45 protein-coding genes (1 of these 45 running past the window's edge) are annotated in these 57,485 nt (G+C 69.4%); 30 read left to right on the plus strand and 15 right to left on the minus strand.

The genetic code is table 11. The features are described from left to right. Positions 1–236: 236 nt before the first annotated feature. The gene (locus ACIO3S_RS25995) at positions 237–1,001 is read left to right on the plus strand and encodes a hypothetical protein (RefSeq protein ID WP_400468866.1); all 765 of its coding nucleotides are present in this window, start codon (positions 237–239) and stop codon (positions 999–1,001) included. 21 nt (positions 1,002–1,022) lie between these two features. Here ACIO3S_RS25995 and ACIO3S_RS26000 read toward each other — a convergent pair whose 3' ends face one another. Together ACIO3S_RS26000 and ACIO3S_RS26005 are read right to left on the minus strand one after the other, a co-directional pair. Continuing rightward, entirely contained in the window at positions 1,023–2,471 is a 1,449-nt protein-coding gene (locus ACIO3S_RS26000; RefSeq protein WP_400468868.1) for a glyceraldehyde-3-phosphate dehydrogenase, read from the minus strand. 166 nt (positions 2,472–2,637) lie between these two features. Next, entirely contained in the window at positions 2,638–4,056 is a 1,419-nt protein-coding gene (locus tag ACIO3S_RS26005) for a protein kinase (RefSeq protein WP_400468870.1), read from the minus strand. A gap of 159 nt (positions 4,057–4,215) precedes the next feature. Between ACIO3S_RS26005 and ACIO3S_RS26010 the strand changes: the two genes are divergently transcribed. Beyond that, entirely contained in the window at positions 4,216–5,394 is a 1,179-nt protein-coding gene (locus ACIO3S_RS26010; RefSeq protein ID WP_400468871.1) for a CaiB/BaiF CoA transferase family protein, read from the plus strand. A 195-nt stretch (positions 5,395–5,589) separates the two neighbouring features. On the opposite strand, the gene ACIO3S_RS26015 is transcribed toward ACIO3S_RS26010, so the two are convergent. Beyond that, on the minus strand, positions 5,590–6,390 hold the full coding sequence (locus ACIO3S_RS26015) for a hypothetical protein (RefSeq protein WP_400468873.1): 801 nt from the start codon (positions 6,388–6,390) through the stop codon (positions 5,590–5,592). A 275-nt stretch (positions 6,391–6,665) separates the two neighbouring features. On the opposite strand from ACIO3S_RS26015, the gene ACIO3S_RS26020 reads away from it, so the two are divergent. Further along, a complete protein-coding gene (locus ACIO3S_RS26020; RefSeq protein ID WP_400468875.1) occupies positions 6,666–8,180 on the plus strand; it encodes a flavin-containing monooxygenase in 1,515 nt (504 codons plus the stop codon). Positions 8,181–8,252: 72 nt separating this feature from the next. Beyond that, positions 8,253–8,921 carry a TetR/AcrR family transcriptional regulator gene (locus ACIO3S_RS26025; RefSeq protein WP_350717966.1) on the plus strand — a complete coding sequence of 223 codons (669 nt, stop codon included), beginning with the start codon at positions 8,253–8,255 and terminating at the stop codon, positions 8,919–8,921. Between the two features lie 6 nt (positions 8,922–8,927). On the opposite strand, the gene ACIO3S_RS26030 is transcribed toward ACIO3S_RS26025, so the two are convergent. Further along, positions 8,928–9,845, minus strand: coding sequence for a LysR family transcriptional regulator (locus ACIO3S_RS26030; RefSeq protein WP_350839975.1), 918 nt, complete (start codon positions 9,843–9,845; stop codon positions 8,928–8,930). Positions 9,846–9,957: 112 nt separating this feature from the next. On the opposite strand from ACIO3S_RS26030, the gene ACIO3S_RS26035 reads away from it, so the two are divergent. Both ACIO3S_RS26035 and ACIO3S_RS26040 read left to right on the plus strand, forming a co-directional pair. Beyond that, entirely contained in the window at positions 9,958–13,401 is a 3,444-nt protein-coding gene (locus ACIO3S_RS26035; RefSeq protein ID WP_400468877.1) for a bifunctional proline dehydrogenase/L-glutamate gamma-semialdehyde dehydrogenase, read from the plus strand. Positions 13,402–13,512: 111 nt separating this feature from the next. Continuing rightward, a complete protein-coding gene (locus ACIO3S_RS26040) occupies positions 13,513–13,923 on the plus strand; it encodes a hypothetical protein (RefSeq protein WP_400468879.1) in 411 nt (136 codons plus the stop codon). 100 nt (positions 13,924–14,023) lie between these two features. On the opposite strand, the gene ACIO3S_RS26045 is transcribed toward ACIO3S_RS26040, so the two are convergent. Next, positions 14,024–15,643 (minus strand): Coagulation factor 5/8 type domain-containing protein, encoded by a 1,620-nt coding sequence (locus ACIO3S_RS26045; RefSeq protein WP_400468881.1) that lies wholly within the window; start codon positions 15,641–15,643, stop codon positions 14,024–14,026. 116 nt (positions 15,644–15,759) lie between these two features. Between ACIO3S_RS26045 and proC the strand changes: the two genes are divergently transcribed. After that, positions 15,760–16,548: a pyrroline-5-carboxylate reductase gene (proC, locus tag ACIO3S_RS26050; protein ID WP_400468883.1), complete on the plus strand. Its 789-nt coding sequence runs from the start codon at positions 15,760–15,762 to the stop codon at positions 16,546–16,548. A 128-nt stretch (positions 16,549–16,676) separates the two neighbouring features. On the opposite strand, the gene ACIO3S_RS26055 is transcribed toward proC, so the two are convergent. Then, positions 16,677–17,825 (minus strand): acyl-CoA dehydrogenase family protein, encoded by a 1,149-nt coding sequence (locus ACIO3S_RS26055; protein ID WP_378725591.1) that lies wholly within the window; start codon positions 17,823–17,825, stop codon positions 16,677–16,679. Between the two features lie 133 nt (positions 17,826–17,958). Between ACIO3S_RS26055 and ACIO3S_RS26060 the strand changes: the two genes are divergently transcribed. The 5 genes from ACIO3S_RS26060 (at position 17,959) to ACIO3S_RS26080 (ending at position 24,272) form a co-directional block, all read left to right on the plus strand. Next, positions 17,959–18,552, plus strand: coding sequence for a helix-turn-helix domain-containing protein (locus ACIO3S_RS26060; RefSeq protein ID WP_160025873.1), 594 nt, complete (start codon positions 17,959–17,961; stop codon positions 18,550–18,552). A 53-nt stretch (positions 18,553–18,605) separates the two neighbouring features. Next, a complete protein-coding gene (locus tag ACIO3S_RS26065; protein WP_091043431.1) occupies positions 18,606–19,817 on the plus strand; it encodes an acetyl-CoA C-acetyltransferase in 1,212 nt (403 codons plus the stop codon). 138 nt (positions 19,818–19,955) lie between these two features. Next, positions 19,956–22,133, plus strand: a complete 2,178-nt coding sequence (locus ACIO3S_RS26070) for a 3-hydroxyacyl-CoA dehydrogenase NAD-binding domain-containing protein (RefSeq protein ID WP_400468885.1) — start codon at positions 19,956–19,958, stop codon at positions 22,131–22,133. Positions 22,134–22,266: 133 nt separating this feature from the next. Continuing rightward, positions 22,267–23,667, plus strand: coding sequence for a DUF4232 domain-containing protein (locus ACIO3S_RS26075; RefSeq protein WP_400469079.1), 1,401 nt, complete (start codon positions 22,267–22,269; stop codon positions 23,665–23,667). An 83-nt stretch (positions 23,668–23,750) separates the two neighbouring features. Next, complete coding sequence (locus tag ACIO3S_RS26080; protein ID WP_400468887.1) at positions 23,751–24,272, plus strand: SPFH domain-containing protein; 522 nt, start codon at positions 23,751–23,753, stop codon at positions 24,270–24,272. 37 nt (positions 24,273–24,309) lie between these two features. Here the strand turns inward: ACIO3S_RS26080 and ACIO3S_RS26085 are convergent, their stop codons facing one another. Continuing rightward, positions 24,310–27,132, minus strand: coding sequence for a M4 family metallopeptidase (locus ACIO3S_RS26085; RefSeq protein WP_400468889.1), 2,823 nt, complete (start codon positions 27,130–27,132; stop codon positions 24,310–24,312). A 211-nt stretch (positions 27,133–27,343) separates the two neighbouring features. Beyond that, positions 27,344–30,445 carry a M4 family metallopeptidase gene (locus ACIO3S_RS26090; protein WP_400468891.1) on the minus strand — a complete coding sequence of 1,034 codons (3,102 nt, stop codon included), beginning with the start codon at positions 30,443–30,445 and terminating at the stop codon, positions 27,344–27,346. A gap of 201 nt (positions 30,446–30,646) precedes the next feature. On the opposite strand from ACIO3S_RS26090, the gene ACIO3S_RS26095 reads away from it, so the two are divergent. Genes ACIO3S_RS26095 through ACIO3S_RS26110 form a run of 4 tightly spaced genes read left to right on the plus strand, consistent with a single transcriptional unit; the run spans position 30,647 to position 34,740 of the window. After that, positions 30,647–31,207 carry a PadR family transcriptional regulator gene (locus ACIO3S_RS26095; RefSeq protein WP_400468893.1) on the plus strand — a complete coding sequence of 187 codons (561 nt, stop codon included), beginning with the start codon at positions 30,647–30,649 and terminating at the stop codon, positions 31,205–31,207. Beyond that, a complete protein-coding gene (locus ACIO3S_RS26100; RefSeq protein ID WP_400468895.1) occupies positions 31,204–31,353 on the plus strand; it encodes a hypothetical protein in 150 nt (49 codons plus the stop codon). Before ACIO3S_RS26095 ends, ACIO3S_RS26100 begins: the two co-directional genes overlap by 4 nt. Further along, a complete protein-coding gene (locus tag ACIO3S_RS26105) occupies positions 31,346–32,068 on the plus strand; it encodes an ABC transporter ATP-binding protein (RefSeq protein WP_400468897.1) in 723 nt (240 codons plus the stop codon). The genes ACIO3S_RS26100 and ACIO3S_RS26105 overlap by 8 nt, the downstream gene beginning before the upstream one ends. Then, positions 32,065–34,740: an FtsX-like permease family protein gene (locus tag ACIO3S_RS26110; protein WP_400468899.1), complete on the plus strand. Its 2,676-nt coding sequence runs from the start codon at positions 32,065–32,067 to the stop codon at positions 34,738–34,740. Before ACIO3S_RS26105 ends, ACIO3S_RS26110 begins: the two co-directional genes overlap by 4 nt. A gap of 93 nt (positions 34,741–34,833) precedes the next feature. Here ACIO3S_RS26110 and ACIO3S_RS26115 read toward each other — a convergent pair whose 3' ends face one another. Beyond that, positions 34,834–35,193 (minus strand): VOC family protein, encoded by a 360-nt coding sequence (locus ACIO3S_RS26115; RefSeq protein WP_160025863.1) that lies wholly within the window; start codon positions 35,191–35,193, stop codon positions 34,834–34,836. Between the two features lie 114 nt (positions 35,194–35,307). Here ACIO3S_RS26115 and ACIO3S_RS26120 point away from each other — a divergent pair, with 114 nt between their 5' ends. The 7 genes from ACIO3S_RS26120 (at position 35,308) to ACIO3S_RS26150 (ending at position 44,261) form a co-directional block, all read left to right on the plus strand. After that, positions 35,308–35,907 carry a TetR/AcrR family transcriptional regulator gene (locus tag ACIO3S_RS26120; protein ID WP_400468901.1) on the plus strand — a complete coding sequence of 200 codons (600 nt, stop codon included), beginning with the start codon at positions 35,308–35,310 and terminating at the stop codon, positions 35,905–35,907. Positions 35,908–35,986: 79 nt separating this feature from the next. Further along, positions 35,987–36,793, plus strand: coding sequence for a TIGR03084 family metal-binding protein (locus ACIO3S_RS26125; protein ID WP_400468903.1), 807 nt, complete (start codon positions 35,987–35,989; stop codon positions 36,791–36,793). Next, a complete protein-coding gene (locus tag ACIO3S_RS26130; protein WP_400468905.1) occupies positions 36,790–38,481 on the plus strand; it encodes an acyclic terpene utilization AtuA family protein in 1,692 nt (563 codons plus the stop codon). Before ACIO3S_RS26125 ends, ACIO3S_RS26130 begins: the two co-directional genes overlap by 4 nt. Beyond that, positions 38,478–39,611: an acyl-CoA dehydrogenase family protein gene (locus tag ACIO3S_RS26135; RefSeq protein WP_400468907.1), complete on the plus strand. Its 1,134-nt coding sequence runs from the start codon at positions 38,478–38,480 to the stop codon at positions 39,609–39,611. Before ACIO3S_RS26130 ends, ACIO3S_RS26135 begins: the two co-directional genes overlap by 4 nt. Further along, a complete protein-coding gene (locus ACIO3S_RS26140; protein ID WP_400468908.1) occupies positions 39,608–41,176 on the plus strand; it encodes an acyl-CoA carboxylase subunit beta in 1,569 nt (522 codons plus the stop codon). The genes ACIO3S_RS26135 and ACIO3S_RS26140 overlap by 4 nt, the downstream gene beginning before the upstream one ends. A gap of 5 nt (positions 41,177–41,181) precedes the next feature. Beyond that, complete coding sequence (locus tag ACIO3S_RS26145) at positions 41,182–43,077, plus strand: biotin carboxylase N-terminal domain-containing protein (RefSeq protein WP_400468910.1); 1,896 nt, start codon at positions 41,182–41,184, stop codon at positions 43,075–43,077. After that, a complete protein-coding gene (locus ACIO3S_RS26150; RefSeq protein WP_400468912.1) occupies positions 43,074–44,261 on the plus strand; it encodes an acyl-CoA dehydrogenase family protein in 1,188 nt (395 codons plus the stop codon). The genes ACIO3S_RS26145 and ACIO3S_RS26150 overlap by 4 nt, the downstream gene beginning before the upstream one ends. A 63-nt stretch (positions 44,262–44,324) precedes the next feature. Here the strand turns inward: ACIO3S_RS26150 and ACIO3S_RS26155 are convergent, their stop codons facing one another. Further along, the gene (locus ACIO3S_RS26155) at positions 44,325–45,017 is read right to left on the minus strand and encodes an RDD family protein (RefSeq protein WP_400468914.1); all 693 of its coding nucleotides are present in this window, start codon (positions 45,015–45,017) and stop codon (positions 44,325–44,327) included. 60 nt (positions 45,018–45,077) lie between these two features. Beyond that, positions 45,078–45,638 carry an RDD family protein gene (locus ACIO3S_RS26160; protein WP_400468916.1) on the minus strand — a complete coding sequence of 187 codons (561 nt, stop codon included), beginning with the start codon at positions 45,636–45,638 and terminating at the stop codon, positions 45,078–45,080. A 96-nt stretch (positions 45,639–45,734) separates the two neighbouring features. Between ACIO3S_RS26160 and ACIO3S_RS26165 the strand changes: the two genes are divergently transcribed. Then, positions 45,735–46,871 carry a YihY/virulence factor BrkB family protein gene (locus ACIO3S_RS26165; protein WP_400468918.1) on the plus strand — a complete coding sequence of 379 codons (1,137 nt, stop codon included), beginning with the start codon at positions 45,735–45,737 and terminating at the stop codon, positions 46,869–46,871. Here ACIO3S_RS26165 and ACIO3S_RS26170 read toward each other — a convergent pair. Beyond that, entirely contained in the window at positions 46,868–47,437 is a 570-nt protein-coding gene (locus ACIO3S_RS26170; protein WP_400468920.1) for a protein-L-isoaspartate O-methyltransferase, read from the minus strand. The two genes, ACIO3S_RS26165 and ACIO3S_RS26170, sit on opposite strands and share 4 nt — an antisense overlap. A 31-nt stretch (positions 47,438–47,468) precedes the next feature. Between ACIO3S_RS26170 and ACIO3S_RS26175 the strand changes: the two genes are divergently transcribed. After that, a complete protein-coding gene (locus tag ACIO3S_RS26175) occupies positions 47,469–48,236 on the plus strand; it encodes an enoyl-CoA hydratase family protein (protein WP_400468922.1) in 768 nt (255 codons plus the stop codon). 116 nt (positions 48,237–48,352) lie between these two features. Further along, on the plus strand, positions 48,353–50,542 hold the full coding sequence (locus ACIO3S_RS26180; RefSeq protein WP_400468923.1) for a HelD family protein: 2,190 nt from the start codon (positions 48,353–48,355) through the stop codon (positions 50,540–50,542). Between the two features lie 56 nt (positions 50,543–50,598). Here ACIO3S_RS26180 and ACIO3S_RS26185 read toward each other — a convergent pair whose 3' ends face one another. The 3 genes from ACIO3S_RS26185 to ACIO3S_RS26195 are packed head-to-tail and all read right to left on the minus strand — an operon-like array spanning position 50,599 to position 52,401. Continuing rightward, a complete protein-coding gene (locus ACIO3S_RS26185) occupies positions 50,599–51,243 on the minus strand; it encodes a nucleotidyltransferase domain-containing protein (RefSeq protein ID WP_400468925.1) in 645 nt (214 codons plus the stop codon). Positions 51,244–51,283: 40 nt separating this feature from the next. Continuing rightward, a complete protein-coding gene (locus ACIO3S_RS26190; protein ID WP_400468927.1) occupies positions 51,284–51,904 on the minus strand; it encodes a hypothetical protein in 621 nt (206 codons plus the stop codon). Further along, positions 51,901–52,401, minus strand: a complete 501-nt coding sequence (locus ACIO3S_RS26195) for a SigE family RNA polymerase sigma factor (protein WP_400468929.1) — start codon at positions 52,399–52,401, stop codon at positions 51,901–51,903. Before ACIO3S_RS26195 ends, ACIO3S_RS26190 begins: the two co-directional genes overlap by 4 nt. Before the next feature lie 93 nt (positions 52,402–52,494). On the opposite strand from ACIO3S_RS26195, the gene ACIO3S_RS26200 reads away from it, so the two are divergent. The 4 genes from ACIO3S_RS26200 to zwf all read left to right on the plus strand — a co-directional run. After that, on the plus strand, positions 52,495–54,435 hold the full coding sequence (locus ACIO3S_RS26200) for an anthranilate synthase family protein (RefSeq protein ID WP_400468931.1): 1,941 nt from the start codon (positions 52,495–52,497) through the stop codon (positions 54,433–54,435). Beyond that, positions 54,432–55,019 carry an aminodeoxychorismate/anthranilate synthase component II gene (locus ACIO3S_RS26205; RefSeq protein ID WP_350844452.1) on the plus strand — a complete coding sequence of 196 codons (588 nt, stop codon included), beginning with the start codon at positions 54,432–54,434 and terminating at the stop codon, positions 55,017–55,019. The genes ACIO3S_RS26200 and ACIO3S_RS26205 overlap by 4 nt, the downstream gene beginning before the upstream one ends. Next, positions 55,016–56,284 carry an anthranilate synthase component I family protein gene (locus ACIO3S_RS26210; protein WP_400468933.1) on the plus strand — a complete coding sequence of 423 codons (1,269 nt, stop codon included), beginning with the start codon at positions 55,016–55,018 and terminating at the stop codon, positions 56,282–56,284. The genes ACIO3S_RS26205 and ACIO3S_RS26210 overlap by 4 nt, the downstream gene beginning before the upstream one ends. Before the next feature lie 88 nt (positions 56,285–56,372). Next, positions 56,373–57,485: the 5' portion of a glucose-6-phosphate dehydrogenase gene (gene zwf / locus ACIO3S_RS26215; RefSeq protein ID WP_160025843.1), read on the plus strand. The gene runs 345 nt beyond the window's last position; 1,113 of the gene's 1,458 nt are visible here — the first part of the coding sequence; it begins with the start codon at positions 56,373–56,375; its stop codon lies beyond the right edge, outside the window.

Here is a 57,485-nt window from a genome sequence, read left to right on the forward strand (position 1 = left end):
CTACCCTTGACCTACAGACGCCAGCCCAACGGCTGGCCCAGCTGCTCAATCCAGCAGCTTGACCAACCGTTGCTTCGACCGGTTGAGATCGCCTCCTTCACAAGGTGTCATCGTCTAGTAAAAGGCACGCGAACCGACTTCGTGAGGGGTCCCACGACGGACTTTCCACACGGTTATCCACAGGCTGCGAGATTGTGGTCGAGGTGTCGCGAGCCCCTGCCTATCGTGCTTGACTCATGGGGATCACGACGCGCGAGGCGATACGTCGCATCTGCGAGCTGCACATGATCGGGAAGGTCGAGGCGAACCGGGTCCTGACCGCTGGCCTCGCCGGCCCGGGGCAGAAGGTTGGCAGCGCGATCGTCTACGACGAACACAGTCTGGCCGAGTTCCTGGCCCGGCCGCGCTGCACGGGCCAGACGTTGGAAGCCATCCGGCCGGTCGTCGTCAGGCTCGGCCGTGAGCGCAAGCTGAACGTCTCCCAGACCTGGGAGGAGCAGGCCGAGACCGTCAGACGAAACTGGTACGTGCCGCCTCTCCTCGGCTTGATGCTGGACCGCTGGGGCTGCCTGGACGGCCGCCGTTTCCCGCTGGTCGCGACAATCGCCAGCTGGGTGGTGTTCGGCGCGGAGGTCACCGGCCACACCTACGACAGAGGTGCGCCACCTGCCGCGAACCGCAGCACGCCGCCGCGTACCTTCCAGGTCGAACCGCCGGGCGACTGGTTCGAGCCGATCAAGGAGACCTGGCTACCGCTCGAGCACGGCCCAACGGTGACGGTCTGGGGAGCACCGACGAACGGCCCGTTGCGTGAGGTCGACTGGCTCCGGGTAGATGCCGAGAAGCAGAAGGAGCAGCTCGAGTACGAGATGTGGCTCCGATCCGCGCCGGTCCTGCGCGACGTGGCACAGGTCGGCCTGACCGACACCGACGCCATCCTGCGGGCTTGGGACCAAGATGCCCCGTCTCATCCGGAGACCGGACGAGACGGGGCAGCGTAGGGACGTTCCGCCTCAGGTGGCTCAGACAGCAGCCGGGGCCGGGAAGGTCGGGTACTCGACACCGGAGATCGACTGCACGGTGCGGACGACCTGGCAGGAGTAGCCGAACTCGTTGTCGTACCAGACGTAGAGGATGGCGGAGTCGCCGTCGACGATGGTCGCGTTGCCGTCGACGATCGAGGCGGCGCGCGAGCCGATGAAGTCGGAGGAGACCGCGTCACGGGCGGTGGTGAAGTCCACCTGGCGACGCAGCTCGCCGGTGAGCGAGGCCTCGCGGAGGTAGTCGACGACCTCTTCCTTCGAGGTCTCGCTCTTGAGCGAGAGCGACAGGATGGCGATCGAGACATCCGGGGTGGGGATGCGGATCGAGTTGCCGGTGATCTTCGCCTTCAGGTCCGGGAGCGCCTTCGCGACGGCGGAGGCGGCACCGGTCTCGGTGAGCACCAGGTTGAGCGGTGCGGAGCGGCCACGGCGGTCTGCCTTGTGGTAGTTGTCCAGCAGGTTCTGGTCGTTGGTGAACGAGTGCACCGTCTCGACGTGACCGCGGACGATGCCGAAGCGGTCCTCCATCAGCTTCAGCGGCGGCACGATCGCGTTGGTCGTGCAGGAGGCGCAGGAGATCACGGACTCGTCGCCGGTGAGGGTCTGGTGGTTGACGCCGTGGACGATGTTGGGGACGTCGCCCTTGCCCGGCGCGGTCAGCAGGACCTTCTTGATGCCCGGGCGCAGGTGCTGCGAGAGGCCCTCACGGTCACGCCACTTGCCGGTGTTGTCGATGAGGATGGCGTCCTTGATGCCGTACGCCGTGTAGTCGACCGTCGTCGGGTCGTTGGAGTAGATGAACTGGATCGGGTTGCCGTTGGCGATGATCACGCCGTTCTTCTCGTCCACCGTGATGGTGCCGGCGAACTGGCCGTGGATCGAGTCGCGGCGCAGCAGCGAGGCGCGCTTGATGAGGTCGTCCTCGCCGCCCTTGCGGACGACGACGGCCTTCAGCCGCAGACCGTGGCGCGAGCCGGCCTTCTCCACGAGGAGCCGGGCGACGAGCCGGCCGATCCGGCCGAAGCCGTAGAGCACGACGTCCTGGCCGCCGTTGCGCTCGAGCTTGTTCTCGCCCGTGGCGCCGGACAGCTTCTCGGCGACGAAGTCGTCGACGGAGAGGCCACGCTGGTCCTCGGCGTACTGGACCGCGAGCAGGCCCAGGTCGATCTTCGAGGGACCGAGGTCGAGCTTGGCGACCGCCTGGAGCAGCGGGAACGTCTCGGTGACCGAGAGCTCCTCGCCCTCGATCTGGCGCGCGAAGCGGTGCGCCTTGAGGATCGAGATGTCGGACTTGCTCACCAGCGACCGGCTGTGGACCAGGATGGTGACATCCTTCTCGCGGTAGAGCTTGCCGATGATCGGGATCATCGTCTCCGCGAGCTCCTCGCGGTGCTGCCAGTCGTTGAAGGTCTCGTCGGTGTCGCTCACAGCTCAACTTTCGGTTGCTCGGGAAGAAGGGACGGCACACCCCGCCAGGCTCGATTATCGGCGTGACGAGACCCCCGGCCACCTTGATCGATCCAACCTTGGACGCGGTGTGACCGGGGTCTCTTCGGCCCCTACGAACCGCCCTCAGAACGAGCTGGCCGAGCCTTCAGGGAGTCGCGGTCGCGGTCGGATCCTCGACGGGATCCTCGGTCGGCTCGACCGTTGCGGTCTCGGTCGGTTCGGCCGTCGGTGTCTCGGTGACCGGGTCCGTGACCGGGTCGCTGGGGGCCGGCGCGCTCGCGTCCGGGGTTTCGGAAGGCGTCGCGTCGCCGGTCTCCGTACCGCTGCTGGGGGCGATCTCGCCGTCACCCTCCGCGCCCTTGTCGTCGGGTTCCTCGCTCAGACCGGGATCCGTCCCGGTGTCGACCGAGCCGCCGACCGGCGTGGTCGGCGCGGTGCTGCTCTCGCCGGTGGTCGGCTCGACAGACGGGGTCACCTCGCCGACCTTCGGGGTGTCGTCCTGGCCGGGCAGGAGACCGGGGTTGGCGGCGACGGCCACGCCGGCCGAGACCAGGACCACGGCCGCCGCGGCCAGGACCGCGACCTTCCAGCGCCGGCCGGAAGGCTGGGCGGGATCGGCGAACGTGGGCGCCATCGTCGGCAGGTCGGCGGTGTTGGAGGACGCCGTGCCTGGGTGCGGGGGCCGAGCGATCCCGCCCGTGGTGGGTGCCGGCGGCAGCGCGCCGATGCTGGTCTCCTCCTCCGAGGTGACCGGTGCCGGCAGCAGGGTCCAGTCGCCGTTGGTGGCGAGGATGTCCGCGGCGGAGGGGCGTCCGGCCGGGTCCTCGGCCAGGCAGGCGGCGACCAGCGGGCGCAGGTAGACCGGGCAGAGACTCAGGTTGGGCGACTCGCCCTTGAGGAGATGCCCCATCGAGCCGATCTCGCCACTGAACGGCCAGCGGCCGGTGGCGGCGACGAAGGCGACCAGGCCCAGTGCCCAGATGTCGACGGCGCTGGAGAAGGTGCCTGTCTGGACCTGCTCGGGCGCCTGGTAGCCGTAGGTGCCGACCGCCTTGCCGGTCTGGGTCAGCGCGGTGCCGTCGACGGAGCGGGCGATGCCCATGTCGATCACGCACGGGTCGGTGGTGCCGTAGAGGATGTTGCCCGGCTTGATGTCGCGGTGCACCAGCCCGGCAGCGTGCACGGCGGCGAGGGCCTCGGCGACGCCGGCGACCAGTTGGCGTACGTCGATCTCGGTCAGCCGCTGGCCGGAGTTGATCAGCTTGTTGAGCGGCGGGTCGGCGACGTACTCGCTCGCCATCCAGGGCTGCTCGGCGTCGGGGTCGGCGTCGAGAACCCTCGCGGTGAACCGGCTCTCGACCCGCTTGGCTGCCTGGATCTCCCGCTCGAACCGCGCGCGGAACCCCGGGTCGGAGGTGAGCTCGGGAAGGATCGCCTTCACCGCCGCCTTCATCCCGTACGCGTCCTCGCCCAGATAGACGACGCCCATGCCGCCGTGGCCGAGGCGGCCGATGAGCACGTACGGACCCATCTCGCGGGGATCGTTCGCCGTCAGCGGGCTCACAGAGCTTGCCTGGGGGGCGGACTGGGGGGATGTGGGGATTTCCCGAGACAACTTCTCTGCTCCTGTGCACCGGCGAGTGTGTCTCGGAGCGTATCGGACTCGGCTCCGCGATCAGGTCACGCCGGGCGGAGCGTTCCGGACTCTGGGAGGATCGAGTTCATGACTGAGTCGACGGAGCAATCCACAGTGACATTGGGCCAGGGCACCGGTCCCCTCCGCGGGGTCAAGGTCGTCGAGCTGGCGGGGATCGGGCCGGGGCCGCACGCCTGCACGCTCCTCGCGGACATGGGTGCGGACGTGATCCGGGTCGACCGGCCGGGCGGCAACGTGCTCGGCGGCGGCGCCGGCGACCTGCTCACCCGTGGCCGGCCGAGCATCGCGCTGGACCTCAAGAGCCCGGACGCCGTCGAGACCGTCCTGCGCCTGGTGGAGACCGCCGACGTGCTCATCGAGGGACTGCGCCCGGGCGTCACCGACCGCCTCGGCCTGGGGCCTGACACCTGTCTGGAGCGCAACCCGCGCCTCGTCTACGGCCGGATGACCGGCTGGGGCCAGGACGGCCCGCTGGCCCAGTCCGCCGGCCACGACCTCACCTACATCGCCACCACCGGCGTGCTCAACGGGCTGGGCCAGGACCGGGCCCGTCCGCACTTCCCGCTCAACCTGCTCGGCGACTTCGGGGGCGGATCGACCTACCTGGTGATGGGCATCCTGGCCGCGCTCGTCGAGGCCAAGACCACCGGCCAGGGGCAGGTCGTCGACGCCGCGATCGTGGACGGCACCGCCCACCTCGCCACGATGATCTCCGGGATGCTCGCCACCGGCACCTGGCACGAGCAGCGGCAGAGCAACCTGCTCGACGGCGCGATGCCGTTCTACGCGCTCTACGACACCTCCGACGGCCGACAGGTCGCGGTCGGTGCGCTGGAGGGCAAGTTCTTCGCCGAGATGGTCACCCGGCTCGGGCTCGACGGGATCTGCCCGGGGCAGTACGAGATGGAGCGCTACGACGAGATGCGCGACCTCTTCGCCAAGACCTTCGGGTCCAAGACGATGGCCGAGTGGGCCGAGCTCTTCGAGGGCACCGACGCCTGCGTCGCCCCCGTCCTCACCCCCTCCGAGGCCGCTGAGCATCCGCACCTGCAGGCCCGCCAGACGTACGTCACCCACCACGGCGTCACCCAGCCCGCCCCGGCTCCGCGGTTCAGCCGGACCACCTCCACCTTGGGTGCGGGACCGGCGGCCAGTGCCGGCCAGCACACCCGCGAGGCCCTCGCCGCCTGGGGCATCGACGACGCTGACGCGCTGATCGAGAAGGGCGCCGCGTTCCAGGACTGACGCGAAGCGGACTGTGTTGGTCTCGACCCGCCTCCGCCTAGCGGCTCCGGCGGCTCGACCAGCGGTTGTCTCGTCGGTCGAGCCCGGCGAGCGCCACCGAGCCGGTGTCGAGACCAACACAGTCGCCAACGAGAAACGGCGCGGCGTACGACCCGAAGGTCATACGCCGCGCCGTTCTATGTGACGCGGGCTTGCTCAGTCCTTGTTGACCAGAGCAGCAGCGCGGCGACGCAGGACCACGACGAGCGCGGTGCCGGCAGCGGCGGCGCCGGCGAGCATGGCCAGCAGCGGCCACATCGCGGGAACGGCCGAGTCGCTCTCACCGGCGAGACCGGCGTCGATGTTGGTCGGGACCTCGGAGTCGGTCACCGGCGCCTCGGAGGACTCCTCCTCGGCGGGCTCCGTCTCGTCGGAGACGGGGGTGGCCTCGGTCGGCGTCTCGGACGGCTCCTCAGACGGCTCCTCCGACGGGGTGGGCTCCTCGGACGGGCTGGGCGTCGGCGTCGGGGTCGGCTCCTCGACTGCGCAGTTCTTGAACCAGAAGACCTTGGTCTTGGTGTCGTTGCCGATGCTGCCCGGGGTGTGGATGGTCACCTTCGCGTGGAAGCCCTGCTTCGGGTGGGCGAGGCCGGTGGCGGACAGGGTGTAGGTCTGGCGCGCGTCGAGGCCGTCCTCGGTGCCCGCGCCGCTGGCGGAGTCCCCGCCGACGAAGACCTTCTCCGGACCGTCGACGGTCAGCTCGCCGCCGTCCGTGGGCGAGTGCAGCTCGAAGCCAATCGTGGATTCGATCTCCTCGCCCTCGTCGAAGCCGTACCACTCGATGTCGAGGGTGCAGCCCACGTGGGGCTGGTTCTCCGGCACGTCGTCGATGTTGCCGTGCTGGATGACCTTGACCGTGCCGTTGTTGCCGGCCGGGTCAGTCGCGAACGCCGGGGCGGCTGAGAGCCCGGCAAGGGTGACGCCGGCGACGATCGCGCTGGCGCGTACGAAACTCAACACTCGAAAACCTTTCGAAGATCATTCGACCGCACTATGCGGTCCGCATGCAGCCTCAGCCACCGAAAGCGATGGGTGAGTGACCCCGAAATCGCTGTGGATGCTACGCCGCCCCCACAGCTGCAGACGGCAGCGTAGTGACCCCGCGCGCACGCGAGTAAGGGGGGCACGTCGGTGTTACCAAGCCGTTCCTCAATCGGTGATCCTCTGGTTTGCTTGCAAAAGTTCGCGGTACAGGGTGTCGCAAACACGTACTCCCGGGTAACCTGGCCCACATGCATGTCGACGTACTGATCATCGGTGCCGGCGTCTCCGGCATCGGAGCGGCCGCACAGCTCCGTGAGCGCCTTCCCGGGAAGACGATCGCGATCCTCGAGCAGCGCGATGCCAGTGGCGGCACCTGGGACCTCTTCCGCTATCCGGGCATCCGCTCCGACTCCGACATGTTCACCTTCGCCTTCAAGTGGCGGCCGTGGCAGCACGCAACTGCGCTCGCCGACGGTCACCAGATCCGTGACTACCTCCGTCAGACGGCGAAGGACTACGGCGTCGACAAGCTGATCCGTTACGGCCACAAGGTCACCGGTGCCGCGTGGAGCACCGAGGACAAGCAGTGGACGGTCTCCGTCGAGACCGCCGACGGCCCGGCCGAGATCACTGCCGGCTTCCTGTGGAACTGCTCGGGCTACTACGACTACGCCAACGGCTATCAGCCGGAGTTCGCCGGTCTCGACGACTACGAGGGCACCTTCGTCCACCCGCAGCACTGGCCCGAGGACCTCGACTACGCGGGCAAGAAGGTCGTCATCATCGGCTCCGGCGCGACCGCCGTCACCCTCCTGCCCAACCTGGCGGGCGAGGGCAGCGACCGGGCCGAGAAGGTGACGATGCTGCAGCGCACTCCGACGTACATCCTCTCCCGTCCGGGTCAGGACGCGATCGCCTCGCTGCTGAAGACGGCGCCGTTCAAGCTGCTCGGCAGGCTCCCCTTCAAGCGCGTGCGCGAGAAGATCGGCCACGAGGCCGTTCGCTGGGAGAACATCGCCCTCACCGTCGGCACCTACCAGATCGCCCGCCGCGCTCCCGGCGTGGTGAAGAAGGTGATCCGCGACCAGTGGATCAACGGTCTCACCGCCCGCGGCGGCCGTCCCGGCATGACCAAGGACGAGGCGATCGCTTACGTCGACAAGCACTTCAACCCGCCCTACAACCCGTGGGACCAGCGCATCTGCTTCGTCCCCGACGGCGACATGATGAAGTCGATCCGCGAGGGGTACGCCGCGGTCGTGACCGACCGGATCAAGACGTTCGTGCCGAAGGGCATCGAGCTCGAGTCGGGCGAGACGCTCGAGGCCGACATCGTCATCTCCGCCACCGGCCTCAACCTCAGGCTCTTCGGCGGCCTCGACTACACCGTCGACGGTGAGCCGGTCAGCCTGCCCGAGCAGATGGCGTACAAGGGCCTGATGATCACCGGGATCCCGAACTTCGCCTACACCATCGGTTACACCAACGCCTCCTGGACGCTCAAGGCCGACTTGGTCACCGACTACGTGATCCGGCTGCTCGACTTCATGGGGGAGAACGGCTACGACGTCGCCGCGGTCACCCGCGACCCGAGCGTCGAGGAGCGGCCGTTCATGGACCTGGCCTCCGGTTACATCCAGCGATCGCTGGACCTCATGCCGAAGGCCGGCGACCGGGCGCCGTGGACCGCGAAGCAGAACTACCTCGTGGACATGAAGGCGCTCGGGACTCCGGTCGCCGACGGCGTGATCCGGTTCGCCTGATCCCTCTCTGTGATTACTGTGACAGGCATTCCAGACCCGGCGTGAAGTACGTGGGACTACGATGGTCCCACCATGGATGGCAGGGCAGTTCGCTGGAAGCGTCACAACGATGACCGACGAAAGCGCATCGTCGATGCCGCGATCGGTCTGATCGAGACCGACGGCGTCAACGTCAGCCTGCAGGCGATCGGCCAGGCCGCGGGGCTCTCCCGCTCGGTGGTCTACCGCCATTTCGCCGACCGGCGTGAGCTCGACCTCGCCATCCAGGCCGACATCCTCGACGGTCTGTGGGCCAAGCTGTTCCCGGCGATGGAGCTGACCGGATCGATCCGGCAGATCATCTCCCGCACCGTGGGGGCGTACGTCAACTGGGCACTCGAGCACCCGCTCCTGCACCAGGTGGCCGATGTCGACACCGCGCCGAACGGCACCGGTCCGCTCCAGCAGGGCCTCGACCGGATCGCGGAGCGGATCAAGGAGCTGATCCTGGCCGCTTTCGAGCTGAGCGGCGTGGAGGTCTCCGAGATCGACAAGAAGGCCGTCGACCCGCTGATCTACGGCCTGATCGGGATGGTCTTCGGCGCCGTACGCCGCTGGGTCCACCTGGGCGAGGGCATCCCCGACGCCGAGCATCTGACCTCGGTCGTCACGGAGGCCGTGCTTGCCATGATCGACACCCGCACGACGGCGTACGGGCTCTCGATCGACCACGACCAGCCGCTGGAGGAGCTCCTCGGCTGATCGAGCTCAACCGGGCAGGGTCAGGTCCGCCGGCACCACGCGACCCAGCGCGGCGCGGCAGGCGATGATCCCCGGTGAGTCGGCGATGGCGGTGCGGGTAGCCGTGAAGACCGTACGCCGCGGCGCCCCCGGCAGCTCGATGAGCCGCACGGCCGTCCGGTGGCGTACGCGCATCAGGTCGGAGAGCAGCGCGACGGCGTTGCCGGACTCGACCAGTGCGACGTGCGCCTCGACGTCGTCGGTCTCGTAGCGGACCTCGGGCTCGAAGCCTGCCCGGCGGCACTGCTCCTCGATCCAGTGGCGGGACGCCGTGCCCGGCGGCTCCATCGCCCACGGGACGCGACCCGCGTCGGCCAGCGAGGTGATGCCGTCCCAGATCTCTCCGGAGCCTTCGGGCGGGACGGCGAGCCGGAGCCGGTCGGTGGTGAGCGGCTGCCGGTCGAGACCGTCGAAGTGCGGTGCGCCATGGTCGGGATAGTGCTCGGCGACCACCAGGTCGAGCTCGCGCAGAGCGAGGTCGTTGAGCGCCTGCTCGGGCGCGCGTTGGGACAGCATGACCCGCAGCCGTGGATGGCGGCGGGTCAGGTCGGCGAGAGCCTGCGGCATGTAGGCGAGAGCCACGGACTGGAAGACGGCGACCCGGACCGTGCCGGCGGTCTCGTCGCCGAGCGAGGTGACCGCGGCCTCGGCCGCCTCGAGCCGCGCCAGGATCTCGGTCGTGTGCTCCACGAGGACCTCGGCTGCGGCGGTGAGCTGGACCCGCCGTCCGGCCTTGCGCAGCAGCGGCACCCCGACCTCGCGCTCGAGCTGGCCGAGCTGCTGGGAGACCGATGACGGGCTCTGATGGAGGGCCTCGGCGACCTCGGCCAGGGTCCCGCGCGCGGCGAGCTCGGCGAGCAGCCGGAGGCGGCGGACGTCGAGCATCTCAATCCTCCTGTCGAAGCGGAGCCCGAGACGGATAGTTCAGTTTGTCTTATGAATAAGGTCCAAGAAACATCGCTTTATCTTACGTGACTCTGGTCGCATACTCGGCTCTATGACCACCAATGACGCGCTCATCTCCGAGGTCGACCACCTCGTTCGCGGCTGGCTGGCGAAGGCTTCGACCAAGCCCGCCGCCCCGGCCGCACAGCGCCTCGCCGACGTACTCAAGGATCCCGCCGGACTCGACTTCACCGTCGGTTTCGTCGACCGCGTGATCCGGCCCGAGGACGTACGCGTGGCCGCGGCCAGCCTCCGTGAGCTGGCCGGCAACGTACCTTCGTTCCTGCCCTGGCACCTGAAGCTCGGCGTGAAGCTGGGCGCGCTGATGTCGCTGGTCGCGCCGTGGTTCGTCATTCCGGTGGCGCGCCGTGCGCTGCGGCAGATGGTGGGCCACCTGCTGATCGACGCCTCCGACGCTCGGCTCGGCAAGCAGATCGAGCGGATTCGCGAGCGCGGCGTGAACCTCAACATCAACCTCCTCGGCGAGGCCGTCCTCGGCCAGAAGGAGGCCGACCGTCGTCTGGCCGGGATCCGCAAGCTGCTCGCGCGCGACGACGTCGACTACGTCTCGGTGAAGGTCTCCTCGCCGGTCGCGCCGCACGCGGTGTGGGCGTACGACGAGGCGGTCGAGCACGTCGTCGAGCGGCTCCTCCCGCTCTACACCTACGCGGCGACGTCCTCCGCCGCCGGGACGAAGAAGTTCATCAACCTGGACATGGAGGAGTACCGCGACCTCGACATGACCATCGACGTCTTCACGCGGCTCCTCGACCGGCCCGAGCTGGCCGACCTGGAGGCGGGCATCGTCCTGCAGGCGTACCTGCCCGACGCCATGGCCGCGATGATGCGGCTCCAGGAGTGGTCGGCTGCTCGGCGTGCGCGTGGGGGCGCGGCGATCAAGGTGCGACTGGTGAAGGGCGCCAACCTGCCGATGGAGCACGTCGAGGCGTCGCTGCACGGCTGGCCGGTCGCGACATGGTCGACCAAGCAGGACTCCGACACCAACTACAAGCGGGTGCTGTCCTGGGCGCTGACGCCCGAGCGGATGGCCAACGTGCGCGTCGGCGTCGCCGGTCACAACCTGTTCGACGTGGCGTACGCCTGGATCCTTGCTGGTCAGCGTGGGGTTCGTGACTCCGTCGAGTTCGAGATGCTGCTGGGCATGGCCGAGGGCCAGGCCGAGGCGGTCCGCGAGACCGTGGGTGGCCTGCTGCTCTACGTGCCGGTCGTGCACCCGAAGGACTTCGACGTCGCCATCGCCTACCTCGTGCGTCGCCTCGAGGAGGGCGCCAGCACCGAGAACTTCATGTCGGCCGTCTTCGACCTCAACTCCTCCGAGGCGCTGTACAAGCGTGAGAAGGAGCGGTTCGTACGCTCCCTCGCGGCTGTCGACGACTCCGTGCCGCCGCCCAACCGGACCCAGGACCGCCGTTCGCCGGTCGCCGATGACGTCCAGACCGTCTTCGAGAACACCCCCGACACCGACCCGCACCTGCCGGGAAACCGGGAGTGGGGCAAGGCGATCATCGCCCGGGTGGGCTCCTCGACGCTCGGCGACCAGCTGGTCGCCGACCACACGCTGACCTCGGTGGAGGCCGTGGAGTCGGTGCTCGAGGGTGCCGTCGGCGCTCAGGCCGACTGGGGCCGCAAGACCGGCGCCGAGCGGGCCGCCGTGCTGCGCGCCGCCGCGGTCGAGGTCGAGCGGCGCCGGGCCGAGTGGCTCGAGGTCGGCGCCTCCGAGTGCGGCAAGACCCTCGACCAGGGTGACCCCGAGGTCTCCGAGGCGATCGACTTCCTCAACTACTACGCGAGCCTGGCCGAGGAGCTCGACAGCGTCGACGGCGCGCGCCAGGTGCCGGTGCGGTTGACGCTCGTCACCCCGCCGTGGAACTTCCCGCTCGCCATCCCGACCGGTGGCGTCGCGGCCGCGCTCGCGGCCGGGTCGGCCGTGGTGATCAAGCCGGCCCCGCAGGCGCAGCGCTGCGGCTCGGTACTGGTCGAGACGCTGTGGGCCGCGGGGGTGCCGAAGGAGGTGCTCCGACTGGTCCACGTGCCGGAGAACGAGGTCGGTCGCGCACTGATCGCCTCGCCGCTGGTCGACCGGCTGGTGCTGACCGGTGCGTTCGACACGGCCGAGCTCTTCCGCTCGTTCCGTCCGGACCTGCCGCTGCTGGCCGAGACCTCCGGCAAGAACTCGCTGGTGGTCACGCCGGACGCGGACCTCGACCTGGCCGTCAAGGACCTCGTCTACTCCGCCTTCGGCCACGCCGGGCAGAAGTGCTCGGCCGCGTCGCTGGGCATCCTGGTCGGCTCGGTCGCGACCTCGCGCCGCTTCCGCGATCAGCTGATCGACGCGGTGACCTCGCTTCGTGTGGGTTATCCGACGGACCCGACGGTGCAGGTCGGCCCGGTCATCGAGCCGGCCTCCGGCAAGCTGCTCAAGGCGCTGACCACGCTCGCCCCTGGCGAGACGTGGCTGGTGAAGCCGCGCCAGCTCGACGACACCGGCCGGCTCTGGTCGCCGGGTGTGAAGACCGGCGTCAAGCGTGGCTCCGAGTTCCACCTGACCGAGTACTTCGGTCCCGTCCTCGGCCTGATCTCCGCCTCCTCGCTCGACGAGGCTCTCGAGATCCAGAACGAGGTGGACTACGGCCTCACCGCCGGCATCCACAGCCTCGACCGCGCCGAGATCTCGCAGTGGCTCTCGTCGGTGGAAGCGGGCAACGTCTACGTCAACCGCGGCATCACCGGTGCGATCGTGCGCCGTCAGCCGTTCGGCGGCTGGAAGAAGTCGGCAGTGGGCGCCGGGACGAAGGCCGGCGGGCCCAACTACCTGGTCGGTCTCAGCGACTGGGTGCCGGCTCCCGCCACCGAGCTCGCGACGCCGGCTCCTGCCGTACGGTCGCTCGTCGACTGGGCCGCGCGGCTGCAGCTGGACGAGATCGACATGCTCAAGCGTGCGGCCGGGTCGGACGCCCTCGCCTGGGAGCGCGAGTTCGGTGCCGCCCGGGACGTCTCGCGACTGACCGCCGAGGTCAACGTGCTGCGCTACTCGCCGGTGCCGGTCACGATCCGGTACGAGGGTGGGCCGGTCGTTCACCTGCTGCGCGTCCTCGCCGCCGGTGTCGCCGCTGGGGCTCCGGTGACGGTCTCCGTCGCCGACGCCCTGGACGACGAGACCGCCTCGCTGGTGCGGGCTACCGGTGCGACGTACGTCGTCGAGGACGCCGCCGCATGGGCGTCGATCCTCTCAGGCCGAAGCGGAGCCCGAGGCGATATGCAGGGCCCGTATGCACCCGACCGCGTACGCCTCCTGGGTGGGTCGCGCGAGGCCTTCGCGGAGGCGAGCCGGGGCCGCGTCGACATCGCCCTCTACGCCCAGCCCGTCGTCGAGGCCGGCCGGATCGAGCTGCTCACGTTCCTGCATGAGCAGGCCGTCTCGGTCACCGCCCACCGCTTCGGCTCGCCGACGCCGCTGGTGGACAACCTCTTCTGACAAGTCAGCGTCGAGTCGGCTCGTCATGACGAGCCGACTCGACGCGAATCCGGGTCAGAACGAGCCGGCTCGGCGCTCTGCCGTCTGATCGCGGCCGCCTACAGTGGTGCCATGACCTCGATCGCGCGGACCGCCGCGCGCGTCCTGCTGGGCGTTGCGATGGCGGGCGCCGGAGTGGCGCACCTGACCACCCAGCGCGAAGAGTTCCGAGCGCAGGTGCCCGACTGGTTCCCGGTCGATGAGGATCTGACGGTGCTCGCTTCGGGCGTCGTCGAGATCGGGCTCGGGGTGGCCTTCGTCGCGCTGCCGAGGAAGCGACGGCTCATCGGAGGGCTGCTCGCCGCGTTCTTCGTGGTGATCTTCCCCGGCAACATCGCACAGTACGTCGAAGGCGTCGACGCGTTCGGTCTCGACACCGACCAGAAGCGGTTGGTCCGGCTGTTCTTCCAGCCTGTGCTCGTTGTCTGGGCTCTGTTCGGCGGCGGTTGGTTGCGACGTTCTGGGCACGACGACCTGACCTGACCGGTCTGGCATTACTGCCGAGTCGGCGCATCCGACCCCTCTCGCTCGCTTCGCTTCGCGAGGCACGGGGTCAGATGCGCCGACTCGGCATGCCCGCGGGTCAGGGTGCTGCTGACTGGGCCCCCGCCCACGTACGCAGGTAGGACTCGGAACCGCGGACGATGTCGTCGATGACGTCCTGGCCGCCGGTGAGGCGGAGGTCCTCGAGGTAGTCGGGGATCATCCCGTAGTGGGCGACACCGTCGGTGTTGTAGTCCCAGATCCGCTGGCCGGTGACCTGCCGGTCGATGACAGAGCCGCCGTCGAAGCTGCGGAACGGGTAGCTGACACGAGTCTTCGCCGGGCCGGGCGTGCCGCCGAAGCCGTTCATGTCGAAGCCGAACCCGATGCCCGCGCCGTAGCGGTCACGGACGGGGGCGGTGCGGGCGTACTCGGCCAGGAACTGGTCGGTGCTGTGGCCGTAGACCGTCGAGAAGCCGCCGAGGGCGTAGAGCCGGTCGAGGTAGCGCTCGTCCATCCAGGAGTGGCTCGCGAGCGCTCCGGGATAAGAGGTCTCCTCGAGGATGTCGAGCGTGCGATCCGCGGCCTTGGCGCTCATGTGGTCGACCTCGACCATCATGCCGCGCTTGATCAGCCCGCGGAGGGCGTATTCGCCGAGGGCCGAGAGCCCGTAGGGGTTGCAGACGGTGCCCTCGGGATAGATCGGCGGCTGCGGCAGCCAGGCGAGCTCTGCGGGACGGTCGACCAAGCGCGGGTTGTTGTCGTGCGGCTGGCCGGGGTCGCAGGCCTTCGGCGTCCAGAACGTCCCGGTGGTGAGGAACTGCCCGGCGTTGATCAGCAGCCCGGTCGTGCCCTTGTCGTAGCGGACCCCGCACAGCGCGTTGTCGAACTTGTGGCACAGGAACATCGAGGAGACCCCGAGCGACTTCAGCTCGTCGAGACCGGCGTCGATGTTGGCGCGGGTGCACGAGGGCAGCCGCAGCTTCTGGGAGCAGCCGAACGGCTCGGAGGTCTCCACGCCGAGCACGACGGCGAGCTTGCCGCCCTCGATCACGTCGCGCGCCTGCTCGGCGTCGGTGACGATCCGGTACCACCCGCGACCCTCGCCGCCGTACTGCGCGTCGATGAAGGCCTGGGTGTCGTACGCATCCCGGGCCTGCCTCCGCACGGCCGTCATCTCGTCACAGGACTGGTGGGTGCCGGGGTTGATCGCGCACAGCGCCTTGTTGCTGGTCAGCTGCACCACGAGGATCCGCTGTCCACCGCGCCAGGCGCGCTCGACCCAGCGGTAGTACATCTGCTGGTGGGTCAGCGAGTCGTAGGCCGGCCAGTCCTTGAACGAGGGCCAGCCGGTGGTGTCGTGGAACCCGAGCGGGCTGCCGGTGCGGGTCAGGTTCTCCAGCAGGGCGGTCTCGCCGGCGATCCCGTGGGAGGGGCAGTCCTTGAGCGCGTCCGCGATCCCGGCCTCGGAGAAGGCCTTCCCGCAGACCGCCGCGCCACCGATCCCGTCCTGCATGAACATGTGGCTGTGGGCGTCGACCAGCCCCTGCACCGTGCCGTCCGGGGCGGTCCCCGTGAACGGCTCGCCGCTCACGTTGACCTCGGACTCCGGCGACGGCAGCCGCCGCTCCACGTCATCGCCCGAGGCTGGTGGACCCACCATCGCGACGGTCACCGCGAGGGCGATCACAGCGAGCAGGGACGTACGTCTGATGCGCATGTGGCCTCCCGATGACCAGCGGCATATTTACTGCTATGGGTATCGCAACCTAGCAGTTGCTTGGGTCGTTCGGGGCCATATCTCCGCAGGTCGTCCGCTCTGACAGACTGACGAGCATGACCATCGCGATCATCGGTGCAGGCAACATGGGTGGGGCTGTCCTCGCCGGACTTCTCGAGGCCGGTCACGCTCCGGAGAGCGTCATCGTCGTCGAGGCACGCGAGGAGCAGGCCGCCGCGCTCCGCGAGAAGCACGGGATTCGTACGCTGCCGGCCGCCGAGGCCGTGGCCGAGGCCGACGTGGTAGTGCTGGGCGTGAAGCCCTACGGCGTCGTGCCGGTGCTGGAGTCGGTCGCGGCGTCACTGAGGGAAGGCGCCACGGTGGTCTCGCTGGCCGCCGGTATCCCGACGTCCGCGATGGAGCCGGCCGTGCCGGACGGCGTCTCGGTCGTGCGGGTCATGCCCAACACGCCTGCCCTGGTCGGTGAGGGCATGTCCGCGGTCGCCGGTGGCGCCAAGGCGACGCCGGAAGCCATCGAGGCCGCGGCTGACCTGATGGGTGCCGTCGGCAAGGTCGTCACCGTGCCCGAGTCGCAGATCGACGCCGTCACCGCGATCAGCGGCTCCGGCCCGGCGTACGTCTTCATGGTCGCCGAGGCCTGGATCGAGGCGGGCGTCCACCTGGGTCTGACCAGGGACGACGCGACCACGCTCGTCATCCAGACCCTGTCCGGATCCGCGGAGCTGCTCAAGAGCGGGACCCACCCCGCGATCCTCCGCGAGCAGGTCACCTCCCCGGGCGGCACGACCGCCGCTGCGCTCGGCGCACTGGAGCAGAACGGCCTGCGGGCGGCCTTCCTCGAGGCCACCCGCGCCGCCTACGTACGCTCCAAGGAGCTGTCCTAGCCCTGCTGGTCGAGCCGCGAGCGCCAGCGAGCGTGTCGAGACCAACACGGTACCTTCGGCTCTCGACAGGACTGTGTTGGTCTCGACACGCCTTCGCCTAGCGGCTCCGGCGGCTCGACCGACGGGGGTTACAGCCCGAGGTGGCGGCTGATGATCAGCTTCTGGACCTCGGTGGTGCCCCCGTAGATGGTCTGGATGCGGCTGTCGACGAACGCCTTGGCGATCGGGTATTCCATCATGTAGCCGTAGCCGCCGTGGATCTGTACGCCCTGGTCGACGAACTTCTTCTGCAGCTCGGTGGTCCACCACTTCGCCATGCTGGCCAGGACGGTGTCGGCGGTGCCGGCATTGAGCTGGGTGACGGCGTCGTTGAGGAAGAGGCGGGCGAGGTAGGCCTCGGTGGCCATCTCGGCGAGCGTGAACGCGGTGTTCTGGAAGCGGCCGATCGGGCGGCCGAAGGCCTCGCGGGTGCGGGCGTAGTCGAGGGAGAGCTCGAGGACCTGCTCGACCGCGGCGACCGCGATCGAGGCGACCGAGATGCGCTCCTGCGGCAGCAGGGTCATCAGCGAGATGAAGCCGGAGCCCTCCTCGCCGAGCAGGTTCTCCTTCGGCACGACCACGTCGGTGAAGGAGAGCTCGGCGGTGTCCTGCGCCTTCATGCCGACCTTGTCGAGGTTGCGGCCGCGCTCGAAGCCCTCCATGCCGCGCTCGACCACGAGCAGCGAGATGCCGTGGGCACCGGCGTCGGGGTTGGTCTTGGCGACCACGATGACCAGGTCGGCGTTGATGCCGTTGGAGATGAACGTCTTCGAGCCGTTGAGGAGGTAGTGGTCCCCCTTGTCGACCGCGGTGGTGCGTACGCCCTGGAGGTCCGAGCCGGCGCCCGGCTCGGTCATCGCGACGGCGGTGATGATGTCGCCGGAGACGCAGCCCGGCAGCCACCGGGCCTTCTGCTCCGGGGTGCCGAGGTGGGAGATGTAGGGGACGATGATGTCGGTGTGGACGAAGAAGCCGGGCCCGCTGGCGCCGATCTTCGCCATCTCCTCGTGGAGGACCGAGTTGAACCGGAAGTCCTTGATGCCGGGGCCGCCGTACTCCTCCTCGACGTCGAAGCAGAGCAGCCCGGTGTCGCCGGCCTTCTTCCACAGCTCGCGGGGGACGATGCCGTCCTTCTCCCACTGATCGTGGAAGGGCACGACCTCCTTCTCGAAGAAGGCCTTGGCCGTGGCGCGGAAGTCCTCGTGCTCGGCTTCGTAGATGGTGGGCTTCTCGGGCATGACACTCCTTCGTAGACAGTCGCGCTCATCGTGCCTCACGTCTGTGACGCAGACCGCATTCTCGGGTGGCGACGGAGCAACTGTGACAGTAACACTGGCGAAGTCGCAACCGTTTGGTCTACGGTCCCTGACTATGACGGAGACGACCGAGGAACTGATGACGATCGATGAGCTGTCGACCGCCACGGGGTTGTCGGTGCGTACGACGCGCTACTACGCGAGCCTCGGTCTGATCCCGCCGCCGATCCGCCGGGGGCGGGTGGCCTACTACGGTCCCGAGCACCGCGCTCGGCTGGATCTGGTCACCGCGCTCCAGGAGCACGGGTTCACGCTGCAGGCCATCGAGCGCTACCTCGGCCGGCTGCCCGCCGACATCACGCGTGAAGACCTCGCGATGCAGCGCGCCATGATCACCTCCTGGGCCACCGAGCCGACCGAGGACATCCAGGCCCGGATCGGGCGTGAGCTGATCGCGCTGGGTCTGCCGCGTGACGCGCTAGCGGCGGCGTACGCAGCGACTTCGCGCCTCATGGCGGATCTGGCCGACGAGCTCAACACGATCCTGCGCGATCAGGTCGTCGACCCGTTCAAGCGGACCCACCACACCGCGGAGGAGGCGGCGCATCTCGAGGAGGTGCTCCCGCGGCTGCGGCAGCTGACCACCGAGGCCATCGTGGTCAGCTTCCAGGACGCGGTGAATCGGACGATCTCCCGGAATCTATCGTGAACCTTTCGGACCTGCCCTGTTGACTGTGACAGTTTTAGTGTCACAATCGGCGCATGGCTGAAGCATTCATCTATGACCACCTGCGCACGCCGCGCGGGAAGGGTAAGAAGACCGGAGCGCTCCACGAGGTCAAGCCGATCGACCTGGTGGTCGGCCTGATCGACGAGGCGCGCAAGCGGAACCCCAACCTCGACCCCGAGCGGATCGACGACGTCGTCCTCGGTGTCGTCACCCCTGTCGGCGAGCAGGGCGGTGACATCGCCAAGACCGCCGCCATCAAGGCCGGTCTCCCCGAGACGACCGCCGGGGTGCAGCTCAACCGCTTCTGCGCCTCCGGGCTCGAGGCCGTGAACCAGGCCGCCTCCCGCGTACGCGGCGGGTTCGAGGACCTCATCCTCGCCGGTGGTGTCGAGTCGATGAGCAAGGCGCCCATGGGCAGCGACGGCGGCGCCTGGGCGCAGGACCCCGACACCGCGCTCAAGACCGGCTTCGTCCCGCAGGGCATCGGCGCCGACCTGATCGCGACCCTCGAGGGCTTCAGCCGCGCGGACGTCGACCGCTACGCCGCGCAGTCCCACGCCCGGGCGGCCGCGGCCTGGGAGAACGGCTACTTCAAGGACGCCGTCATCCCGGTCGTCGACCAGACCGGCCTGACCGTGCTCGACCACGACGAGCTGATCCGCCCCGGCACCACCGCCGAGACCCTGGCCGGCCTCAAGCCGTCCTTCCTCCAGCAGGGTCAGGAGGCAGGCTTCGACGACGTCGCGCTGGCCAAGTACCACTGGGTCGAGAAGATCGACCACGTCCACCACGCCGGAAACTCCTCCGGCATCGTCGACGGCTCCGCGCTGATGCTGATCGGCTCCGAGGAGGCCGGCAAGGCCAACGGGCTCACCCCGCGTGCCCGGATCATCTCGGCCGCCGTCTCCGGCGCCGACCCGACGATCATGCTCACCGGCCCCGCCCCGGCCTCGCGCAAGGCGCTGGCCAAGGCCGGTCTCACCGTCGACGACATCGACCTGTTCGAGATCAACGAGGCGTTCGCCGCCGTCGCGATGCGGTTCATGAAGGACATGGGCATCGACGAGTCGGTCACCAACGTCAACGGCGGCGCGATCGCCATGGGTCACCCGCTGGGCGCGACCGGTGCCATCATCCTCGGCACCCTGGTCGACGAGCTCGAGCGTCAGGGCAAGCAGCGCGGCCTCGCCACGCTGTGCGTCGGTGGCGGCATGGGTATCGCCACGATCGTCGAGCTGGTCTGACGCGTCCGCGAATGCTCACCGAGGTAACTCGGTGAGTGCCCACATCCCTCGTGGAACTCCACGAAGGAAGCGACAGCTGACCGAGGTACCTCGGTGAACATCCCGGGCCGTGCCCGACACAGACTTGAAGGAAGACAGATGAGCGAGACCGCAGTCCGCTATGACCGCGATGCCGACGGCATCGTCACCCTGACCCTGGACGACCCGAACCAGTCGGCCAACACCATGAACGAGCTGTACAAGACCTCGATGGCGGAGGCCGTCGAGAGGCTGTACGCCGAGGCCGCCAGCGATGAGCAGAGTGTCACCGGCGTCGTGATCGCCTCCGCGAAGAAGACCTTCTTCGCCGGCGGCGACCTCAAGAACATGATCCAGGTGCGGCCGGAGAACGCCGCCCAGGTCTTCGAGGAGGTCGAGTCGATCAAGGCGACCCTCCGCAAGCTGGAGACCTTCCCCAAGCCGGTCGTCGCAGCGATCAACGGCGCCGCCCTCGGTGGCGGCCTCGAGATCGCGCTGGCCGCCCAGCACCGCATCGCGCTGGACGCCCGCTACGACATCGGCCTGCCCGAGGTCTCCCTCGGTCTGCTTCCGGGCGGCGGTGGCGTCACCCGCGTCGTACGCCTCCTGGGCATCATGACCGGACTCATGGACGTGCTGGGTCAGGGCACGAAGTTCAAGCCGGCCGCCGCCGTCGAGAAGGGCCTCGTCCACGAGCTCGTCTCCTCCCCCGAGGAGCTCGTTCCCGCCGCGAAGGCGTGGATCAAGGCCAACCCCGACGAGATCGCCCAGCCGTGGGACAAGCCGGGCTACAAGATGCCCGGTGGCAAGCCGACCTCGCCGGCGCTCGCGGGCTTCCTGCCCGCGTTCCCGCCGATCCTGCGCAAGCAGCTCAAGCAGTCCGACATGCGCGCGCCGAAGGCGATCCTGTCGGCCGCGGTCGAGGGCGCGATGGTCGACTTCGACACCGCGACCCGGATCGAGTCGCGCTACTTCACCTCGCTGGTCACCGGCCAGCAGTCGAAGAACATGATCCAGGCGTTCTTCTTCGACCTCGGCGCCATCGGCGCCGGCACGCTGCGTCCTGACGGCGTCGAGAAGTTCAAGGCCACCAAGGTCGGCGTGCTCGGTGCCGGGATGATGGGTGCGGGCATCGCGTACTCCTTCGCCCGGGCCGGTGCCGAGGTCGTCCTCAAGGACGTCGCCATCGAGTCGGCCGAGCGCGGCAAGGCCTACACCGCCAAGCTCAACGAGAAGGCGGTCTCACGCGGCAAGCTGACCCAGGAGAAGGCCGACGAGATCCTCAACCGGATCACCGCGACCGTCAACCCGGAGGACTTCGCCGGCGTCGACGTCGTCGTCGAGGCGGTCTTCGAGGACGTCGCGCTGAAGCAGAAGGTCTTCAGCGAGATCGCCCCCTTCGTCAACGACGACGCGGTGCTCTGCTCCAACACCTCGACGCTGCCGATCACCGAGCTCGCCAAGGGGATCGACCGCCCGGCCGACTTCATCGGCCTGCACTTCTTCTCGCCCGTCGACAAGATGCCGCTGGTCGAGATCATCAAGGGCGCCGAGACGAACGACGTCGCGCTGGCCAAGGCGTACGACGTCGTCCAGCAGATCAAGAAGACCCCGATCGTCGTCAACGACAGCCGCGGCTTCTACACCTCGCGCGTCATCGGCACCCAGATCCAGGAGGGTCTGGAGCTGCTCGCCGAGGGCTTCGCGCCCTACTCGCTCGAGCGTGCCGCGACCCAGGCCGGGTTCCCGGTCGGGCCGCTGCAGATCGCCGACGAGCTCAACCACGAGCTCATGGTCAAGATCGCTCGTACGACCCGCGAGGCTGCCGGCGTCGAGGAGCTGACCACCACGGAGAAGGTGCTCAACCCGCTCATCGAGGCGGGGCGCTCCGGCAAGCTCAAGGGCGCCGGCTTCTACGACTACACCGACGGCAAGCGCGGCTCGATCTGGGCCGACCTCGGCAGCGTGTTCCCGGTCGCCGAGAAGCAGATCCCGATCAAGGACGCCGAGGAGCGGATGCTCTTCATCGAGGCCCTGGAGACGGCGAAGTGCTTCGAGGAGGGGGTCATCACCTCCGCCGCGCACGCCAACATCGGCTCCATCTTCGGTATCGGCTTCCCGCCGCAGACCGGTGGTGCGGCCCAGTTCATCACCGGCTACGAGGCCGCTGACGGCTCGATCGGTATCGAGGCCTTCCTGGCTCGTGCCGACGAGCTGGCGGAGACGTACGGCGAGCGGTTCCGCCCGACGCAGTACCTCCGCGACCTCGCGGCGAAGGGTGAGGGCTTCCCCGCCTGACCCACGGCACCATGTGGTGAACCGGCACGGATCCTGTGAAGGAACCGTGCCGGTTCGCTATTTGTGGAGCTGCCGCAGGTGGGCCCGTGCCACTCTTTGCCTTCCGAAGAGGTCGAGGAGGACGTACGTGGCGATGCCGGGCAGCCCACGGAGGCGCGAGCTATGGGTGGGGATCGTGGCCGTCGGGCTGGTCCTGCTGGTCGTGGTCGGGTGCGCGGTCGCGATGCTCTGGGCGCGAGACGGAGCGACAAGAGCGAAGACACTCGACCTCTCCGACGAATGGCGGTCCGTCTCCGGCGTACGCGACGTGGTGGCCGTCTACGAGTCGCGTCACGTTCCGGGGGAGGACTTCGGCGAGAAGGACCGCTGGGAGCACTCCATCCGTATCGACGTGACCCTCGAGGACGATCTGTCCGGGCCCGAGGCGGCCGAAGCCGGCGATGCTGTGCTCCGGTTGCTGGGAGCCGAGATCTCCTTGCTCGAGCCCGACGTCGCCGCTGACTGGAGCAACGCTTCGTTCGCGCTGGCCTCCACCGGCATCCGGGTAGCCGCGGGTGGGCTGGTCCCGATCGACGCGGTCGGTGACGCGCTCGCCGATGCCGTCGAAATGCGCGAGGCCGGTGCCACCTCGGTGTCGTTGAGCGTCTTGGATCAGCGGGCCGGCAGCCCCGCGAAGGCCGACGTAAGGGCGCCGAAGGAGGCGCTGGTTGCCGTCGCCACGGTCGCACGCAGCTCGCAGCGCCCGGCGGACCTCCTGGGCGGCGAGGCCTGGTATCGGTCGAACGAGCTCCCCGATCCGGCCGGGGTCAGGCTCGTGGTGGACGCCTCCGAGCGCCCGTCGGTGACCTCCGCTCAACTCTCCGCTCCCTTCGAACCGCTGATCGTCCTGGTCGAGGCCGCCGAGGGCGACCGGGTGATCGACGACGTCAGCCGGTGGCTCGCCGCCTATGACGGCTATCCCGTGCGGTCGGGGCAGCCGTTGGCGTACACGGTCCAAGGGACGCGCGGGGGCAAGGTCGAGGGCTGGGTCGGTGGGACGCCCCCGGCGCCGACGACGATGCCACCGTTCGGCGACGGCGCGCCTTGGCCCGCCGACGCCGGGGCGCCGTCCTGCCGGCCGTCGGATCTCGAGGTCGTGTTCGGCGGCCAGGATGCGGCTCTGGGATCGCGGCAGGCGTGGCTCCGGGCCCGTAACCTCGGCCGTCGAGCCTGTGCGATCGAGGGCGTACCCGCTGTCGAGTTCCTGAACGCTGCTGGTGCTCGGCAGACCGACGTGACGGCCAAGCCCTATGAACCGTCGATGGTGCCCGAGCGCGTCGTCGTCCCTCCGTCCCAGTCGGTGATGGCGGTGATCGACTGGCAGGCGATGTCCACGGCGAACGACCCTGACGTCACGACCGAGCTGCTCGTGACCGCGCTGCCCGGCAGCACGCCGATCACGCTCGGTGTCGCTGTCACCGACGGGCCGAGCGATCTCGACATCCTCGACGGGGCCGAGGTGAGGATCAGCCCGTGGGCGCAGGCCGCTGACTGACATATGCAGCGAATCAGGCAGCTGTGACGAATGGGTGGTAGAGCCCATTCGGAACGGCGCGTGGGCCGAGAAGACTCGGTGCCATGGGGGAGATGGCGACGGTTCTGGTGATCGCGGTGATCGCGGTCGTCCTCGTGGTGGCCTCGTTGCTGCGTCGGGCCCGCCGTGGTGAGTGTCTGGTGGTGACCAGGCACCGGCGGATCGTCCGGATCGCGTCCGACTCGATGACGCTGGCGATCCCCGGCTTCCACGAGGTGCTCGAATGGCCGACGGGTCAGATCGAGATCGCGATCGTCGTCCGGACCCGGACGGGCGACGGCCAGGACGTACGTGTCCTCGTCACCTTCTCCGTCGAGGTCGACCCGCCTCGGGTCGGCGCGGCGTACATCGACCCGCGCGCGGTCCTGCACACGGCACTGGAACGCCGGGTCGCCGACGCGGTCCGCGCCCGTCCCGCGGCGAGGCTGACCGATGAGCGTGACGGGCTCGTGGCCGCCATCGAGGGCATCCGGATCGACGGTCTCGCCGCCGGTGTGGTGACCGATCTGGTCATCGACGAGGTCGACCTGCTGCTGCATCCCGGCCGGCCCGACGATGACGGCTGAGCGCCGCCATCGTCGGGTCAGATCGGGCCGGGTCGGGTCAGCGGATGGTGCTGGTGGCCGCTGAGGTCGCCGTCTTGGTGTAGTAGCCGGCCTTGCGTCCGGTCACCCGCACGCGAATGCGGTCACCGCGGTCGACGGACCGCAGGCGGTACGTCTTCCCTGTCGCGCCCGAGATCGCGACCCCGTTGCGCAGCCACTGATAGGAGAACGAGATCCCCGACGGCTTCCAGGCACCGGGGTAGGCGGTGAGCAGATAGCCGACCCTGCGGGTGCCACCGATGGTCGGGGTGGCCGCGGTGAGATAGCCGGCCGCGATCCTCGCGGTCGCAGCGCTCGCCCGAACCCCTGGGTTGGCGGCGGGCCACGACGAGGAGTACGCCGTCACCCGGACCCGGATCTCCTTGGTGTGGTCGGAGCCGGTGAGCTTGTAGGTCTTCGCGGTGGCTCCTGAGATCGCGACGCCGTTGCGGAGCCACTGGTAGCGCACGGTCGTCGCCGTCGGGCTCCACGATCCCGGAGACGCGGTCAGGGTGTAGCCGACCCGCTGGGTGCCGCTGATCGTCGGTGCGGCGGTGCTCGCGACGGTCAGCGGGTTGCAGGTGTAGAGCTCGAGCCCGTCGACGAACCAACCGATCTGCGAGCCCTCACTGTCGCCGCGTACGACCCACTGGAACTGGACGGTCTTGCCGGCGAAGGAGGAGAGGTCGACGCGGGAGCTGATCCACCCGTTGGAGTCGCCGCCGAAGCCGGTCAGCGGCCTGGAGGGGTTGTTGAGCAGCAGCTTCTGCTTCGGCCCATTCACCCAAGCCGTCGACGGGATGGCGGTCGCGACCCCGTTGACCAGCAGGCGAGCCTCCCCGCCGTCGAAGTACTGCGGCGTCGGGTAGGCGGGGTCGTCGCCGGTGTACCACTCGAAGAGATACCAGTGGCTGAACCGGAGGTAAGTCCGCTTGCCGGCCGGCACGTTGATCGCGGCCGTCGTCAGGCCGCTGGACGTCGGGTCGCCGTACGCCGCCGGGTCGGGGTTCATGCCGAAGTCGGAGCCGTTGCCGTCACGGTCATTCGCGGGGATGCCCTGCGCGGCGTCGGGCGCCTGCGTCCACAGGACGCCGCGGCTGAGCGACGGAGTCGCCATTCCCACCTTGCCGGTGCTCCCCGCCGGACAGGTGTTCGGTGCCTCCGCTGGGCGGGTCGCGCCGGCCTTGGTGGGCGACTTGTCGAGCTCGGTCGCGGCAGTGGCGAGGTTGACCTGGGCACAGTCGTCCAGGGTGAAGCCGGCGGTGCCGGCGGCCACCAGCGCGGAACAGCCGTTGGCCAGCGTACGGCGCAGGTCGACGTACTGGCTTCCGGAGACGAGGTGCTGGATCGTGTAGAGGTAGAGCGCCGCGGTCTTCTGCAGGGTCGGGTCGCCGGCGTCGATGCCAGTGATGGTCCGGCCGTTGAAGGTGCCGCCCTGCGAGATCAGGTACGCCGTCTTGTTGCCGACGCCGCTGTTGGTGTGCACCCCGCCGCCATCGGCGTAGTAGCTGAGATCGTCGGCATCCCACAGCGAGCTGGTCATCCGGTCGGGCTGGTCGTGCGTCGTCGGGTTCGCGAGATCGCGGATCGCGCCGAACGAGGAGTCCTCACCGACGCGCCAGTCGGTCGGGGAGTCGCCGGGAGTGGCGTAGCGGTGGTCGACGATCTCGCCCATGATGTCGGCCATCGACTCGTTGATGGCACCGGACTCGTACCAGTAGAAGAGGTTCGAGCTGTTCTCGATCACGCCGTGGGTCAGCTCGTGACCGACGATGTCGTCGACGACCAGGCCCTGGCCGAGGTAGATCTGCTGACCGTTCCAGAACGCGTTGTCCATCGGGCACGGTGGCGTGTAGCCCGGCTCTGTCAGCTCGCAGTAGCGGGTCGTGGCGGTGACCGCCTTGCCGTTGACGCCATCGGACCAGCCGATCTCGTCGGTCAGGTCCAGCCCGAGGGAGGCGTAGAAGTCGGAGGTCGCGCCGAGCATGTCGTACGCCTTGTCGGCGTCGGCCATCCCGGAGGGCGCATCGCCCTCGCGCCGCTTGACCGTGAGGCTCGTCTCGGCGCAGCCGGTCGCCGCGGCGCGGACGTTGGCGTTGTCGCAGATGCGGCGGTTGGCGTGGGCGATCTCGTTGATGTGCATGAGTACGCGGCCGGTGCCGGCGTGAGCGAGCACGGTCTCGCGGATGGTGGAGCCGTTGGTCACCGAGAACCGGAAGACGCTGGTCTCGCCGATCTCCGGTCCGCGGACCAGGTCGTGGTCGTAGAGCCAGGTGCCCTCGTCGCTCACGGTGAGGCCGGTGGCCCCGTGGTTGGACTTGGCGACCACGGTCTTGGCCGCTGCCTTGGCCTTCGCGCGCATGGACTCGTCCGGCTGGGTGACCTCGGCGACGGTGGCGTCGGAGAGGTTGGTGGCCGCGGAGGTGAGGCCACGGTCCTTGTCCAGGCCGATGACCACCTCGCCGCCGAGGACCGGGAGACCGTCGACGTACTGCTCGTACCTGGTCACCGACCCGCCACCGACGGCCTTGCTGGTCGACGTCTGGCGTAGGTCCGTCGTCTCGGCGCCGAGCGCCTCGGCGGCGCGGTCGAGGTGGGCCTCGGCCGCCTTGGCGGGCTTGACGGTGACGCCCAGCGGGTCGACGGCCTCGGTCGTCGAGCCGATGAAGTCGGCGGTGCCATCGGCCGTGCGATGGATGGTGAGAGGGACGCCGGCGCGGTCCTTGTAGGTCGCGACCGGGTCGGGTTCGGCGGAGGCGGGCGGCGTCATCGGAAGCACGCTGAGCCCGCCGAGGGCAAGTGCGGTCGCAGTCAGGGCGACGACGTGTCTACGAGGTGACACTTCGACTCCTTCGGGAGTGGGAGCGGCCCGGAGGAGGTTCACGGGCCGGCAAGACCGCCGGCCCGATCCAGCGGGGAGAAGTCTCCCAGGCAGCCGTGGGTGCCGTCGCCCTCAATTCGGCGCCTTGCGACGGCCGAGACGTCAGCCCCGTCGGCCGAGTTGGCATCGTTGTGCCAACTCGGCCGACGTACGTGACGTCTCGGCGGGTGGGTCAGCGGATGGTGCTGGTCGCCGCCGAGGTGGCGGTCTTGGTGTAGTAGCCGGTCCTGCGGCCGGTCACCCGGACGCGGATGCGGTCACCGCGGTCGACGGACCGCAGGCGGTACGTCTTCCCCGTCGCGCCCGAGATCGCGACGCCGTTGCGCAGCCATTGGTAGGAGAGGCTGGTTCCCAAGGGCTTCCAGGTGCCGGGATAGGCGGTGAGCGTGTAGCCGACGCGGCGGGTGCCGCCGATCGTGGGGGTCACCGAGGTGAGATAGCCGGGTGCCACCGCCGCGGTCGGGAGGGTGGTGCTGCTCCCGCCGGCCCAGCCCGGGCTCCACGCCTCGACCCTGACTGTCATCTTGGCGCCGCGGTCGCTCGCGCGCAGCGTGAAGGTGTTGCTGGTGGATTCGATGATCGTGAGGCCGTTGCGCAACCAGACGTAGTTGTAGCTCTGGGGGGTTTGGTTCCACGTTCCCTTGGACACGGTGAGCTTGGAGCCGACGCGTGCGGTGCCGCTGATGACGGGACGTACGGTGGCGCGGATGGACGGGCCCAAGGCGATCGACGCCGTCGGTGCGCTGGCCTTGGTCCCGGAGGTTCCCGCGGACCATTCGGTCGAGCTCGCCGTCACCCTGACGGAGACACGGGTCGCGTAGTCAGCCGCCGCAAGGGTGTACGTCGAGGAGGTGGCCCCGCTGATCGGCGAGCCGTTGCGCAGCCACTGGTAGGTCACGCTCGTCGCTGCCGGCGACCACGTGCCCGAGGAAGCAGTCAACGTGGACCCGACCCGTGCGGTTCCGGTGATCGTCGGGGCGGCGGTGTTCGCCAGCGGAGCCGGCTCGCAGGTGTAGACCTTGATGTCGTCGAGGAACCAGCCGACGTACCAGCCGAAGCTGTCCCAGGACGCCTCGAAGTAGGGCCGCAGGGTGTGTCCGGCGTATTCCGAGAGGTCGACCTGGCTGGCGTACCAGCCTTTGCCGTCGCGAACGAAGCCTGTCTGGCCGGCGTTGGGGTTGTCGTTGTAATAGGGCGAGCTGGACGTCTGGATGCGCCCGTTGGGACCGTTGGTCCAGCCGTTGGTCCCCGAACGCCACGTGGTCTGGGTGGTGTCGTCGGTCCAGCCCACGGTCCCGCCGTCCCAGGCGCCGTCGGGGTCGTAGTCGAACAGGTGCCACTGGCGGAACCACATGTAGGTCGTCTGACCGGCCGGAAGCTGGATGCCGTTCAGCGTCTGGAGCCGGGTCCGGCCCTTCGACATCGTGCCGCTCCTGGCCGGCGGCGAGTAGTGCCACGCCTCCTTGCCCGAGGTGGCGTTCGGTCCCCAGTAGGTCGACGGATCGCGGGACCACGAGCCCGAGACGAACTTCGATGCGGCGTCACCGGTCTCGCTGTCGAAGAGCATGCGCACCGCGGTCTGCGCGGGGCACCCCATCTGCGCGTCGGTGCGGGTGCCCTCCGTCGTCGGGTTCGTACGCAGCTGGGTGACCTCGATGGCACGGCGGACGGTCGCGCAGTCCGAGCTCGTGAACCCGGCCTTCTGAGCGGTGGTCAGGTCGGCGCAGCTCTGCTCGAGCTGGTTGGCCAGGTCGGCGTACTCGGCACCGGGCGCCAGCCTCTGGAGGACGTCGAGGTAGAGCGTCGCGGTCTTGGTGAGCATCGGGTCGCCGGCATCGATGCCGGCGAAGTCGGTCTCCGCATGCACTCCGCCCTGCGAGATGAGGAAGGCGGTCCTGTTGCCGACGCCGCTGTTCGTGTGCACGCCGCCGTTGTCGTCGAGACCGGCGACGTACGCCGTGCTCGTCATCGTGTCGGGCTGGCTGTGGAGTGCGGGGTCCTTCATGCTCCGGATGGCGCCGCCGGGGAGGTCCTCGCCGAGTTCCCAGCCGCTGTCGTCGTCACCGGCAGCGGTGCGGCGCTGGTCGATGATCTCGCCCATGACGTCGGCGATGGACTCGTTGATGGCGCCGGACTGACCCCAGTAGAAGAGCTGGGAGAACCGGTCTATGACACCGTGGGTCATCTCGTGGCCGACGACGTCGTCGGCGATCGCGAAGCCGGCGCCGTAGTACATCTGCGTTCCGTTCCAGAACGCGTTGGCATAGGGGCATCCCGAGGACGTGGTGTAGCACCAGTTGACGGTCGCGGCAAGGCTCTTGCGGCCGTCGGCCTGAGTGACGCCGATGAGGCTCGTCAGGTCGAGGTTCCCGATCTGCTTGTAGAACGAGTCCACCTCGCCGGCCATGGCGAAGGCACTTTCGACATCGGCACTTTCGCCGGCTTCGCCGGTTTCGGTCCTTGCCGGAGCCGTGCACGGGACGTCAGTGGTGTTCGTCGCGTTGGCGTTGTCGCACACGACCCGGTCGAGGTGCTGGTTCTGGTCGATGTCCAGGAGGATCCGCCCGTCCTGGTCGTCGACGATCAACAGGCGGCGTGCGCCGTCGGCGCCGGAGACGTCGAAGCGCCAGCCGGTGCGCGAGCCGTTGTCCGTCGTCGTCCCGAACACGGCCGGGTCGAAGACCGTCCGACCGTCGCCGACGACGTCCCGGGGTGTGCCCTTGCCGGCGCGCGACAGCGTGGCCAGCGCGAGTGAACGCGCTCTGCTCTCGGAGATCCGCGGCTCGGCGACGGTGGAGGTCGCACTCAGGCTGGACGCCAGCGAGGCTAGGGCGCGGTCCGGCTCCATCGTCACGACCAGCTGGCCACCGAGCACCGGGATCCCGTCGACGCGCTGGTCGAGGCGTACGACGTCGGTGCCTGTTGCGGTGTGCGTCGTGCCGGCGAAGGCGAGGGTCGTTCCCGCACGATCAGCGCCGAAGGCTGCGCCGTAGCGGTCGACGTGCGCGCGGGCAGCGACGGTGGTCGAGTCCGTGCGGTCGACCGACGGGTTCTCGATCCGTCCGCCACCGGCGCCGGCGAAGCGCAGGGCGCCGTCCTGGCGGCGGGTCTGGACGGTGCGGTCGGCGTCGGCGTGGAGCCGTTCCGCCGCGATCGCCGGGGCGGGCTTGCCGGCTGCGTGCCCCGCGGGCACGAGCTCAGGGGTGAACACGGTCATAGCGATCGCGACGAGCGGTGTCGCGGTCAGCGCTGTGAGCCGGTGAAGGGATGCCATGTGCGGATCCGTCCGGTCAGTGGGAGTCGAAGCGGTGATGTGTGCCGCAGCGCCGACCCGAAACCGGCGACGGAAGTCGTACATGCGGAGGATGCGTCGGCAGCGAATTCTCCGAACCGTTGCCATCGATCCGCGGCGATACGACTTGCGACCCTGTGCATACTCGGTATATACATACTCAGTAACTAGGGAGGTGATCGAGTGTCCGTGAAACACGCACTGCTGGCGCTGCTGGAGAAGCCGCGCTACGGCTACGAGCTGCGCGCCGAGTTCGAGCAGCGCACCGGCGCGAGCTGGCCGCTGAACGTCGGGCAGGTCTATACGACCCTGTCGCGACTGGAGCGTGACGGCCTCGTCGAGGCTGGAGGGACCGACGCGGAGGGACGGTCCCTCTACCAGCTCACCGAGGCCGGCAAGGTCGAGGTGAAGGGGTGGTTCGACACCCCGGTGGAGCGTACGCAGCCGCAGCGCGACGAGCTCGCGATCAAGCTCGCGGTGGCGGTCGCGGTGCCGAGCGTGGACGTCGGCAAGGTCGTCCAGCAGCAGCGCAACGCGACGATGCAGGCGCTGCAGGGATACCGCCGCCAGTCGCGATCCGGAGCCGGTGACGACCTCGCCGGCGGGCTGGTCCTCGATCGCCTGATCTTCGCGGCCGAGGCCGAGATCCGCTGGCTCGACCACTGCGAGTCCCGGCTCCGCCGGGCGGCCTCCACGAGCACCGCTCCAGAGCCCGCCGAGCCCACCGAAGGAGGGGCGCGATGAACGCCGCCCTCGCCCACGACCTGCGCCGACTCAGCCACGACAGCGATCGCTGGCTCGCCGACGCCCGCGAGCGGCTCAGTCGCCGCGTCCACGCCACGCCCGCCAAGCCGGGCGACACCTCGACCAAGGAGTCCACCGATGAGTGAACCCGTCCTCCGGCTCACCGATGTGAGCCGCGTCCACGGCACCGGCGCCGCCGAGGTGCACGCCCTGCGTGGCGTCAGCCTCGCTGCGTACGCCGGTGAGCTGGTCGCCATCATGGGGCCGAGCGGCTCCGGGAAGTCGTCGCTGCTGACCATCGCCGGCGGTCTCGACTCGCCGACCTCGGGCTCCGTCGAGGTCGACGGCCAGGATCTCGATGAGGCCGGGGTCAGTGGGCGCGCCAAGCTGCGGCGTACGTCGATCGGCTATGTCTTCCAGGACTTCAACCTGATCCCGGCGCTGACCGCCGCCGAGAACGTCGCGCTGCCGCTCGAGCTCGACGGTGCCGGCCGGCGCTCGGCGCGGGCCGCTGCGAAAGCAGCGCTCGAGGAGGTCGGGCTCGACGGGTTCGCCGACCGGTTCCCCGACGAGATGTCCGGTGGGCAGCGGCAGCGGATCGCGATCGCCCGTGCGATCGTCGGCGAGCGTCGCCTGATCCTGGCCGACGAGCCGACCGGCGCGCTCGACACCGAGACCGGCGAGGACATCCTCAAGCTGATCCGGGCGCGCTGCGACGCGGGCGCGGCCGGTGTGCTCGTCACCCACGAGCCGCGCTACGCCAGCTGGGCCGACCGGGTGATCTATGTCCGTGACGGGCTCGTCGTCGACGAGGCCGGCGAGACCCCGAACCTGGCACTCGTTGACGAGGTTGAGGCATGAGTGGGCGTCTGGCCGGCTGGCGTCTTGCCCTGCGCATCGGGCAACGGGAGGCCCGGCGGGCGAAATGGCGCAGCCTGTTGGTCATCTTGATGATCGCGCTGCCGGTGGCGGGCGTGACCGCGGTCGCGGTGACGTACCAGACCTATGACGTCGACACCGTGGAGGGCCTCGACCGTCGGCTCGGCACCGAGGCCTCGGCGAGCATCGACGTCCAGGGCTCCGCCTCCGTGCGGCAGGGGATCGACCCCGAGAACGCCTCCGAATGGCTCGAGGAGTCCGACGCGGACCCGCTCGACGCGGCCGGGGTGAAGGCCATCATCGGGGACCGCCCGCTGCTCGTGGCCGAGGAGCGGACCTTCGACGTACGCACCGACAAGGGGGTCACCTGGGCCAGTGGTCTGGAGACCGATCTCAACGACCCGCTCGCTGCCGGTCTGGCCCGGCTGACCGAGGGCCGGCTCCCGCAGGGCCCGGATGAGGTCGTGGTCAACTCCAACCTCGCGTTCCGGGGTCCGGGCGTCGGTGAGGAGCTGCTGATCCCGAACGGCAACATCGATGAGACGCGCAAGGTCGTCGGGATCGTCGAGTCGGCGAACGTACGCAACGACCCCTTCATCGCCGGAGTGGACCTTCCGGTGGACTACACCAGCGATCGTTCGACCTGGCTGGTCGGGGGTGGACCGGTGACCTGGTCCAACATCGAGGACCTCAACGCGGCCGGAGCCTTCGTGCTCTCGCGTTCGGTCGTCCTGGACCCGTCGGCCGCGGCGCGCGCGGCCGACAAGGAGATCCGTCCGCCCATGGGGGCCCCAGACCCCTCCGAGCTCGTGGTCCTCGTCCTCATCGTGGTCATGGTGATCCTCGAGGTGGTCCTGCTGGCCGGGCCGGCGTTCGCGGTCGCGGCCCGGCGCCAAGCGCGCGACCTGGCCCTGATCGCGGCCTCGGGAGGGACCGCTCGTCAGTCCCGGCGCGTCCTGCTCGGGATGGCGATCGTCATCGGCGCGGTGGCCGCCGTCGTCGGTGCTGTCCTCGGGGTCGGTCTGGCGCGGCTGCTCCAGCCGCTCGCCCAGGATCAGGTCTCGGCCTGGTTCGGCCCGTTCGAGGTGCCGTGGCTGCAGGTCCTGGCGGTCGCCGTCATCGGCTTCGCGGCCGCGATCTGCGCGGCGATCGTGCCGGCCTGGATCGCTTCGCGCCAGAACGTCGTCGGCGTGCTGTCCGGGCGGCGGTCCGAGACCCTTCCATCGCGGCGCTCGCCGATCATCGGCATCGTGCTGGTGGCCGCAGGAGTCGCCTCGGCGGCGTTCGGCACCCGGAACGCGCTCAGTGGGATCCCGATCGCTCTCGGCGTACTGCTCTGCGTCGCCGGCGTGCTGTTCATCCTCCCCGCCCTCGTGTCCGCGGCCGCGCGGTTCAGCGCCCGGATGCCGCTGGTGATCCGGTTCGCGACCCGCGACGCCGATCGGCACCGCACCCGGACGGTGCCGGCTGCCGGTGCGATCGCGGTGACGGTGGTCGGTGTGGTCACGCTCGGGATCGCGTTCAGCAGCGACCAGGAGCAGAACCAGGAGAGCTACCTGCCCTCCTACACGATCGGCGACGCCGTGGTGCATCCGCGACACGGCGACACCGAGAGCGACGTCGATCCGGACGAGACGAGATCGCGGTGGGAGAACATCGCCGCGCAGGTCGAGAAGGCCATCCCGGGGGCGACGGCAGCGCTCACGATCGGCGCGACGTCCGATGCCGACGGACGGTACGTCGCCGTCGCGACCGGAGATGGTGGTTCGATCCCGCTCGACACCACCATCGGCGAGTTCGGCGACCTCGTCGTCTCCGACGCCGACGGCACCCTTCCGCCGGCGGTGGCGCGGTCGCTCTCCGAGCGTGATGCCGCCGCTGCCGTGGAGACCCTGCGGTCCTCCGGTGCGGTGGTGTTCACCACCGACGACAAGCTGGTGTCCTCGCAGCAGTCGGCGCGCCTGGTGGTCAAGGAGTGGTCCGAGGAGGAGCAGACGGAACGCGACGCCGTCACCGTCGACGTGCCGGCGACCTATCTCGACGTCGTCGACCGAGCCGCGCCCGCCTATGCAGTCGTGACGCCGGCGATGGTGAAGAAGCTCGGTGTCGAACCGCGGGTCCTGGGCCTCTACGTCGAGAACGCCCGGATCAGTGCTGCCGCCGAGACGGACCTCGACGAGGCCCTGGCCGCGGGGCAGTTCCCCACGACGATCCTGATCGAGCGTGGCTACCAGGAGACGGACACCGCCGTGATCGTCTGGCTGCTCCTGGTCTCCCTGGGAGCCGTGCTGATGATCGGTGGCGCGCTGACCGCGACTCACCTGGCGCTCAACGACGCCCGCCCCGACCTGGCGACACTGTCGGCGGTCGGAGCCAGGACGCGTACGCGACGCGGGGTCGCTGCCTCGTACGCCTTGGTCGTGACGCTCCTCGGGGCGGTCCCGGGCGCGCTGATCGGGTTCGTTCCCGGGATCGCGATCAGCTATCCGATCACCACCGAGGGCTGGCCGGAGCGCGACAGCGTCGCCGCGCATTACCTCGAGATCCCGTGGGACCTCGTCGGCATCGTGGTCGTCGGGCTTCCCCTGCTGATCGCGCTCATCGTCGCGGTCACCACCCGCGGTCGCCTGCCCATGGTGGCCCGGGTCGAATAGCCCGCCGAATCCTCAGTTGTGGGTGACGAAACTCGAGTTTCGTCACCCACAACTGCCTTCTCGGCGCGCCATTTGTGCGGACTCGGCGGGGCGTCAGGCCTTGCAGAGGCAGAAGGGGTGGCCGGCGGGGTCGAGGAAGACGCGGAAGGACTCGCCGGGCTGGACCTCGTGCTTGGTGGCGCCGAGGGCGAGGGTCGCCGCCTCGGCCTCGTCGAGGTCGTCGACGGTGACGTCGAGATGCGTCTGCTGAGGTACGTCCTGGCCGGGCCACTTCGGAGCCTGGTAGTTGTCGACGCGCTGGAAGTCCAGCGATCCGCCGTCGCCCCAGGCGCTGGCCCAGCCGCCGTCGTCGTCGACCTTGGACTCCCAGCCGAGGAGCTGTGCGTAGAAGGTGGAAAGGGCCGCCGTGTCGGGACAGTCGATGACCCACTGAGGATTGCGTGCGATAGCCATGCGGTCGACGTTACGAGCGGTTCCGGACGTTCTGCTTCCGCCTGTGGTGACGTCGTCTCAGAAAAATAAAGTCAGGGTTGACTGTTTGTTTCTGGCGCGGCAGAGTGCCTGTCTGTGAGCCAGGCCACCCGCATCCCTCAGGAACAGCGCACCCGCGCGATGAGGGCCCGTCTCCTCGACGCGACCGTCGAGCTGCTGGTCGAGCGTGGCTTCGCCGGCACCTCGACCACGCTCGTCTCCCAGCGCGCCGGGGTCTCTCGCGGGGCGCAGCTGCACCACTTCCCGGCCAAGAACGACCTGGTCGTGGCGGCGGTCGAGCACATCACCGAGGCCCGAGGTGAGGCACTCAAGGAGGCTGCCCGGGCGCTTCCGGAGGGCGGACAGCGCACGCGGCAGGTGCTCGCCATGCTCGCCGAGCAGGTCACCTCCCCGGTCTTCGCCGCGGCCCTGGAGCTGTGGGTGGCGGCCCGCACCGACGAGCAGCTGGCTGCCGCGGTGGGTCCGCTCGAGCAGCGCATCGGCCGCGAGCTCCACCGGGCCACGGTCGAGCTGCTCGACGTGGACGAGAGGAAACCCGGCGTGCGCGAGCTCGTGCAGGCCACGCTCGATCTGGTCCGCGGCCTGGGTCTGGCTGACACGATTACCGACGACGCCGCCCGACGCGAGCGGATCCTCGATCACTGGGCCGAGGTCCTGGAAAGAGAGCTGCAATGAGTGAGCGCAAGCGAGCGAACCTTGAACCTTTCATCGGGCCGCGTCCGTACTCTGGCGCGTGCGCTACGGAGGTGGCCCGATGAGTCTGCTGGATGAACTTCTCGAGGACCTCTCCATGGAGGGGTTCGAGCTGCGCCAGGTGGTGGCGGGGCTGAGCGAGGCGGGCTGGCGCGAACCGACGCCGGCCGCGGGCTGGGACGTCGCCGCCCAGATCGCCCACCTGGCCTGGACCGACGAGGCCGCGCTCGCCGCGACCGAGTGGGTCGCGGGTGACGCGACCGCGTGGGACGAGCTGGTCACCGAGGCGCTCAAGAATCCCGAGGGGTACGTCGACGAGGCTGCGCTGGCACTGGCCACGATGCCGGCGACGGACCTATTGGAGCACTGGGACGGCGTACGCGGCGAGCTCGCCGGGGCGCTCGCGAACGTCCCGAACGGGCAGAAGCTGCCCTGGTTCGGGCCGCCGATGTCGCCGGCCTCGATGGCGACCGCGCGGTTCATGGAGACCTGGGCCCACGGGCTGGACGTGCGTGAGGCGCTCGGTCTCGCCTACGAGCCCAGCGACCGCATCAAGCACGTCTGCCACCTCGGCACCCGCACCCGTGACTTCTCCTACGGCGTCCACGGTCTGACTCCGCCGAGCTCCGCGTTCCGGATCGAGCTGACCGCGCCGTCCGGTGAGGTCTGGGAGTGGGGGCCTGAGGATGCGGCGCAGAGCGTCCGAGGACCGGCGTACGACTTCGCACGTCTCGTCACCCAGCGCATCCACCGCGACGACACCGCGCTGGAGGCCACCGGGGATGACGCCGAGAAGTGGCTGAGCATCGCCCAGGCGTTCGCCGGTCCTGCCGGCTCCGGACGGGCTCCGGAAGGGGACGCGCGATGATCACGATCGGCAACTGCTCCGGCTTCTACGGCGACCGGTTCTCGGCGATGCGCGACATGCTCGAGGGCGGTCGGCTCGACGTGCTCACCGGCGACTACCTCGCCGAGCTCACCATGCTCATCCTGGGCAAGGACACCCTCAAGGACCCCTCGACGGGCTATGCCAAGACCTTCCTGCGCCAGGTCGCGGACAGCATCGACCTCGCCCTGCAGCGAGAGGTCAAGATCGTCTCCAACGCCGGCGGTCTCAACCCCGCGGGTCTGGCTCAGGCGATCGAGGCGCTGGGGACGAGCGCCAAGGTGGCCTACGTCGACGGAGACGACCTCCGGGGTCGTCTCGACTCCCACCCCGACGCGCTGACCGCCAACGCCTATCTCGGTGCCTTCGGGATCGCGCACGCGCTCGACGCCGGCGCCGACATCGTCGTCACCGGTCGGGTCACTGATGCGAGCGTCGTCGTCGGACCGGCGATCGCCCACCACGGCTGGAAGCGCGACTCCTACGACGAGCTCGCCGGCGCCGTGGTCGCCGGGCACGTGATCGAGTGCGGCACCCAGGCGACCGGCGGCAACTTCTCCGGGTTCCTGACCATGTCGCCGCAGGCTCGGGCGCGTCCGCTGGGCTTCCCGGTCGCCGAGATCGCCGTCGACGGCTCCTCGATCATCACCAAGCAGGACGAGACCGGCGGTACGGTCACGGTCGACACGGTCACCGCCCAGCTGCTCTACGAGATCCAGGGCCCGCTCTACCTCGGTCCCGACGTGACGACCGACCTCACCTCGATCCGTCTGGAGGAGGTCGGGATCGACCGGGTCGCGATCACGGGCGTGACCGGCACGCCGCCGCCGGCGACCCTCAAGGTCGCGGTCAACTCGCTCGGGGGCTACCGCAACTCGGCCGAGTTCGTGCTCACCGGCCCCGACATCGACGCCAAGGCCGCCTGGCTGCGTGACCAGCTCGACGCCGAGCTCCCGATCGGGCCCGACTACACCTGGTCGACCTACCGCGTCCCTGCCCCCGACTCGCCGACCGAAGAGGGAGCCGCCTGTATCCTGCGGCTCTCGGCGCGGGCGGCGGACGCCGACGCCGTCGGACGTGCCCTCACCGCACCGGCCATCGAGCTGGCGCTCGCCTCCTACCCGGGCTTCCATGTCACTGCGCCCCCGGGACGGCCGTCTCCGTTCGGGATCTACAAAGCTGCGTACGTCCGGCGCGACCGCGCCCCGGAGACCGTCCACCTCCCCGACGGTTCTACCTACGAGGTCCCGGCCCCCTTGGCGTATGCCGAGCCGTCGCCGCAGCGCCCGCAGACGTTCGCGTCCCCGGCATTCGGCGTGCCAGTCGGTTCGCTCCGTTCTGTGCCGCTCGGCGATCTGGTCTACGCACGCTCCGGGGACAAGGGCGGCGATGCCAACCTCGGGCTCTGGGTGCCGCAGGGCCGACCGGACGTTGCCGTCGAGTGGCTGTTGCGCACCGTCACTCAGCCATGGGTGCGGAAGCTGATCCCCGAGGCCGAAGAACTCGCCATCGACATCACCCCGCTGCCGCACCTGCGCGGCGTGAACATCGTCATCCACGATCTGCTCGGGGAGGGCGTGGCCGCCTCGACGCGGTTCGACCCGCAGGCCAAGGGGCTGGGCGAGTGGGCCCGGAGCCGATTTGTCGACATCCCGGAGGAGTTTCTGTGAGCAGCGACCTGTTCCAGCTGGGCGCAGAGTTCGCCCGCCGTGAGGTCTTCCCCGACCTGCAGGTCTGGGAGGACAACCAGGAGATCCCACGGGAGGTCCACAAGGCCGCCGCCAAGCAGGGCCTGCTCGGGATCGGGTTCCCGGAGGAGGCCGGCGGCGAGGGTGGCGGACTGGCCGACACCGTCGCGGTGACCGAGGGGATGATGTCCGAGGGCGCCTCGTCCGGCCTGCTCGCGGGCCTGTTCACCCACGGGATCGCGCTGCCGCACATCGCCAAGCACGGCTCGCCCCACCTCATCGACACCTACGTCAAGCCCACGCTGGCCGGTGAGAAGATCGGCAGCCTTGCCATCACCGAACCCGACGGCGGCTCCGACGTCTCCCATCTGCGCACCACCGCGGTCCGTGACGGCGACGAGTTCGTGGTCAACGGCGCCAAGACGTTCATCACCAGCGGCGTACGCGCCGACTTCGTCACCACCGCCGTCCGCACGGGCGGGAAGGGCGCCGGCGGCATCAGCCTGCTCGTGATCGACAAGGACACCCCTGGCTTCACGGTCACCCGCAAGCTGGCCAAGATGGGCTGGCACTGCTCCGACACCGCGGAGCTCGCCTTCGAGGACGTACGCCTCCCCGCCGCCAACCTCGTCGGCGACGAGAACGCCGGGTTCATCTACATCGCCGAGGCGTTCGTGACCGAGCGGATCGCGCTGGCCGTGCAGGGCTACGGCACGGCCGCCCGCTGCCTGGCGCTCACCGCCGACTTCTGCCGCCAGCGCGAGACCTTCGGTGAGCCCCTGATCAAGCGTCAGGTCGTACGTCACAAGCTGGTCGAGATGCACCGGCAGGTCGAGGTGGCCAAGGCCTACACCCACGCCGTGGTCGCGCGCTACGACCGCGAAGGGTCCACCCAGGCCACGATCGCCGAGGCGGCGCTGGCCAAGCAGACAGCGGTCGAGGCCTGCACCTGGGTCGTCGACCAAGCCGTCCAGCTCCACGGCGGGACGGGATACATGTACGGGACCGAGGTCGAGCGGCACTACCGCGACGCCCGGATCCTGCCGATCGGAGGAGGAGCGACCGAAGTGATGACGGACCTGGCCGCCAAGCTGTTGGGACTGGACCGATGAGCAACAGAGAAGCCCTCCTCGAGAAGATCGAGGCCCTGGACGCCGAGCACGCCAAGGCGGCGACCGGAGGCGGGGAGAAGTACGTCGCCCGCCACAAGGCCCGCGGCAAGCTGCTCGCCCGCGAGCGGATCGAGCTGCTGCTGGACGAGGGCAGCCCGTTCCTGGAGACCCAGCCGCTGATCGGCTGGGGCAGCGACTTCCCGGTCGGTGGCTCGATCATCACCGGCATCGGTGTGGTCGAGGGCGTCGAGTGCATGATCGTCGCCAACGACCCGACGGTGAAGGGCGGGGCGCTCAACCCCTACTCCCTCAAGCGCTCCTTCCGGGCCGCGGAGATCGCGGAGAAGAACGGTCTCCCGACGATCAACCTCACCGAGTCCGGCGGCGCCGACCTGCCCACCCAGAAGGACATCTTCATCCCCGGCGGCAAGGGGTTCCGCGACCTGACGCGTGCCTCCGCCCGCAAGCAGCCGACCATCTCGGTGGTCTTCGGCAACTCCACGGCCGGTGGTGCGTACGTCCCGGGCATGAGCGACTACGTGATCATGGTCAAGGAGGGCGCGAAGGTTTTCCTGGCCGGCCCGCCGCTGGTGAAGATGGCCACCGGCGAGGACACCGACGACGAGTCGCTGGGCGGCGCCGAGATGCACTCGCGCATCTCCGGCTCCTCCGACTTCCTCGCGGTCGACGAGCACGACGCCATCCGGCAGGCGCGACGCGTCGTGGCCCGGCTCAACTGGCGCAAGCGCGGTCCCGAGCCGAAGGCGAGCTACGAGCCCGAGCTCGACCCCGACGGCCTGCTCGACCTGATCCCGACCGACCTCAAGGAGCCCTTCGACCCGCGCGAGGCGATCCTGCGGATCGTCGATGGGACCGGGCCTGACAACGAGGTGCCGTTCGACGAGTTCAAGCCGCTCTACGGATCGAGCCTCTGCGTGGGCTGGGCGCGGCTGCACGGCTACGAGATCGGCATCCTCGCCAACGCCCGCGGCGTACTGATGAGCGAGGAGGCCCAGAAGGCGGCGCAGTTCATCCAGCTCGCCAACCAGAAGGACACCCCGCTGCTGTTCCTGCACAACACGACCGGCTACATGGTCGGCACCGAGTACGAGCAGGGCGGCATCATCAAGCACGGCGCCCTGATGATCAACGCGGTCTCCAACTCCACCGTCCCGCACCTGACCGTGATCATGGGCGCGAGCTACGGCGCGGGCAACTACGGCATGAACGGCCGTGCGTACGACCCCCGCTTCCTGTTCACGTGGCCCTCTGCCAAGTCCGCGGTCATGGGGCCGGCCCAGCTCGCCGGGGTGATGGAGATCGTCGCCCGCGAGTCGGCCGAGAAGAAGGGCGAGGTCTTCGACGCCGACGGGTTCAAGGGCGTCAAGGAGATGGTCGAGGGGATGGTCGAGGAGCAGTCGCTGCCGATGTTCCTCTCCGGCCTCGGCTACGACGACGGGGTCATCGACCCGCGCGACACCCGCACCGTCCTCGGCCTCTGCCTCTCTGCCATCGCCACCCGACCGATCGAGGGCGCCATGAACTTCGGCGTCTTCAGGATGTGATTGCCATGACCATCAGTCGAATCCTCGTCGCCAATCGCGCCGAGATCGCCTCGCGCGTCTTCCGCACCGCCCGCAAGCTCGGCATCGAGACCGTCGTGGTGCACTCCGACGCCGACGCGGACCTGCCGTTCGTGGCGGAAGCGGATCATGCCGTACGCCTCCCGGGCAACGCCCCGGCCGAGACCTACCTCCGCGCCGACCTCGTCATCGAGGCGGCCAAGGTGGCCGGCGCCGACGCGATCCACCCGGGCTACGGGTTCCTGTCGGAGAACGCCGACTTCGCCCGCGCCGTCGAGGCGGCCGGTCTGGTCTGGATCGGGCCCGCGCCCGAGTCGATCGAGCAGATGGGCTCCAAGATCGAGGCCAAGAAGATCATGGCCGCCGCCGGCGTCCCGGTCCTGGAGGCACCGGCCTCGCCGGTCGAGTCCGACCTGCCGCTGCTGGTCAAGGCCTCCGCCGGCGGGGGCGGCCGCGGGATGCGGATCGTCCGCTCGCTCGACGCTCTCGGTGCCGAGATCGCCAAGGCCGAGGCCGAGGCCGCGTCCGCCTTCGGTGACGGGACCGTCTTCGTCGAGCCGTACGTCGAGGCGGGCCGCCACGTCGAGGTCCAGGTCGTCGGCGACGGCGCCGGCAATGTGGCGGTCTTCGGCGAGCGCGACTGCTCGGTGCAGCGTCGTCACCAGAAGGTCGTCGAGGAGTCGCCGGCTCCGCTGCTCCCGGACACCGTCCGGTCGGCGCTCCACGAGGCCGCCCGGAACGCTGCCGCGGCGATCGACTACCGCGGCGCCGGGACCGTCGAGTTCCTCTACGACGCCGCCTCGGAGCGGTTCTGGTTCCTGGAGATGAACACGCGTCTGCAGGTCGAGCACCCGGTGACCGAGCTGGTTCATGGGGTGGATCTGGTGGAGCTGCAGATCGCGGTGGCCGAAGGTGTTGGTTTCGACACGCCTTCGCCTAGCGGCTCCGGCGGGGTCAGCGGGCATGCGGTGGAGGTACGGCTCTACGCCGAGGATCCGGCAGCCGACTATCAGCCGCAATCGGGGACCTTGACGACGCTCGAGTTTCCGGGGGATGCGCGCGTCGATGCCGGCTACACGTCGGGCTCGGAGGTCAGCACCTTCTACGACGCGATGCTGGCGAAGGTGATCGTCCACGCCCCCACGCGCGACGCGGCGATCCGGCGGCTCGTCGGGGTGCTGCGTACGGCCAAGATCCATGGCCTGGTGACCAACCGGGAGCAGCTGATCGGGATCCTCGGGTCGGAGGCGTTCCGGTCCGGTGAGGTCAGCACCTCTCTTCTCGCGGAAGAAAAATTCCTTCCACGCACGGAGGACCCCGGCGCCCCGGTGGCGGCAGCGGTCGCGCTGGCCGAGGCGACCCGCCGCCCGGGGCTCCCGGTCGCCTGGCGCAACGTCACGAGCCAGCCGCAGCGGACGGTCTTCGAGGATGGCTCCGAAGACGGCCTCGTCGTGGAGTGGTACGGCACCCGCGACGGCTATCGCATCGACGGCTTCGAGGTCATCGATGCAGGTCAGAGCCGGGTTGTGCTGGAGCGGGACGGTCTGCGGACGGCGTACGAGATCGCCGTCGCCGGAGACCGGATCGACGTCGACTCCTCGTTCGGCCACACCGCGCTGCGGAAGCGTCCGAGGTTCACCGACCCCGCGACCCAGACCCAGCCCGGAAGCCTGCTGGCGCCGATGCCGGGATCGGTCATCAGCGTGCTCGCCGAGACCGGCAGCGACGTCACCGAGGGCCAGCCGCTGCTGGTTCTGGAGGCGATGAAGATGCAGCACACGGTGACCGCGCCCACCGACGGCGTACTCGCTCAGATCAACGTCAAACCAGGAACCCAGGTCGCCGCCGGCGAGGTGCTGGCCGTCGTAGAGGAGACAGCATGACCACCACCACCGCAACGGTGCCCAATCCGTTTGGCGAGCCCGAGGAGCGGACCGCGCTGCGAGAGGCGGTGGCGAAGCTGGCCGGCAAGTACGGCCACGACTTCGTCGCCAAGCAGGCCCGCGAGGGCGGCAAGATGACCGAGATGTGGCTCGAGATGGGCCGCAACGGGTTCCTCGGCGTCAACATCGCCGAGGAGTACGGCGGTGGTGGCGGTGGCATGAGCGACCTGGCCGCCGTGCTCGAGGAGGCGGCGACCGCCGGCGCTCCGCTGCTGATGATGGTCGTCAGCCCGGCGATCTGCGGCAGCATCATCGGCCGCTGCGGCACCGACGAGCAGAAGAAGCGCTGGCTGCCGGCGATCGCGGACGGCTCGCATCTGATGGCCTTCGGGATCACCGAGGCCGACGCCGGCTCGAACTCCCACAAGATCACGACGACGGCGAAGCGCGACGGCGACAGCTGGGTGCTCAACGGTCAGAAGACCTTCATCTCCGGTGTCGACGAGGCCGACTCGGTCCTCATCGTCGCGCGGACGGAGGACGCCAAGACCGGCAAGCTCAAGCCCGCCCTCTTCGTGGTCCCGACCGACTCCGAGGGCTTCACCAAGCAGGTCATCCCGATGGCCTGGGAGGCGCCGGAGAAGCAGTTCACGCTCTTCATCGACGACGTACGTCTCCCCGCCGACGCCCTCGTCGGCGACGAGGACGGCGGCATCTGGCAGCTCTTCGCGGGCCTCAACCCCGAGCGGATCATGGGCGCAGCCCTCTCCTGCGGGATGGCGCGTTACGCGCTCGGCAAGGCGGTCGAGTACGCCGGGTCGAGGTCGGTCTGGAAGGACGCCCCGATCGGCTCCCACCAGGGCATCGCGCACCCGCTCGCGAAGGTCAAGATCGAGCTGGAGCAGGCCCGCCTGCTGTGGCAGAAGGCCGCCGCGCTCTACGACGCCGGCGACGACGCCGGTGCCGGGGAGTACGCCAACATGGCCAAGTACGCCGCCGGCGAGGTCGCCTGCAACGCCACCGATGCCGCGGTCCACACACACGGTGGCAACGGCCTGACGGTCGAGTACGGCCTGGCCAACCAGCTCGTCGCCGCCCGGCTGGGCCGGATCGCCCCGGTCAGCCGGGAGATGATCCTCAACTACGTCGCCATGCACACCCTGGGGCTCCCGAAGTCCTACTGATCACGGCGAAATGAGTACAGGGCCGGTCGCGTGAGCGACCGGCCCTGATGCGTACGTCTGTCTCTACTTCTTCGGCTCGATGACGACGATCGTGCTGAGGATCTTGTCGGCGAAGGTCTGACGCTTGTCGTCCCACAGCGGCCACAGGTAGCCGATGTAGCAGGCGAGCTGGTCGAGGTAGTGGACGAAGAAGCGCCCGATCGAGAACCAGGTGCCGAGGACCTGACCGTCGGCCTCCTTGACGACCTTGATGCCGAGGACGCCCTTGCCGATCGTGTAGCCCGTCTTGCCCTGCTTCAGGCCGTAGTTCCAGAACAGGAAGGCAAGGGACACGAGGAAGCCGATGAACATGAGCAGCCCGCCGATGGCCATGAGGGCCCCGTTGGGCTCGCCGGCGGATGTGTACATGCCGGTGTTCGGGTCGTACTCCGAGACACCGCCCGCGGTGGCGCCGCCGATGAGCAGGCCATAGCCGATCCAGAACGGGATCATGGCCACCGCGCCGACGAGTCCGTCGATGATGAAGGCACCCGCGCGTGCACCCCAGGAGGCGTACGGCGGGGTCGGGGCCCCATAGCCGTACCCGGCCGGGGCGGCGCCGTAGCCAGGTGCGGCCGGAGCGGCGCCGTAGCCCGGCGCGGGCGGAGGCGGCGGAGCGCTGGGCTGACCGTAGGCCGGTGCGGGCGGCGGAGTCGGCGGCAGGGGCTGGCCGGAGGGGTCCTGCGGGGCGCCAGGAGGCGGGCCGTAGTTAGACATGCGCCGAGTATGGCCACATCTCTACGCAATTGTCAGCGCACACGCCTGAGCCCGCTGTGGCTATGACCGAGGCTCCACCACGACCAGCGTGGCGACGATCTTGTCGGCGAAGGTCTGCCGCTTGTCGTCCCACAGCGGCCACAGGTAGCCGATGAAGCAGAACGCGTCGAGGACGTGGAGCAGCTGCCGCCCCAGCGCCATCGGGACGCCGGTCGTCGCCTGTGACTCGGTGCGGACCAGCTTGATCCCGAGGACGCTCTTGCCGATGGTGTGGCCGGTGCGGCCCTGCTTGAGGACGTGGTTCCAGACGGCGAAGCCGATGAATCCCAGCCAGCCGACCAGGGTGACCAGGAGGCCGAAGATGGTGACGAAGAAGCCGGACTCCTGCGACAACCCGCCTCCCACGCCGGCGACCAGATAGAACGGCACCAGCAGCGCCGCGTCGATCAGCGCACCGCCGGCGCGGCGACCCCAGGTCGCCAGCGGCGGGCCGGCGGGGACGTACGACTGCTGTGCCCACGGCGGGGCCTGGGGCTGCTCGCCCGGTCCATGAGTGGGGCCCTGCGGTGCGCCTGGCGGTGGCCCGGGCGGCGGGCCGAAGTTCGACATCTGGTGGGTCATCTCCTCGAGTGTGCTGGCCTGCTGACCTGACCGACGTTCAATCTATCGGGTCACACAGGGGTTAGCCTGACCCTTATGGCTGGAGCGGCGACGGCAATGGATCGGGCTCAGCGCCGGTTTCCGCCGGTCGCGTTCCCGCTGGCTGTCCTGTACAAGTTCTGGGACGACCAGGGCAACAACCTCGCCGCGATCATCACCTACTACGCCTTCGTGGCCGTCTTCCCGATCCTGCTGCTCGCCTCCTCGATCCTCGGCTTCGTGCTGGAGGGCAACCCGAGCCTGCAGGAGGCGGTGCTCGACACGGCGCTGGCGCAGTTCCCGATCATCGGTGACCAGCTCGGCCGCAAGGAGCTCACCGGCTCGTCCAGCGCGATCGTCATCGGTGGTCTCACCGCCCTCTACGGTGCGCTCGGCCTGGGCCTCTCGTTGCAGAACGCGGTCAACACAGCCTGGTCCGTGCCGCGCAACAGCCGCCCCAACCCGATCCTGCTGAGGGTGCGGTCGCTGCTCATGCTCGCCGCCGGCGGTCTGGCCATCCTCTCGGTGACCGCGCTGTCGCTGGTGCTGAGCCGCACCGACTTCCTCGGGTTCAAGGCGGTCGACGTCGGCTACTGGCTGGTGATCCTCGGCACCGTCGTGATCGTCACCGGCATGCTCTGCGTCGTCTTCCGGATGGCCACCACGCGCGACCACGCCCTCGCCCACGCTCTCCCGGGAGCGCTCACGTTCGCGATGCTGTGGCAGGTGCTGCAGTACTTCGGTGCGGAGTTCGTCCAGCACGTGCTCGCCGCAACCCGTGGCATGAACCAGACCTTCGCGCTGGTCCTCGGTCTCGTCGCCTTCCTCTACATCGCGGCGCTGATGGTGGTGCTCTCGATCGAGGTCAACGTCGTCTACGCCCGCCACCTGTGGCCGCGGGCGCTGCTGACTCTCTTCACCGACGACGTCGAGCTGACCGAGGCCGACCGCCGCGCCTACGCGAGCTATGCCCTGATGCAGCGTCACAAGGGCTTCGAGACGGTCGCGGTCACGTTCGACGGCCCCGACGGCGACACCCACGAGATCGTCATGGACCCCTCCTGGCTCCGCAAGACCGCGAGGCGGATCCGTCGCCACGACGAGTTCAGCCGGCCGCTGCCGCCGACCAAGCCACCGCCGCCGGTGCCGCCGGGCCAGCTGCGCGCGGTGCCGCATCCCGACGAGGGCGAGCCGGAGCGGCGTACGAGCTCCTAGGGCTTCCTCCGCAGCGGCACGAAGCGATACCAGCCGTGGCTGCTGAGTCGCACCACGCCCGTCTCGTTCCGCTCCACCAGCATCATCAGCCCGGCGACCGGGACCACCATTCGCCCGGGCGAGGCGAGCTGGTCCATCAGCTCGCGTGGCAGGGCTTCGGCCTCGGCGGAGACGAGGATGCGATCGTACGCAGCCTGCCGAGGCCACCCGAGGACCCCGGGCTTCGCCTTCTCGATGCGGGCCCACGGCTGGTCGGTCGCCGCCAGGTTCCGTCGCCCGAACCTGACCAGCGAGGGCTCCAGCTCGACCCCGATGACGCTGCCCTCCGGACCGGTCAGGTGGGCGAGCAGCGCGGTCGTCCAGCCCGACCCGGAGCCGACGTCGAGCACCTTGTCACCCGGTGCGACCTCGAGAAGACGGAGCATGTCGGCCACCGTCCGCGGCTGCGAGTTGGTCTGTCCGCGGCCGATCGGAAGCGGCTCGTCGAACGTCGCGAAGCTGCGCTCCTCGGGAGGGAGGAAGCCCTCCCTGGGGATGGCGGAGAACGCATCGAGGACCCGGTCCACACCTCCAGTCAAGCACCGTAAGGTCTGCCCCATGACTGAGTCGCCTCAATCCACTGCTGAGCTCGTCCACCTCGACGTCGCCGAGGGTGTCGCCACCATCACCCTCGACTCGCCGGCCAACCGCAACGCGCTCTCCCGCCAGCTGGTCACCGAGCTGTTCGAGGCGCTGCACGCCGCCGACAAGGACACCTCCGTCAAGGCCGTCGTGCTGCAGGCCACGGGCACCGTCTTCTGCTCCGGCGCCGACCTCTCCGAGGCCGCGACGGTGCCGATGGAGGAGGGCACCCGCGGGATCGTACGTCTCCAGCGCACCATCGTCGCCCTGACCAAGCCCGTCGTGGCGAAGGTCCAGGGACCGGTGCGCGCCGGGGGTCTCGGGCTCGTTGCCGCCGCTGACATCGCGATCGCCGCCGACACCGTCTCGTTCGCACTCACCGAGGTCCGGCTCGGCCTGGCCCCCGCCGCGATCTCCCTCTCGATCCTGCCTCGGATCGACGCCCGCGCCGCCTCCCGCTACTTCCTCACCGGCGACAAGTTCGACGCCGCGGAGGCTGCCCGCATCGGCATCCTGACCGCCGCCGTCCCCGCCGCCTCGCTCGACGACGAGGTCGCCGCCATCACCTCCTCCCTGCTCGAGGGCTCCCCCCAGGGACTGCGCGAGACCAAGCGCCTCATGGTCCGCGGCCTGGTCGAGCACATCGACGCCGGCGGCGAGGAGATGGCCGCCCTCTCCGCCCGCCTCTTCGGCTCCGACGAGGCCCGCGAGGCGATGACCGCCTTCCTGTCTCGCAAGCGGTAGCCGACTGGTGGCACCCGTGCTCGCATAACACCACGTCGGGGGTAGAGTTATCTCCTTGCCGTGCGCCATGGGGGGCGCACGGCGGGTGTGGATCTTTGTGACGGGGGAACATCCAGTTGAACGACAAGCTGGCTGAGCGCGAGATCGCTCAGGAGCAGGGGTTCGTAGATCGTGTCTACCTCCAGCTGGGAGAGTCGGCGCGCGCTGCGCAGGAGCTGGCCGCCGAGGGCCGCGACCGTGGGCGTCTGGGCCATGAAGGTGGTCTGGTCGAGCGCGACGCGTTCGCCTTCCAGGCGGCGCGACGCATCGCGCAGCTCGATGCCGCTCACGAGGGGCTGGTCTTCGGTCGCCTCGACCTCGACCCGTCGGTCGACCCCGAGCCGCGCTACGTCGGCCGGATTGGTCTGCGCGACGCGCAGCGTGACTCGCTGCTGATCGACTGGCGGGCGCCGGCGGCTGCGGTGTTCTACCAGGCCACGGCGGTCGAGCCCCGGTCGGTGATCCGGCGGCGGGTGCTCCGCTCCGAGGGGCAGAGCGTGATCGGTGTCGAGGACGAGCTGCTCGACGCCGAGGCGCTGGAGCGCTCCGGCGCCGACCTGCCGATCGTCGGCGAGGGCGCGCTCATCGCCCAGCTCAGCCGCGCCCGCGACCGCACGATGCACTCCATCGTCGCGACCATCCAGGCCGAGCAGGACAAGGCCATCCGCGCGCCCGGCAAGGGCGTCACGACCATCTCTGGCGGTCCGGGAGTGGGCAAGACCGTGGTGGCTCTCCACCGGGCCGCCTACCTGCTCTACACCGAGCGTCGCCGCTACGAGTCCGGCGGCGTGCTCATCGTCGGGCCGTCGGGCGTCTTCATGCGCTACATCGAACGCGTCCTGCCGAGCCTCGGTGAGACCGCGGTGGCGCTGCGCTCCCTGGGTGAGGTCGTGGACGGCGTACGCGCCACGTGGCACAACGACCCCGCCGTCGCCGACGTGAAGGGCTCGGTCCGGATGGCCGAGGTGCTGCGCCGCGCCTCGCGCCAGCAGGCGCCGGGCTCCCCGCGCGAGTTCAAGGTCTTCTACCGCGACGACTCGCTGCGGCTGGACGGCAAGCGGCTCGGTGAGCTGCGGCGTCAGCTGATGAGCCAGGGCCGGCGCAACCAGCAGCTGCGTCGCGTACCTCAGATGCTTCTCGACATCCTCTGGCGGCAGGTACGCGGCGAGCGCGGCCGCGAGCGTGGTCGCGAGGTCTTCAACGACGAGATGCTCGACAACCCCGCCTTCCTCGAGTTCGCCGCCGCCTGGTGGCCGGCGCTGGAGGCGCGCGAGGTGCTCGGCTGGCTCCGCGAGCCAGAGTTCCTCGCTCGCGTGTCCGAGGGAATCCTGACTCACGACGAGCAGCAGCTGCTCCTCAAGTCGTGGGCCGGCCGCGGCCTGACCGACGCCGACCTGGCCATCGAGGACATCCCGCTGCTCGACGAGCTCCGCTACGCGATCGGCGACATCCCCGAGCAGGTCGCCGACGAGCGCGACGCCGACCAGAGCGGCATCGACATCGCCGAGCTGATGACCGCCTCCGACCGCGAGTTCGCCTCGGGCCGTGGCTGGCGCCCGCCGACGTACCGGATCGATGACGACCCGTTCGCCCACATCCTCATCGACGAGGCCCAGGACCTGACCCCGATGCAGTGGCGGATGGTCGGTCGCCGGGGACGTACGGCCTCGTGGACCATCGTCGGCGACCCCGCCCAGTCCTCGTGGCCGGTGGCGGAGGAGGCCGAGGCCGCCCGGGCCAAGGCGCTCGAGGGCAAGCCGGTCCACGCGTTCCACCTGTCCACGAACTACCGCAACTCGGCCGAGATCTACGACTTCGCCGCGGCCTACGCCGAGCGGGTCGGGCTCAACGCCGACCTGCCGACCGCGGTGCGCTCCACCGGCGTCGAGCCGCGGGTCATCGAGCACTCGGTCGATCTGGAGAAGGCCACCCGGGACGCGGTCGGCGAGATCGCGTCGCAGGTCGGCGGCACCGTCGGCATCGTGGTCCCGGTCGCGCGCCGCTCCGAGGTCAACTCCTGGCTCGCGTCTTGGCCGGAGTTCGCGGCCGACGCTCCTTCGGCTGCGGCGTCCGCCGCTGACCCGACCTCGGTGCCCTCCGGCGAGGACCGCATCGTCGTCCTCACCGGCCTGGACACCAAGGGCCTTGAGTTCGACGGCATCGTCGTGGTCAGCCCCGACGAGATCGAACGCGAGTCGGCCACCGGCCGCGCCACGCTCTACGTCGTCCTCACCCGCGCGACCCAGCTGCTGACCACCGTCTCCTGACCACCTGTCGCCGAGTCGGCGCGTCAGAACGCGCCGACTCGGCGATGGCCGGGTGGCTAGAGGGCTGTGATCCAGGGGTGGTCGGGCAAGGTCTGCTCGAGCGCGCGCCGCAGCCAGCGACGCCGGCGGTCGTCGAGCAGCGGCACGGTGTTGTCGAAGTCGAACTGGTCCTTCGAGCGGAGCCCTGGAGCCTTGTAGAGGAGCTGGATCTCGGGCTGGAGATATCGGATCGCATCGCGTTCCCAGACCGCCTCGGACATCGGCATCCGGATTGACTCCTCACGCCGGTAGACCCACTCATCGGCGGTGCCGGGGTTGAGCAGCAGGTCGTACTCCCAGGGATCCCCAGCGCTCCGCCGCGTCCAGACCTGACCCTCGGTCTCCCAGAGGACATCGTCCGCGGCGCCGCCCGGATCGTCGTCTGGGAGTAGCGGACGCAGCGCCGCCGTACCGGCCGCCCACACGTCGAAGCGCCCCGACAGATGCTTGCGCAGCACGGCGAACTCGCTGCGGAGCACACAGGTGTCTGTGTCCTCGTGCTCACGACGTACGCCGGTGAACGCCTCGATCGCCCACCCGCCCGCGATCCACCAGGTGCCGGGATAGCCCTCTAAGAGAGCGGCCACGTCGGCCGGGGTGTGCGTTGCCCAGGGCCCGTAGAGGCGCTCGAACTCGTCGTTGTTCAGATCGTTGACGCCCACCCGCGCAGCCTAGCCGCGTGGGTGGGCGTCGGGAGGTGGGTCAGCCGACGGAGGGCTTGGCGTCGGCGGTGACCTCGACGCCCTCGGCGAACTCGACGAGCTGCTCGTCGGTGAGGTGGATGGTGTTCCACATCTGGATCACGACGGTGAAGTCGCGGTAGGCGTACTTGAGCATCGTCGCGCCGTCGGGGGTGGTGACGAGGGTGGCAGGCTGGCCGTTGACCGTGGTGTCGGTGGCGCCCTCGGCGGGTGACGAGGGCGACTCGAGGGTCACCACGATCTTGTCCCGGAAGTCGCTGATGGAGGACTTGTCGTCGGGGCGAGCGACGGCGAGGACGTACTGGTCGGATCCCTGCAGCACGAACCCCTCGGGCACCTTCGCCACGGTGTAACCGGGCATCTGGGCGCCGTCGTAGTCGACCAGGCGCACGTTGTCGGCGGCCTGGGAAATCGGTGCGACGTCGTCGCCCGAGGTCAGCGCGATCCCGCTGAAGGCGCCGCCTACCGCGAGGGTCAGCGCGGCGCCGCCGAGCGCGGCGCGCTTGATGCGGCGCCGGGAGAGCGCCCGGTGGCCGCGGCGCAGGTCGGCGGCGGCGTCCTCGGTCGCCGCGGCGGACGGGGACGGGGTCAGGCGGGCGAGGCGGTCGATCACGTCGTTCATCGGGAGTCTCCTGTCAGTTGGGTGGGGGTGAGCAGCGCCCGGAGCTTGTCCAGGCCGCGTGCGGTCTGGGACTTCACGGTTCCGGTCGAGCAGCTGAGCGCGTCGGCGACCTCCTCGACCGAGAGGTCGTGGACATGGCGGAGCACGACGGCCGCGCGCTGCCGGGGCGGCAGCTCGGCCAGGGCCGCGACCAGCTCGGGATCGACCATCGCCGGATCCTCGACCGGTGCCTCGGGGAGCGTGACCGCGCCCTGCTCCCGCCGGAAGAACGGGCGCCTGCGGTGGTCGGTCAGGCAGTTGATCAGGGTCCGGCGAGCGTACGCAGCGGGGTGCTGGGAAGCTCGCCCCCAGGCCAGATAGACCTTGACCAGGGTCGACTGGACCAGATCCTCGGCCAGGTGGGCGTCGCCGGCGGTCAGCAGCCGTGCAGTGCCGACGAGCGGCGCTCGGTGGCGGCGTACGAAGGCCTCGAATTCGGCGTCTTGGGAACGTCTCACGCACTGTCAACGGATTCGGGGCGCCGCGGGGTTGCACGGCCCACCATCCGAATCGAATGGGTCACGCGTCAGCGCGCGGATTAGGCTCATCCCATGACGACCAACAGCCCTGCCAAGACCGCGATCGAGGAGATCACGGGGCACGAGGCGTGGGCGATCATCCGGCGCTCCTCGCGGGCGGGTGACCGGGACACGGTCGGCATGCTGGCGGGCACCCGGTCCGTGGTCGAGTCGCTGCTCGACGTACCTCTCGAGGAGGGCACCCCGGAGCCGGGGAAGGTGGCCGACAGACTGCTTGCGGTGCCGTTCCGGCAGGTGAGCGAGCGGGGCTTCGAGGCCCACGACGATGGCACCCCGCTGGTGGTCGTCGACGTGGAGCGCGAGTGGGAGTTCTCCGTCGCGGAGGTCATCGAGGCGCTCCCGGACGTGCCCGTCGAGTTCACCGACCGCGGTGGGTTCGACGTGGACGACGACACCTATGCCGACCTGGTCAAGACCGTCATCGAGGACGAGATCGGCCAGGGCGAGGGCGCCAACTTCGTGATCGGCCGCCACTACCGGGCCCAGCTCGACGACTGGAACCACGACCGCGCGCTCACCGTGCTGCGTCGTCTTCTGGAGCGTGAGCGCGGGGCGTACTGGACCTACTGCTTCTTCACCGGCGACCGCTACCTCATCGGCGCCTCGCCCGAGCGGCACGTGAGCGTCCACGGCGGCGACGTCCGGATGAACCCGATCTCCGGCACCTTCCGGCTGCCGCGCGACCTCGAGGGCAGCCCGGAGAAGATCGCCCACGACCTCAAGGGCCAGCTGACCGACTTCCTGAATGATCAGAAGGAGGTCTACGAGCTCTTCATGGTGGTCGACGAGGAGCTCAAGATGATGTGCGACATCTGCGACCAGGGCGGCCAGGTGCTCGGGCCGTTCCTGAAGCCGATGTCGCGGCTGATCCACACCGAGTATCTGCTGGCCGGCCGGTCGGCACGGGATCCGCGCGAGATCCTGCGCGACACGATGTACGCCGCCACTGTCACCGGCTCGCCGGTGGAGAACGCGTGCCGGTTGATCAAGAAGTACGAGCCGGAGGGCCGGGGCTACTACGGCGCCGCCCTCGCGCTGCTCGGCCGTGACGAGTCCGGTGCTCCGACGGTCGATTCGCCGATCGTGATCCGCACCGCGGACGTGTCCGTCGACGGCCGGCTGAAGGTGAGCGCCGGCGCGACGCTGGTCCGCGACTCCGACCCGACGTACGAGGTCGCCGAGACGCACGCCAAGGCCGGCGGGATCCTGTCGGCCTTCGGGCTGGTGCCGGCGGCGCCCGCCCTCGCCCAGGACGTCTCCGAGCTGGTCAACGACGAGGACCTGCTGCTGACCCTGGCCGCCCGCAACCGCCGCCTGTCGTCGTTCTGGCTCACCGACCAGGGCGACGAGGAGCCCTCCGCTCACCTCGCCGGCAAGCACGCGGTGATCCTCGATGGCGAGGACGATTTCGTACGCATGCTGCGCCACGTCCTGCGGGTGCTCGGCATGACCTCGTCGGTCGTGCGGCACGAGGACTATGAGGACGGTGCCTTCGCGGGTGCTGATCTCGTCATCGTCGGGCCCGGCCCGGGTGACCCGCGCGATGGCACTGATCCGAAGATGGCCAAGCTGCGTGCCGCCGTGGCATCGCTGCTCGAGACCGAGCAGCCGTTCCTGGCGGTCTGCCTCGGCCACCAGGCGCTGTGCCACCAGCTCGGGATCGGCCTGCACTACAAGGACATCGTTTTCCAGGGCACCCAGACGCGCGTGGGTCTCGGGTTCGGCGGGCGGCCGCGTCGCGAGCGGGTCGGCTTCTACAACACGTTCGTCGGACGGGTGGGGTCGACGGAGCTGCCCGCAAGGGTGTCGGTGGATGCCGATCCGGAGACGGGCGACATCCATGCCATCTCCGGTCCGCACTACGCCGGCATCCAGTTCCACGCGGAGTCGGTCCTCACCGAGCGCGGCTACGACCTCATCCACGACGTCGTCAGCGATCTGCTCGCCCAATGACCAGAGTCGTCGTGGTCGACCACCACGACTCCTACGTGTGGAGCCTCGTCCACATGGTCGCGCAGGTCACCGGGGCCCTTCCGGATGTCGTGGAGCACGACGAGGTGAAGTTCGGGGACCTCGCCGGCTACACCCATGTGGTCCTCTCGCCCGGGCCAGGCCACCCGGCCGATCCGGCGGACTTCGCGGTCGGGCGGGACGTACTCCTGGACGCGGGGCGGCCCGTCCTCGGCGTCTGCCTGGGGATGCAGGGGCTGGTGACCGCCTACGGCGGTGTCGTCGACCGGATCGAGCCCGCCCACGGCGAGGTGGCCCGGGTGACTCATGACGGTCGCGGGGTCTTCACGGGTATCCCGTCGCCGCTCGAGGCGGTCCGCTACCACTCCCTGGCGGCCGTCTCGGTCCCCGATGTCCTGGAGGTGACGGCCCGTTCCGAGGACGGGGTCGTGATGGGCGTACGGCACAGGGATCTGCCGCTGGAGGGCGTCCAGTTCCACCCGGAGTCGGTGCTCTCCCAGCACGGCGCGGCGATGGTCGCGAACTTCTTGAACCAGCAGAGCCTGGGTCGACCGGGGCCACGGTGAGCGTCGAGGATCTCTTCGCCGAGGTCGCCGCCGCGCACCCGCGCTGCGTCTGGCTCGATGGTGGTGGCGCGCGCGAGTGGTCCGGTACGCGGTCCCTGATCGGCTGGCTCGAGGACGACGACGTCTCGCTGACCTACTCCGCCGCTCGCCGCGAAGTGCTGCGCCACACCGGCGGCCGCTCCGAGGTCGTCGGCGACGACATCTGGCACGTCCTGGAGCGCGAGATCGGCCCGGGGGAGCAGTGGTTCGGCTATTTCGGCTACGCCTGCCGCCCCGATCTCCCCGCCGCTCCGTCCGACGACGTTCCGGATGCGATCTGGATGAGGCCTTCGCATACTCGGCTCTTCGAGCACGAACTTCTCCGGCAATCCCTGCACTTCTCGGGTGTTGCAACGCCAGAGAAGTGCAGGAGTACCCGGTTAACCGGGTATTCCTCCCCGCCGACCCCCGCCTACGCCGCCGCCTTCGATCAGGTCCAGGAGGCCCTCCGGGCCGGCGACACCTACGAGGCGAACCTGACCTACCGGACCACGGTCCATGCCGAGGCCGACCCGGTGGAGACCTACCTGCGGCTGAGGAGCATCAACCCCGCGCCGTACGCCGGGTTCCTCCAGCACGACGTGGCCGACCACGCGGCGTGGCTGCTGAGTTCGAGCCCGGAGCGGTACGCCCTGATCGACGCCGACCGCGTGATCGAGACGAGGCCGATCAAGGGCACGACCCCCAGGGGCGCGAACGCCGCGGAGGACGCGGCCCACGCGGAGCTGCTGCGTACCGATCCCAAGCTCCGCAGCGAGAACCTGATGATCACCGACCTGCTCCGCAACGACCTGGCGATGGTCTGCGAGCCGGGGACGGTGGAGGTGCCCGGCCTGATGCAGGTGGAGTCGTACGAGACCGTGCACCAGCTCGTCACGACGGTCAGGGGACAGCTCAGCGATGGGATCACCACGATCGAGGCGCTGCGCCGGCTCTTCCCCGCCGGATCGATGACCGGTGCGCCCAAGCTGCGCACGATGGAGGTCATCGAACGGGCCGAGCGCGACCTGGGCGGGCCGAGGGCGGCGTACGCCGGTGCTTTCGGCTGGATCTCCGGCGACGGCCCGGCCGATCTGGGCGTCATCATCCGCACGCTGACGACCCATGACACCCGCACCTGGCAGATCGGCACGGGCGGCGGGATCACGGTCAGATCCGACGTCGCCGAGGAGGCCGCCGAGGCGCGGCTGAAGGCCGATCGGGTGCGCGCTTCCCTCGCCAGATGATCAAACAGGTGAAAAGACGGCGACACGTTGAGACGGCGGCCGTTGTCTATTGGATCGTTCATAAAACGGGGACTACCGTGGACTCATCATGGCGACCATCGACGACAAAGCCCTGCCACATGTGATCGTGCTCTTCGGTGCGACCGGTGATTTGGCGCGCCGCAAACTCCTGCCTGGCCTGCTCAGACTCAACGAGGCCGGGCTGATGACGGATGCTCAGATCGTCGGCACATCGCTGGAGGATCTGTCCGACGAGCAGTTCATCGAGTTCGCCCGCGAGGCGTGCGAGGAGTTCGGAAAGGGCGACATCACCGACGAGCGCTGGGCGGCGTTCGGGGGGATGCTCTCCTACGTCTCGACCAAGGAGGGCCCGCACGCGCTCGCCGACGCGGTGAAGCTGGCCGAGAAGAAGCTCCAGGGGCTCGGCAGCGACGTGCGCCGTCTCCACTACCTCAGCGTCCCGCCCAAGGCCGCTCAGGACGTGATCCGTCAGCTCGAGGAGGCCGACCTCGTCGAGCGAGCCCGGATCATCATGGAGAAGCCCTTCGGCACCGACCTCGAGTCGGCCAAGGAGCTCAACGCGAAGATCCACGAGGTCTTCAGCGAGGAGCAGATCTTCCGGATCGACCACTTCCTCGGCAAGGAGGCCGCGCAGAACATCCTGGCCTTCCGGTTCGCCAACGGACTCTTCGAGCCGATCTGGAACCGCAACTTCATCGACCACGTCCAGATCGACATCCCCGAGACGCTGGGCCTGGAGGGACGCACCGCGTTCTACGAGAGCACCGGCGCCTACCGCGACATGGTCGTGACCCACCTGATGCAGGTGCTGGCGTTCATGGCGATGGAGCCGCCGACCTCGCTCGCCCCCGACCCGATCGGCGAGGAGAAGAACAAGGTCTTCCGCTCGATCCGGCCCTTGGACCCGCGCAACGTGGTCCGTGGTCAATACTCCGGCTACCGCGGCAAGAACGAGGTCGCCGACGACTCCGACACCGAGACCTTCATCGCGATGAAGGTGATCATCGACAACTGGCGCTGGGCGGGCGTTCCGTTCTTCCTGCGCACCGGCAAGAAGCTGGCCGAGGGCGCGCGGATCATCTCGATCGCGTTCAAGGAGCCACCGCTGACGATGTTCCCGGCCAACTCCGGCGCCGGCACCCAGGGTCCCGACCACCTCACCTTCGACCTCGCCGACCAG

Source organism: Nocardioides sp. NPDC087217 (assembly GCF_044744805.1).
GTDB lineage: Bacteria > Actinomycetota > Actinomycetes > Propionibacteriales > Nocardioidaceae > Nocardioides.

What these genes read in the sequence shown, in the direction of transcription:
- ACIO3S_RS25995 (WP_400468866.1), top strand. Translation starts at nt 237, where the DNA reads ATGGGGATCACGACGCGCGAGGCGATACGTCGCATCTGCGAGCTGCAC.
- ACIO3S_RS26010 (WP_400468871.1), top strand. Translation starts at nt 4,216, where the DNA reads ATGACTGAGTCGACGGAGCAATCCACAGTGACATTGGGCCAGGGCACC.
- ACIO3S_RS26020 (WP_400468875.1), top strand. Translation starts at nt 6,666, where the DNA reads ATGCATGTCGACGTACTGATCATCGGTGCCGGCGTCTCCGGCATCGGA.
- ACIO3S_RS26025 (WP_350717966.1), top strand. Translation starts at nt 8,253, where the DNA reads ATGGATGGCAGGGCAGTTCGCTGGAAGCGTCACAACGATGACCGACGA.
- ACIO3S_RS26030 (WP_350839975.1), bottom strand. Translation starts at nt 9,845, where the DNA reads ATGCTCGACGTCCGCCGCCTCCGGCTGCTCGCCGAGCTCGCCGCGCGC.
- ACIO3S_RS26035 (WP_400468877.1), top strand. Translation starts at nt 9,958, where the DNA reads ATGACCACCAATGACGCGCTCATCTCCGAGGTCGACCACCTCGTTCGC.
- ACIO3S_RS26040 (WP_400468879.1), top strand. Translation starts at nt 13,513, where the DNA reads ATGACCTCGATCGCGCGGACCGCCGCGCGCGTCCTGCTGGGCGTTGCG.
- ACIO3S_RS26045 (WP_400468881.1), bottom strand. Translation starts at nt 15,643, where the DNA reads ATGCGCATCAGACGTACGTCCCTGCTCGCTGTGATCGCCCTCGCGGTG.
- proC (WP_400468883.1), top strand. Translation starts at nt 15,760, where the DNA reads ATGACCATCGCGATCATCGGTGCAGGCAACATGGGTGGGGCTGTCCTC.
- ACIO3S_RS26055 (WP_378725591.1), bottom strand. Translation starts at nt 17,825, where the DNA reads ATGCCCGAGAAGCCCACCATCTACGAAGCCGAGCACGAGGACTTCCGC.
- ACIO3S_RS26060 (WP_160025873.1), top strand. Translation starts at nt 17,959, where the DNA reads ATGACGGAGACGACCGAGGAACTGATGACGATCGATGAGCTGTCGACC.
- ACIO3S_RS26065 (WP_091043431.1), top strand. Translation starts at nt 18,606, where the DNA reads ATGGCTGAAGCATTCATCTATGACCACCTGCGCACGCCGCGCGGGAAG.
- ACIO3S_RS26070 (WP_400468885.1), top strand. Translation starts at nt 19,956, where the DNA reads ATGAGCGAGACCGCAGTCCGCTATGACCGCGATGCCGACGGCATCGTC.
- ACIO3S_RS26075 (WP_400469079.1), top strand. Translation starts at nt 22,267, where the DNA reads ATGCCGGGCAGCCCACGGAGGCGCGAGCTATGGGTGGGGATCGTGGCC.
- ACIO3S_RS26080 (WP_400468887.1), top strand. Translation starts at nt 23,751, where the DNA reads ATGGGGGAGATGGCGACGGTTCTGGTGATCGCGGTGATCGCGGTCGTC.
- ACIO3S_RS26090 (WP_400468891.1), bottom strand. Translation starts at nt 30,445, where the DNA reads ATGGCATCCCTTCACCGGCTCACAGCGCTGACCGCGACACCGCTCGTC.
- ACIO3S_RS26100 (WP_400468895.1), top strand. Translation starts at nt 31,204, where the DNA reads ATGAACGCCGCCCTCGCCCACGACCTGCGCCGACTCAGCCACGACAGC.
- ACIO3S_RS26105 (WP_400468897.1), top strand. Translation starts at nt 31,346, where the DNA reads ATGAGTGAACCCGTCCTCCGGCTCACCGATGTGAGCCGCGTCCACGGC.
- ACIO3S_RS26110 (WP_400468899.1), top strand. Translation starts at nt 32,065, where the DNA reads ATGAGTGGGCGTCTGGCCGGCTGGCGTCTTGCCCTGCGCATCGGGCAA.
- ACIO3S_RS26115 (WP_160025863.1), bottom strand. Translation starts at nt 35,193, where the DNA reads ATGGCTATCGCACGCAATCCTCAGTGGGTCATCGACTGTCCCGACACG.
- ACIO3S_RS26125 (WP_400468903.1), top strand. Translation starts at nt 35,987, where the DNA reads ATGAGTCTGCTGGATGAACTTCTCGAGGACCTCTCCATGGAGGGGTTC.
- ACIO3S_RS26130 (WP_400468905.1), top strand. Translation starts at nt 36,790, where the DNA reads ATGATCACGATCGGCAACTGCTCCGGCTTCTACGGCGACCGGTTCTCG.
- ACIO3S_RS26140 (WP_400468908.1), top strand. Translation starts at nt 39,608, where the DNA reads ATGAGCAACAGAGAAGCCCTCCTCGAGAAGATCGAGGCCCTGGACGCC.
- ACIO3S_RS26145 (WP_400468910.1), top strand. Translation starts at nt 41,182, where the DNA reads ATGACCATCAGTCGAATCCTCGTCGCCAATCGCGCCGAGATCGCCTCG.
- ACIO3S_RS26150 (WP_400468912.1), top strand. Translation starts at nt 43,074, where the DNA reads ATGACCACCACCACCGCAACGGTGCCCAATCCGTTTGGCGAGCCCGAG.
- ACIO3S_RS26155 (WP_400468914.1), bottom strand. Translation starts at nt 45,017, where the DNA reads ATGTCTAACTACGGCCCGCCTCCTGGCGCCCCGCAGGACCCCTCCGGC.
- ACIO3S_RS26160 (WP_400468916.1), bottom strand. Translation starts at nt 45,638, where the DNA reads ATGACCCACCAGATGTCGAACTTCGGCCCGCCGCCCGGGCCACCGCCA.
- ACIO3S_RS26165 (WP_400468918.1), top strand. Translation starts at nt 45,735, where the DNA reads ATGGATCGGGCTCAGCGCCGGTTTCCGCCGGTCGCGTTCCCGCTGGCT.
- ACIO3S_RS26175 (WP_400468922.1), top strand. Translation starts at nt 47,469, where the DNA reads ATGACTGAGTCGCCTCAATCCACTGCTGAGCTCGTCCACCTCGACGTC.
- ACIO3S_RS26190 (WP_400468927.1), bottom strand. Translation starts at nt 51,904, where the DNA reads ATGAACGACGTGATCGACCGCCTCGCCCGCCTGACCCCGTCCCCGTCC.
- ACIO3S_RS26200 (WP_400468931.1), top strand. Translation starts at nt 52,495, where the DNA reads ATGACGACCAACAGCCCTGCCAAGACCGCGATCGAGGAGATCACGGGG.
- ACIO3S_RS26205 (WP_350844452.1), top strand. Translation starts at nt 54,432, where the DNA reads ATGACCAGAGTCGTCGTGGTCGACCACCACGACTCCTACGTGTGGAGC.